Origin of the sequence: Caloramator sp., assembly GCF_020054765.1 — a bacterium.
GTDB lineage: Bacteria > Bacillota > Clostridia > Clostridiales > Caloramatoraceae > Thermobrachium > Thermobrachium proteoclasticum.
This window is the reverse complement of sequence record NZ_JAIHAO010000025.1, coordinates 1-49,503: the sequence shown is the minus strand read 5'-3', so window position 1 is coordinate 49,503 and position 49,503 is coordinate 1. Positions and strand designations below refer to the sequence as shown.

The following is a 49,503-nucleotide window of genomic DNA, read 5'->3' as shown; positions in this document are numbered from 1 at the left end:
TCTCCCCAATCTAACTTATCTTTCTAAAATCACTCTCAAACAAGAAAGGACAGGCATTCTAATCGAATACCCGCCCCAACAATTGACAAAGAGCCCAAAAAAAAGTCCTTGAAAAGTAGCATTTCCAAGGACTTTCTTGGTGCACCTGACACGATTCGAACGTGCGACACACGGTTTAGGAAACCGTTGCTCTATCCTGCTGAGCTACAGGTGCATATTCTATTTTGATTATAGTACCATCGTTTTTTTTTGTCAACTGCAAAAAAATAGGGGTAATCCCCTATACTACCTTTTTATTCTGATATTTTTTCTGATATATTACTATATACTCATCTAATTCTTGGCTTATTTTTACTATTTCTTCTTTTGTTGCATAGTCATTTTCTCTTAGTTTTCTCTCCAACAACTCCTTTAGTTTATCAATTTTTATCCGCAAGTTCTTCATACCGACTCAACTCCTTTTTTTTAAAGAGTCGGCCTCTTTAAAAGTATTTATTTTATTGTTATTTTAATTATACGCATTTTTGTATATTTTTTCAATATATCCAAAATATTTTAATTACTAAATTTATTTCATTAATTATGAAATTTATCCTTCATTTTTTTGATATTATAGATAATTTATTGTATAATATATATATCATATAAAAAGGAGTGGGGAATGTGCGAGTTAACATAACCGAAACAATACTTAGGGATGCCAATCAATCTTTAATTGCAACAAGACTTCCTTATAAAGAATTTGAGGCTGCACTTGAACTATTAGATTCTGCAGGATATTATTCTTTAGAGGCTTGGGGTGGTGCAACTTTTGATTCCTGCCTTAGATTCCTAAACGAAGACCCTTGGGAAAGACTAAGAAATATAAGAAAGAGAGTCAAAAATACAAAGCTCCAAATGCTTCTTCGTGGACAAAATCTTTTAGGATATAAACACTATCCAGATGACGTTGTTAGAGAATTTGTTAAAAGGTCTATACATAACGGTATAGATATAATAAGAATATTCGACGCACTTAATGATTTTAGAAACATCGAGGTTTGTGTAGATGAAGTAATAAAACAAGGTGGACACGCACAGGGAACAATAGCCTACACTATAAGCCCAATCCATAACACAGAAAACTACATAAAACTTGCAAAGGAATTAGAATCAATGGGGGTTCATTCTATATGCATTAAGGATATGGCAGGAATAATGGGTCCAAAGGATGCCTATGAGCTTGTATCTGCTCTTAAAAAGACTGTTAACCTACCTATTGTACTTCATACCCACAGCACAACAGGCCTTGCACCAATGACTTACCTTAAGGCTGTTGAGGCTGGTGTTGACTGTATAGATACTGCAATTAGCTCCTTTTCTGGTGGAACAAGCCAGCCTGCAACCGAATCAATCCACTATGCTCTAAAGGAGCTTGGATACGAAACAGGACTTAATGAAAAAACATTAAAGAAAATAAACGACCACTTTAAAAAGGTTAAAGATAAATATGTAGAATCAGGACAGCTAAACCCATTTGTACTTGGAACAGATACTGATGCACTTGTTTATCAGGTACCTGGAGGGATGCTATCAAACCTTATATCACAACTTAAAGAACAAAGGGCACTTCATAAGCTTGATGAAGTTCTTTCAGAAGTTCCAAGAGTGCGTGAAGATTTAGGTTATCCACCACTTGTTACTCCAATGAGTCAAATGGTAGGAACGCAGGCTGCCCTTAATGTTCTTCAAGGAGAAAGGTATAAGATAGTTTTAAAGGAAGTTAAGGCATATATAAAGGGTGAGTATGGAAAGGCACCAGGTACAATAAATGAAGAATTAATAAAAAAGGTATTAGGCGATGAAAAACCACTAACAATAAGATTTGCAGATACGCTTGAACCTGTATTTGAAAAGACAAAGGAAAAAATAAAGGAATTTGCAAAGACGGATGAAGATGTTTTATCATACCTTCTCTTCCCTCAGGTTGCAGAAAAGTTCTTAAGAGAAAAATACTCTGACAAACCAAAGGAAAGAACAATCTCCTTCACAATTGAAGCAGTATAAAGGTGGCAAAATTGCCACCTTCTATATTAAATCTACATATTGTGCATAAACCCATCCATCATCTATCCTATACCATCCATCCTCAACCGAATAAATCTTTATCTCTTCTTTATATTTTAAAACTCTCACAATAGGAAATTTTGTAGATGGGCCTTTTCTTACATTTAATCCTTTCTTAGCATTTACTCTTCCATTCTTATATTCAACTATATTAATTCCTACAGCTTCACCGATACCCTTTGCAATACACAGGGCTATTTTCCTTTGTTTTTTTTCATCTGCAAGTATTTTCTCTTCATTAGGATTACTAATAAATGCTATTTCAACCAAACAAGCAGGCATTTTAGTATATTTTAAAACATAAAACCTTGCTGTTTTTACTCCTCTATTTCTAAATCCCATTGTTGTTACAATTTGATTTAAAATTTTTTCTGCCATACCTTTTGCCCTGCTCATATCGTTATAAATAAACACTTCACTACCATTTGCACTTCTATTTTCAGCTGCATTACAATGTATGCTTATAAAATAATCTGCCCCACTTTTATTTGCAATTTTTACTCTTCTTGATAAACTTTCATTACTATTGTTTCCAAGCCTTGTATCGGTTGTTCTTGTATAAACAACTTCTATTCCATTTAACTTTAATATGTCTCCTAAAAATAGGGCTACATTTAAATTAACATCCTTTTCCCTTAAATAAGTTGGCCCTACAGCACCAGTATCTCCTCCACCGTGACCTGCATCAATGCATATTTTCATACTAATCCCCCCTTATATAATATATTCATTTTATAAATAGTTGTACTTATAAAAAATAACATAATATTTTTTAACTTAAATTAAGAAAATATTCCTTATAAAACTTTGTATATACAAGTTTTATATAAAAATATCTTCGCAAACTAATATTTAATATGTAATAATGATTGACTCCTACTTTTAAAAGGCAGCAACTTCTGTAGTTAATTTTTCTATAAAAAAGGGAGCATCCGAAGATACTCCCTTTTTTTGTTTTTAGGTTATTACTTACCAGCAAGATTTCTCTCGTAAGCCTCAACCATCTTCTTAACCATGTAGCCACCTACTGTTCCACATTCCTTAGAAGTCATATTTCCCCAGTAACCTCCATCTGGAACCTTAACACCTACTTCATTAGCTACTTCATATTTGAATTGGTTAAGTGCTTTCTTTGCTTCTGGTATAACCTTTTGATTTTTACCTGTTGTATTCATTCTTTTCACCTCCTGTTTTGTTCTGTTACTATTAATTTAACCAAAAAGCACTTATATATTCAGGAAATTAGGTGAATCTTTGTATGTTTATATTCAAAAATACTTTTTTTGTTAAGTAAAAATAACTTTTAAATATTCAGAATATTATTTATTTTAACCTTTATATGGTACTATAATTTAATTAATAGGGTCTTTATTTAATTAATTAAATTGGAGGGGTTTATATGGCAACAAAGAAAATAGCTATTTTAACAGGCGGTGGGGATTGTCCTGGTCTTAACGCTGTAATTCGAGCAGTAACAAGAACAGCTATTTTAAAGTATGGATATGAGGTTATTGGGTATAAATATGGTTATAGGGGACTTTACAAAAATGATTTTATTCCATTAACATTAGATACTGTTTCAGGAATACTACATAAGGGTGGAACCATTCTTTATAGTTCAAATAAGGACAACTTGTTTGATTATGCTGTTGAAGAAAATGGTAAGATAGTAAAGAAAGATGTTTCAGACGTTGCAGTTGAAAATCTAAAGAAGGAAAATGTAGATGTGCTTGTTGTAATAGGTGGAGATGGGACACTAACAAGTGCACGCGACTTTGCAAGAAAGGGAGTTAAGGTTATTGGTATACCAAAAACAATAGACAATGACCTATATTCAACAGATTTAACCTTTGGTTTCTATTCAGCTATTGATGTCGCAACAGACGCACTTGATAGACTTCATACAACAGCAGAATCACACCACAGAATAATGATTCTTGAGGTAATGGGTAGAAATGCAGGTTGGATTGCTCTATATTCTGGCATTGCTGGTTCTGCAGATGTTATTTTAATACCAGAAATACCCTACAGCATTGAAAAGGTGGTTGAAAAGGTTGAACAGAGAAAGGCACAAGGAAAGCCCTTTAGCATTATAGTTATTGCAGAGGGTGCAAAACCAAAGGATGGAAGTGTAGTAATTAGCAAAATAGTAGAAGACAGCCCAGATCCAGTAAGACTTGGAGGTATTGGAAATAAGCTTGCAAGCGATTTAGAGAAACTAATAAAGAGTAATGAAATAAGATGTACTGTACTTGGACATATTCAAAGAGGTGGAAATACTTCAACTTTTGATAGAATACTTTCAACAAGATATGGAGTTGCAGCGGTTGAACTTATACATCAAGAGAAGTTTGGAAATATGGTATGCCTAAAGGGTAATACTATTACATATGATTCTCTTGAAAATGTAATTGGTAAGACTAAAAATGTTGATCCAAATAGCGAACTTGTTCAAGTTGCACGTTCAATAGGAATAAGCTTTGGAGATTAATATTTAAGCCCCATGAAGGATTCCTTAGGCATCCGTTCATTTCGCTAATCAATTCTAAGCTTTTCTTTGTTTGAAAAAGTCCTACCCTCGCGATGCCATCGTCCTGATGCCCGCTCGGCTCGGCACCTCCTGTGCCGAATTACGAACTTTTTCAAAGTCGAAAAGCCAAGAATTGCTAAAGCTTATGAAAAAGTCAAATAAAATCCTTCATGGGGCTTTTTCATAATTTAGCTAACAAATAGATTTGTCAATTATCTGAGCCCCATTAATGGGGCTTATTTATATACCTAATATCATAGTAGCACAAGTAAAATATACTATTAATGCAACAGCATCTACTATTGTTGTGATAAGAGGGCTTGCCATAATAGCTGGGTCAAGCTTTAATCTTCTTGCAATTATAGGAAGAACTCCTCCTACAATTTTAGCAAGCATAATTGTGATAAATAATGTTATTGTTACAGTAAGTGAAATTTTAAAGTTAATCTTCTCTATGAAATAAATTCTTAAAAAGTTAATTACAGAAAGTACAGTACCAACTATAAATGATACCTTAAATTCCTTAAATATAACTTTAAAGAAGTCCTTTGTTTTAATCTCATCAAGTGCAAGTCCTCTTATCACAAGCGTTGAGGATTGAGCACCTGAATTTCCACCTGTATCCATTAGCATTGGTATAAAGGCTGCTAAGATTGCAACTGATTGAAGAACTTCTTCATATCTTTGAATTATTCTACCTGTAAAGGTTGCCGAAACCATAAGAATTAAAAGCCAAGCGATTCTATTTTTAGCAAGGGTAAATACGCTTGCATCAAGATATTCAATATCAGTTGGCTCCATACCTGCCATCTTTTGAAAATCCTCTGTGTTCTCCTGCTCAATAACATCTACAATATCGTCAATTGTTATAATTCCAACCAATCTTTCCTCTTTATCTAAAACTGGAATTGCTATAAGGTCGTACTTTTTAAATAGGCTTGCTACCATCTCTTGGTCATCGTGGGTATGAACATATATAACGTCTGTATTCATAATATGTTCTATTTTTTTGTCTTCATCACAAGTCACAAGCTTTCTTAGGGATATTATACCCTCAAGCTTTCTACTGCTATCTATAACGTAGCAGGTATATATAGTTTCCTTCTCAATTCCTGTTTCTTTTATATGCTTTATTGCCTCTGCTACTGTCATATCCTTCCTTAAGTCAACATACTCTATAGTCATAAGACTTCCAGCAGAGTTATCAGGATAGTTTAAAAACTGATTAATTAGAGCTCTTTCCTCTTCCTTTGTATTTTTTAAAATCTTCTTTACTACATAGGCTGGCATCTCTTCAATAAAGTCAATCATATCGTCAAAGTACAACTCATTCATTATATGCTCTATTTCTTTATCTGTAATTGAATTTATTATATTCATCTGTTGTTCATTTGAAAGATATGAGAATACATCAACAGCCATATCCTTTGGAAGAAGTCTAAATAATATAACCGCTTCACTGGTATCCACTTCTTCTATTATATCGGCTATATTTACTTCGTTTAACTCAATTAGTTCATTTCTTAATTCCTTATAATTTTTATTTTTCAGTAGCTCTAAAATTCTTTCATTCATTCTGACCCCTCCTTTTAGAAGAGCCAATATCCAAAGTGATGAATATGGCTCTTTATTATTAAGTTTTTATACTCCGGAACAGGACTACCAGAATCCATACCCATCACTCCCTTCTTTCTTAAAATAAAAAATCTCTACTCAACAGTAGAGAAATATACATTTCTTTATTGTTGAGCTTTAGCACTACAAAGCGTAGACTCTGCGTCAGCTACATTAGAAATAACCTTCACGATTATTTCTGTTAACCCATTGGAATCTCTCGATTTTTCTGGGCAGTAGCATTTTTCTTTGTAGGAGCCTCACCTAACAACATATTTATTTTTCACCACAATATATTATATTACACTTTCTCAAATAATGATAGTTTTTTATCAAAAATTAACTTAATTATTTACCATACATCTTAACCAATTCTATTATATTAGCAATGAATTTACTAATCAATGGGAGATTTAAAACTACTATTCTTTGCAGTATATATACAACTATAGCTGCAAGTACGGTAAATCCAAATGCCATTCCTAATCCTCTTGCAACCCCAACTAAAAAATTATACCAAAGTACCCTTTTTAAACTCTTCTTTTCAACAATAAAATCAACACAATTCAAATTGCACATTAATTTATTAATCTCTTTATTAGGCTTATTTGTACTTATTTGTCCATTCAATATATCACCGCCAAATTATTCCTATATGTATTATAATATATATAGGAATAAAAAGTAAACATAAGGTATCCATTACCTTATGTTTACTTTTAAAACTATTCTTCCAAACCAACTTCAGCCTCTATTTCTATCTCTTCAACAGGTTTTCCAACAAATCTTACCATCATAAAGCAAGCAAATACTCCAAGTAGAAGTGAAACTACAACTGGTATACCTAATGCAACTGGTAAGTAACCGCATACAATTGTTACAACTCCAATTGTTACTGCATAGTATAGCTGTGTCTTAATATGGTGTAGGTGGTCACACATTGAACCCATTGAGGATAAAATCGTTGTATCTGATATAGGTGAACAGTGATCACCAAAGATTGCACCTGTTAAAACAGCACCTATGCTCATTGTTATAAAGTTTGCATCAGGTGACATTGAGTGCGCAAGTGGAATAACAAGAGGCATTAATATTCCCATTGTTCCATAGGATGTACCTGTTGCAAAGGATATAACTGAACCTAAAACAAATATTAAACTTGGAAGTAAAAACTTTGGTAGCGTTCCTGATAGAACCCCTGCTAAATATTTTGCAGTACCAAGTTCCTTAATTGTTCCAGATAGTGACCAAGCAAGAAGTAGTATTGCACCAGTAATTACAAGTGACTTTACTCCCTCAAGCCAAGTATCAATTGCTTCTCCTACTGTCATTATCCTTTGTGATACAGCCATTATAATTGCTATTATACTTGCTAAAAGAGCTGATTGGAAAAGTACAACGCTGGCATCTGATGCACCAAATATTTCTCTTATTGAGTTAAAGGATAGTGGTGCATTCTTAATAACCTCAATTAACTCCTTATCTTCTCCCGCCATTATGCTTGTATATCCACTGTAGTAAAATCCTAAAAATGCAAACACAATTAGTGCACCTATTGGAACTATTGCGTTCCATATACTTAATTTAATTCCTTCCTTTGGTTCAATGTTTGAAGCCTCATTTGATACCATTGGCTTTGCATCATCTGCAATTACCTTTCCAAGTATCCTTGCTCTTCTCTCTGCCTCAAGCATTGGCCCAAATTCACGTGCTAAAACTGCTGTTAGAACTATGAATATAAGTATGAATATGTTGTAGAATCTATAAGGTATTGTAGAAACAAACATTCCATAGGCATTTACATCTTGTCCAATTTGAGCATATCCATCCTTTATTAAGCTTATCTCATATCCAACCCAAGTGGATATAAGTGCAATTCCTGCAATAGGTGCAGCCGTAGCGTCTATTATAAATGACAACTTTTCCCTTGATATCTTCATCTTATCAGCAACTGGTCTCATTATTGGCCCTACAATTAAAGAATTTGCATAGTCATCAAAGAAAACAAGAATTCCAAGAAGCCAAGTTATAAGCTGTGCACTCTTTGCAGACCTTGCCCTCTTTGACAGTGACTCTGCTATTGCCTTTGCACCACCCATTTTAGATACAACTGCAATAAGGCCTCCTATCGCAAGACATTGAAGTATTACTCCTGCATTCCAAGTATCTGATAGGGATGCAAGTATCTTATCTACTAATCCTAAAAACGCATAGAAGAAACTTAAAATAAAACCGTGGGAAGTTAAACTTAAAAGAAATGTACCTGTAAGTACTCCTACGAACAGGGATAAAAGAACATTTTTAGTTCTGAATGCTAATAAAATAGCGACAAGTGGTGGTAAAAGTGTTAAAAATCCTGGCATAAAAAAACTCCTCCTTTAATTTAATAATTTTTCGGAGGAGAGTCCATCAAAGCAAAAGACACCAAAGGTACAAAAACACGTACCCTGCCCTTGCATGATAGCTCTCCACAAACTATGCGTTTGTGACAGTTCTGCATATATTCTATGCAGCCCCAGCCATAGAGTCTTAAAGCATCAACTCTACGCTTCGGCGGTGGCTCCTTTCCTATACCCTCATCGTGCTTACCTCAGATATAGTACTCTTAGACACCGCACCTCTATCATGGTCAACGCATATTCAATTTTTATTTAAGTTATATTTTGCAATAAAGTTAATTGTTTGTCAAGCCTTTTTTATAAATTTTTTGCAATTTGTGCCGCAAGCTTTGCATTGTTAAATACCAGTTGAATATTAGACTCAAGGCTCTTTCCACCTGTAATATCCTTAACCTTTGCAAGTAAAAATGGAGTTGATTCCTTTCCCTTTATTCCCTTATCCTCCGCTTCCTTTAGTGCATCCTCTATTGCCCTATTTATTGTGTCATAATCCATTTCATATTCCTCTGGTATTGGATTTGCAATAACTGCACCACCTTTTAGGTTAAGTTCCCATTTTACCTTTAACATCTTTGCAATTTCCTCTGGAGTATCCAATCTATAATCAACCTTAAATCCACTCTTTCTTGTATAGAAGGCAGGAAGCTCCTCTGTCTTATATCCTACAACTGGAACACCAAAGGTTTCAAGATATTCTAAAGTTAATCCTAAATCAAGTATTGATTTTGCACCTGCACAAACAACTGCAACATTTGTATTTGCAAGCTCTTGAAGGTCTGCTGAAATATCAAAGGTCTCCTGGGCACCTCTGTGAACTCCACCTATTCCTCCTGTTGCAAAGACACGAATTCCTGCAAGGGATGCTATAATCATTGTTGATGCAACAGTTGTCGCTCCATCAATTCCCTTTGCAACTATATATGGAATATCGCGTCTACTTACCTTTACTATCTCTCTGCCTTTTTTACCAAGGTATTCTATTTCATCACGAGTTAAACCCGCCTTTAACTTTCCACCTATTATTGCAATAGTCGCAGGAACTGCCCCATTTTGTCTAACTATCTCTTCAACCTTAAGTGCAGTTTCAACATTTTGTGGATATGGCATACCGTGTGATATTATTGTAGATTCAAGTGCCACAACAGGTCTTCCATTTTCGAGTGCCTCTTTAACCTCCTGTGAAATTACTAAATAATCCTTTAGCATAATCCCATCTCCTTTGCCTTTGTATTTACATTTTGTATAGTCATTTTGTTTGAAATAGTATCCTTTGAGGATAGAGCAATTGCTGCTGCTGCCATTGCAAATTTTGCTGAAGCCTCCATTGAATAGTCGTTTATATAGCTGAAAACAAGTCCTGCCAAAAAGGCATCTCCAGCACCTGTTGCATTTACAACATAAACCTTTGGCATATCTATTTTAAATATTCCTCTACTATCTCCAAATACAACTCCATCTTCACCAAGACTTAAAAATACCCTCTGTACTCCCTTATTCAAAAGAACCTCACAGGCCTTTTTTGCATTATCCACATTATCAACATAAATTCCTGTTAAAACTTCAGCCTCGTATCTATTTGGCTTTATTGTATGAAACTTTCCTATGAAATCCTTTACCTTTTGTGCCTTTTTTGTAGATACTGTGTCTAAAAACAAAACAACATCCTCAAGTTCTGCTATAACTTCAAGTGTTTCTTTAGGTATGTTTGTATCCACAACACATACTTTAGAACTCTCTATTATCTTCTTCTTTGATTTTATAAAATCTACACCTATTCTGTCGCATATATCCATACAAGAGAGTGCAACTGCCATATCTCCATCTTCATCTAATATAGAAAGATATGTTGAAGTATTATCATCAGAGACAACTAAGCTGTGACTCATATCTATGCCTATATTTTTAGAATGCTCAAGTATTTTTCTACCATACATATCATCCCCAATAGCAGTTATGAGCTTTACATTCACATTAAGCCTTGCAAGGTTTTCTGCTATGTTTCTTCCAACACCACCTAAGGACATATTTAAAATACCTATATTCGAATCTTTGTACCTTAGTTTTTCCTTTGGGAAACCTTGTATATCTACATTTGCCCCACCAATAACCAAAACATACTCATCAAGGTTTATAATATAACCTTTTCCTAAAATATATCCCTTTTTCATCAGGTTTGTTATATGAACAGCAACCGATGCCCTTGCTATATTAAGCTTTGAGGCTATTTCCTCTTGGGTTATAAAAGGGTTCTTCTTAATAAGTTCAAGTATTTCTCTTTCTCTATTTGTCATATAATCACCTAAACTTTTGCTTAATTTATAATCATATGTTTATTCTATCATTAACCTATTTAAAATACAATAAACATTTAAAAAATTATATTTATTCAGGCTGATGAAAAAGTTATATATTGATTAGCTCCATGAAGGATTTCTTAGGCATCACTTCATGGAGCTAATCAATTCTAAGCTTTTCTTTGTTTGAAAACCTAAGAATTGCTAAAGCTCATGAAAGAGCCTATTGAAATCCTTTAATGGGGCTTTTTCATACTTTAGCTAACAATTGGGTTTGTCAACAATCTGAAAAAAATTATATTTATTCTTTATATTTATTTGTATAAATTAAAACAATAAATACAATAATAGCCATACCAAGGCATACATAGGCAAAAAATATATTTTTATAAATAATTTTTTCATTTTCGATATAGTAAGTTTTTACTGTTCCCATAGAATTTATTACACAGACATTTCCCTTTAATCTTTCAACCAAATCAAAATCACTTAGATACTTTGATATATTCTTAATTCCTTCTCTTCCATCAGCTTCTAATGTTAAAATAAATTTATCTTTAGCAAAAACTCCATATATTAGCTCAATTACACTATCCCCTTCATTTAGTACAATATTCTCTTTTGCCTTATACCTTCTATCCTTTTTTTCAACATACAAATTATCCTGTAGTTCCTTTAAGTTCAATCCATAAATTAAATTGTTTTTTGATTTATCAACAAACAAGCTAACACTTAATCCCTCTAATGTTTTAATGCTGTGTCCTAAAAAGGCAAATATATTTGACAAATTACTTAAATCTTCACCATCTAAACTGGTTGGAATAACAACATTCAAGTCATTAAACTCTCCATCCTCAATAAGGGGGGCAGGATAAAACAAAAGGTCTCTTCTTTTTTCAATCTTTGTTGGTTTGTATATAACAGAATCGTTTAAAACAACAGCAAATGGATTATTAAGATATGCTGTATTTATTATATCTTTAGGAACAAGATTAAACTTCAGCTTAAGTTTGACGTTTCCACTTTGTGCTACATCCTTCAAACTTAGTCTTATACTATCCCCTCTACTTTTTTCTAAAGATAAAGCCTTATCTAAATATGGAATATCATTTACATAAATACAAAGAGACGATTTTTTAAAATCTATTAAGTTAGAATATCTTAAATTAAATTGAACAAAGGCCTCCTCCTTCAAACTCCTATCCTTTGGTATTTCTATAAAAAAATCAACCTCATTATCTATGCCGTTTAAAACTATATCTTTATAACCTAAATCCTTTAGAGTCACTCTATCCTGATATATCTCTCTATTTTTTTGTTTATATTCACCTACATAAAATGTATTACCATATACTCCCTTTAAAAAATCTATATCGCCTAACGCCTTAGCTGCAAATATAAGTTTTTTACTATCGAAGGAGGTTATTATTAAAACATTTCTACCCTCCTTATAGGGAGATTTTATAAGCTTAACTAAAGCATTATTTGACATTTTGCTTCTATCTTCACTATCTATATACTTCTTTAGCTTTTCATCTAAATCAAAATAGGTCGATATAACAATTATATTTTTATCCACATCATCCACATTAAAATCCTTAATATGCTCTACCCTTAAATTTAAATTAGAATATGCAGCATATCTTCCAAATACTGCTGATAGATAAAAAAGTGCAAGATAAGAATCTAAGTCTTCCCCTGTTAAGATAACTGTGTTAAAACCATCATCATTTCCCATTTTTAAAAAGGGATAAGGAAAATTACTTACCCTTATATTTTCCATATTCTCTTCATATTCGATATGAACATAACTATCATCCTGAATCTCAATCCAATTTCCTATGTTTATATCTTCATAGTAATCTTCACCATCTATCATTTTAAAGGCAGAAATTTTAAGAGAATTAAAACCTACTTTTATTTTTTCCCTTTTTAAAAAGAAGGCTGTTTGTATATTTTTTTTACCATAAATCTTAACACTTCCAACAGGAGAACCATTTAAATATACAGACAGCATAGAATTTTTATATTTTATTGCTTCACTTATATTTATATTTAAATAGACATAACTTTCATCCTTTAAAATCCAATTTTCATCAACAAAAAAATTAAAATCATAATAACTTCTAACACCTCTAAGTTCTATATTGTCGTTTAATTTGAAGTTTTTTATTCCTATATCCTCAGCATATATATTCTTAGAACAGACTAAAAAAAGTATAATAAAAATCTTAAGTATCCTCTTCATCTTATCCCCCCTAAAATCTTTCTGTCTTATACCACCTGTGTTCCCTATTTAAAACCCTATCCTTTAAGTAGGAGTAGACACCCATCATAGAAACAACACCCCAAAGCTTACAATAGGTAAAATACATCAAAAATATTAATATAACATTTTTAAAGCTAAATTCTTCCTTCTCAAGGGATAGAGAAATAGCAACTTCAAGTATGAACATAATATATGATAAAAACCAAATTAAAACCAAGTTTCCATAAATACCAACCCTTAAATTAGTAAAACAACCAAGAATAAAAACGCAGTCAGAGATTAATGTTGATAGTAGAAAAACAAAGTAAACTAATGTAAAGTAGATAACATCTATATATGCACTACTTTTTATCAAACTTCTATCAAATAAATATTTAAATAAAACATATACATTACCCTTAACCCACCTTTTCCTTTGCTTAAACCAAACTCTTAAATTTTCTGGTTCCTGTTCAAAGGTTACTGCCTGTGGAACAAACTTTATTTTATATCCCATCCTGTATATCCTTATGCTAACCTCTGTGTCCTCTGCAATTGCCCTATCATCCCATCCACCAACTTTATCAAGTATCTCCTTCCTTACTAAAAAATTTGTTCCTGGTATTGTACATAAGTTAAAAAGTCTCCATCTCCCTCCCTGTGCCATCCATTGAAAACTAAGCCCCTCTATATTTATAAACCTTGTTAATAGATTTTTATTTTTATTTATTGTCCTAAACTTACCTATAACAGCACCTAAGTTACTATCCTTTTTAAGTTCACAAACAAGATTGTATAGTGCTTGTCTATCTGGTCTATTATCGGCATCATATACTGCAATATACTCACCTTTTGCATATTTAAGCCCAATGTTTAGTGCATTTGCCTTACCCCTTCCTCCTGTGTTTATATCAGTTTTTATAATCCTAAGCCTCTCTTTAAAATCCTCCTTCAACCCTTCTAAAATATACCCTGTATTATCTACTGATAAATCATCAATCACAATAAGCTCAAACTTATCAATAGGATAGTTAAAATTCATTATGCTCCTTACAGTCTCTTCAATTACCTTCTCCTCATTATGGGCTGGAACCAAAATAGATACAAAGGGTAAATCATCTAATAAAAAACTTCTTTTACTTGATTCAACATAGTATAGATAACCAAAATAGGTTAGTATTCCTCCTATGATGAGCATTAGCCATATAGAATAAAGGGAGAACAAGAACAAATTATCATAAATCACCATCCCCTCTCCCTCCTTAAACAAATGGAATGAATTAATATAGCCACCATTCCTGTTACTAATAGAATAAATAGACAAAGAACAGACCTTTGTATATCATAAAAACTTAATTTTATATCTATCCTCTTGTGATAGTCATAATCTATTTTCCCATCTCTACTTTTTATATAGATATCCTTTAAAATTACAGAGTTTTCCTCTTGTTTTAGGTCATAAAAAGAGTATCCCCTGTTCCTTAACTCTCCTATTATTTTCTTTAGATAATCAATATCCACAAACGTATGAAAATAAAAGCCTCCAAAATAGTCTCTAACTACGGAAGTTCTATCTATATTTTTTAATATTTCATTTATGTTGTCTGAATAGACATAGCCTAAGTTTTCAGGTATAAGCTTATTTATAAACTCAATATCGTTTATTCTAAAGGGATATGATGTTGTACAGAAAGAATACTCTGATGTTTGTATATGACCTACATAAGTTGAAAAGTGCTCCTTTAAAAACTCATATCCATCTCTATTTATTGCATAGTGGGGTGCCTCAAAGGCAAGAGGATAAAGTCCACATTTTAAACATTCTAAAAGTGAACTATATACTCTATCCTCCATATACTTATCCATATCATCAGATGGTGGCCTATTATTTTTAATATCCCAAAATTCATAACCCTCTCCCGTTTTTTCATCCCTTATTTGATGAGTATATCCGTGAAGTACTATTGTGGCTCCATTTTGTTGCATATATCTTAGAGTCTCTACAAGCTCCCTATTATCGGATATCCTATATATCCTTCCATTTTCCTTATAGGCAGGTATTAGGGCTATCATATAGGGTATACCTTCAGACTTTAGATAGTCTCCTATACTCCTCAATCTTTTTACATCAACCTTAGCGTGAACATCCTCTATCCTTACAAAAACCTTTTTTTCCTGCCTATGTTCTTTTTTTAAAACATCGTGAAGAACGTCACAAAGTATATAAAAGGTTGTTCCCTCTGAATCATATCTTGTAACCACCCACCTGTTGTTGTATTTAAATATATATGGTATTTGTTTTTTACCATCAGTAAAATAGCTAACAACTTGTCCATTTTTTACATCATAGGAATCAACAAAATTATTATCCGAAATACCAAATTTTCTATTAAATGAAAACCCAAAATCCCCATAATATACATCAACTGCATTATAATTTTTTCCTAAAAATATATTTTTACCAAACTCCTCCCTTTGAAAAACCTCCTTAAAGCCTGTTCCAATTAAAACTGTTGTTCCCCTATAACTTATCAAATCCTCTAAAACCCTACTTGAAAGTTCCTTTTCATCTAATCCAAGTACAAAAACACAATTAAAATCCTTTAAATATCCCTCCTGATAGCACTTCTCTGAAACCTCATAAACATCAACATCAAAATGACCTAATGCAAGTTTAAAGGCTAACACCTCATCGTTGTCATAGCCAAATTTATATCTTGTATCGTACACTATAAGCACCCTATCCCTTTTATCCTCTGCACAGGCTCTTCCAATCATAAAGCATATGATTGCTAATAAACTAATTATTATCTTCTTTAACAATATAGCATCCCCCCATCCTTAGAGCCAAAAGTGCATTTAAATTATCAAAGGAGTGGACATATAGGTTTGATTCATTTCCAAATGCACCATATATGGGAGATAATCTATTTTTACATTGTAATTTAAGCATTCTGTTTATTAGCATATTATATAAATCAATATCCCTATAATATAAAGCAACCCTTGCTAAAGTCGCATAAATTGCTGTGGATTCTATCCTTGAGGCTGGCTTTAAATCTTTTATGTAATACTCTGAATAAACTGCACCCTTTTTTTCTATTTCATTTTTGATAAACTTAATAAAGTCCATATAAAAAATGTTGTCCTCTGCCAAGTGTTCAATTACTATTGCATTTTGAAGCATATCAACCTTATACTCACTTGAATATTGTTTTGTTCTTAAATTATATCTATTTCTAAAAAAGGGAGTGCCCTCTATCTTCCCATTTTCTAAAACCCATTTTGAGTTTTCATATATGCTTTTAAAACTTAGCTCGTAATTGCTAATAAGATTTATTGTGTATAAATCTATATAGGATAAAGTAATAGTTCCTGACTTTGTATATCCATCATAATAGTCTACTAAAAAGCCATTTCTACATTCATATTTTTTAACAGAGGCTATAATCCTTTTAGCAAGATTGAAGTACTCTCTATTACCAAAAACACTATACCCTATTAAAAGTGCCCTTATAATTCTTAAATCATCTATTGAAGCAGATGACGAATATTGATAATCCTCACCAACCCGCCAAGATACCAAATTATTTTTAAGCATCATTTTATCCATTACAAACTCATAATGCATCCTGTATCCTGCCTCATCCTTTATGTATAGATAATAGAGCATAATAAGTCCCTCAGATTCTGACAAAACATCCCTTGAACCAAACTCCATTTTATAGTTGGTAAATATACCTCCATATTCACTGATTAGTTTTTTCTCTACAAATTCCCTTAGTATTTTTTCATCAGGCGTCACACAAGGATAATCATACTCAAAATTTAACCTTTTACTATTCATATTCCCCTCCCACATTACAAGAAATATGAGAACTATAACAATCAATATGTACCTTTTAATAACAATCACTCCCCTATGTCTTATAAAATTATATTTGTCAAAGGGGTTAAATAGAACAGGTTAAATCTTGGTTAATTTATTGACAAGCTCTGCAGATTGATTTATACTAATATTGAAAATAATCTGAATTTTTTATTTTTGGAGGCGACTTAAGATGAATTTATACCATATCAACCTAACTTATGAAAACAAAATAGATGAGATAGCAGAGGATATAATAAACAACAACTTCGATGTTATTGAAATAGACGGAATATGTAATAGCTGTGATAAGGACTTAGTATTTGAATGTTTTGATTCAAACCCTATATTTAACATATTAAGAGAGCTTCAGCTAAAGGGTATTAGAGGATATAGATTTGATTGTAATATTTATAAAAGTTCAGATAAAAAAGTTACTCTTGTTAAAAAATACGATGTTACCAACATAAATGAAATATAAATTGGTTAAAATTTCTCCCCTTAAAACTCATTTTAACTTAATCAATAAAATTCAACTCCCCCTTATATAAGTAGGCGGGAGTACACCATCCTATGAGGTTACTTATTTAATTCTTTATATTTTTAATATTTTTATTAATCTTAGGTTTCTTGACATCAGACTTTTTTTACTATATACTACAATTGTTAATTATCTGAAATATTTGATGGTAAAGTCCATCAAATATTTTTTTACGCTCTATGCAATCGTTTGCTCACATTAAAAGGAGGTTTTAAAATGTCTAAAAAAATATTCACCTTTGATTTCTGGCAAAAATTTGGAAAAGCACTTATGGTTGTAGTCGCAGTAATGCCTGCAGCAGGACTTATGATTTCAATTGGAAAACTTATTGGAATTCTATTTGGGGACGTAACACTTGCACAGACGATTGCAAGAATAATTGAAGATTTAGGTTGGGGAATAATTGTAAATCTTCACATACTATTTGCAGTTGCAATAGGTGGTTCTTGGGCAAAGGAAAGAGCTGGTGGTGCCTTTGCTGCACTTATAGCCTTTATACTAATAAACCGTGTAACAGGTGCAATATTTGGCGTAAATGGTGCAATGCTTCAGGATGCAAACGCAACTGTTAAAACAATATTTGGCTCAAATTTAGTTGTTAAGGACTACTTTACATCTGTACTTGGTGCTCCAGCACTTAATATGGGTGTATTTGTTGGTATAATAGCAGGTTTCTTAGGTGCCGCACTTTATAACAAATACTACAACTACAACAAACTTCCAAACGCACTTTCATTCTTTAACGGTAAAAGGTTTGTTCCTTTTGTAGTTATATTAGGTTCAGTTGTAACAGCAACTATACTTTCAATCTTTTGGCCAATCGTACAAACTGGTATAAACACATTTGGTAAGTGGATTGCAACATCAAGGGACAATGCCCCATTTGTCTCAACATTCATATATGGAACCCTTGAGAGAATTCTACTTCCATTTGGTCTTCACCATATGATTACTATACCTATGAACTATACAGAACTTGGTGGAGTTTACAACATACTGACTGGAGATAAAGTTGGACAAGTTGTTTACGGACAAGACCCTCTTTGGCTTGCTTGGATTACAGACCTTAACAACCTAAAGGCAGCCGGCGATATGGCTACATACAATAAACTACTTGCTACAGTACATCCAGCAAGATTTAAGGTTGGACAAATCGTAACTTCAACTGCATCATTAATAGGTGCTGCACTTGCAATGTATATGAGCGTTGAGAAGCAAAAAAGACCTCAATACAAATCAATGTTTTTATCTGCTGCACTTGCAGTATTTTTAACAGGAGTTACAGAACCAATTGAATTTATGTTTATGTTTACATCACCTATACTATTCTTTGGATATGCAGTGTTTACAGGACTTGCCTTTGCAATGGCAGACCTTATAAACTTAAGAATACACGCCTTTGGTTTTATAGAACTTTTAACACGTACACCAATGATAGTAAATGCAGGACTTGCAAAGGATCTATTAAACTTTGTATTTACTTGCCTTCTATTCTTTGCTGTAAACTTCTTTGGATTTAGGTTCGCAATAAAGAAGTTTAACATACTAACTCCAGGACGTGGAGAAAATCAACTTGATGCAGAGGATGAGGCTGCTGCAACAACTACTAATGCAGGCAATAGAGAATTGGCATTTAAAATAATAGAACTTTTAGGAGGACGTGAAAACATTGTTGAAGTTGATGCTTGTATGACAAGACTTAGAGTTACAGTTGTTGACACAGCAAAGGTTGCAGAACAAAGCAAATGGAAGGAAAATGGAGCTGTTGGACTAATTATAAAGGATAAGGGAATACAAGCAATATACGGGCCTAAGGCGGATATATTAAAATCGGATATAAACGATATATTGGGGGCATAATAATGAAGCTATTAACACTAAACTGCCATTCCTGGATTGAGGAGAATCAGCTTGAAAAGCTTGATATTATTGCAAAGGATATCATTGAAAAGGGATATGATGTGGTTTCTCTTCAGGAGGTAAATCAGCTAATTGAAAATAAAGTAGCTATGGGAATAGTTAAGGAGGACAACTTTGCCCTCCTACTTATGAATAAAATAAACCAAATTTCAAAGGAAAAGTACAGTATGTACTACGAAAAGAGCCATATAGGATATGATAAATACGAAGAAGGAGTTGCTCTTTTAACAAAGCATAAGGTAAAAGATGTAAAGTCATACCTCATTTCAAGGGCAGATGACTTTAGCTTTTGGAAGACAAGAAGAGTTTTAAAGGCAAGTATCTTAATAGGCACAGAGGAGATAGACTTCTACTCCTGCCACCTTGGCTGGTGGGATGATGAGAAGGAACCCTTTAAGGAGCAGTTTGATAGGTTGTATGAAACTATTGACCAAAACAAGCTGACTTTCCTTATGGGAGACTTTAACAACAACGCCTTTATAAGAAATGAAGGCTATGACTACATCCTACAAAGGGGACTTTACGACACCTACAGCCTTGCAGAAGTAAAGGATGATGGTGTTACTGTAAAGGGGAAAATAGCAGGTTGGGATAAAAACAGAAATGATTTAAGACTTGATTTAATTTTAGTAAATAGGAAAATACCTGTTAAGTCTTCATCTGTTATATTCAACGGTATAAATAAAGAGGTTGTATCTGACCACTTTGGTGTTTGTGTTGAAATATAAACATATGGGCTGTATAAAATAATACAGCCCTTAAAATAAAAAAGATATTTTCTGATTATTTTAAAATTTGTATAAAATTATAAAGGATGGTGTTTATTGTGAACAGAGCTTGGTGGAAGGAAGGAGTAGCATACCAAATCTATGTAAGAAGTTTTAAAGACACAAATGGAGATGGAATTGGTGATTTAAGGGGAATTATTGAAAAACTTGATTACCTTAAACATTTAGGTGTTGATATGATATACCTAAACCCTATAAACAAATCTCCAAACGATGACAATGGCTATGACATTAGCGACTACTATGATATAATGGATGAATTTGGTACAATGGAGGATTTCAAACTTCTAATCCAAGAATTGCATAAGAGGGATATGAAGCTAATAATGGATCTTGTTATAAACCATACATCAGATGAACATCCTTGGTTTGTTGAGAGCAGAAAATCAAAGGATAATCCGTATCGAGATTACTACATATGGCATCCTGGTAAGAATGGAAATCCTCCAAACAACTGGGGTTCCTTCTTTGGTGGAAGTGCTTGGGAATATGATGAACAATCTGGAGAATATTATCTACACCTATTCTCAAAGAAAATGCCAGATTTAAACTGGAGATGTGAAGATGTAAGAAATGAAATAATAAAGATGATTCAATTTTGGATTGATTTGGGAGTTGATGGGTTTAGATTTGACGCAATAAACCACTTAGAAAAGGACTTTAACTTCCCAGACGCAGAGATAAAGGAAGGACAAGTATATGGAGACTTTATAAAATACGTTCAAAACCTACCTAAGGTACACGACTATATAAAGGAAATAAGAAGAAGGGTATTTAACACAGGATATCACGTTTTAATTGGAGAAACAGGAGGAATTAGCTACCATAATGCCTACCTATATACAGGTGTTGATAGAGAAGAACTTGATATGACCTTCCATTTTGATATGCACTCTGTTGGAAAAGGCGAAAGGGACTGGGAGAGAAGAAAGATAGATTTAGTAAAAGAGATAAAGGAGAAGATGAGCGGATGGCAGATGAGGGATGAGAAGGAAGGCTGGTGCCCAATCTTCTACTCAAACCACGACTCAACAAGAACAGTATCAAGACTTGGGGACGATAAAAAATACCATAAAGAGTCTGCAAAAATGCTGGCAACACTACAGCTTACCCAAAAGGGAACACCCTTTATATACTATGGTGATGAAATAGGAATGACAAACGCTTGGGACTTTGAACTTGAGGATTATAGGGATGTTGCTGTTTTTAATAAATATAGGGATTTTGTTGAATCTGGACTTGTGAGCCACGAAAACTATATAAAGGGGCTACACCTAACATCAAGGGATAATGCAAGAACACCTATGCAGTGGGACGACAGCAAAAACGCTGGATTTAGTGATGCTAATCCTTGGATTAGGGTTAATTCAAATTACAAGGATATAAATGTTAAGGCTCAAATTAAGGATGAAAATTCAATATTAAATTACTATAGAAGGCTTATCGAACTTAGAAAAAACAATTTAACTCTTGTTTATGGAGATTTTATTGAAATTAACAGAGAACACGAGGAGATATACTCATATATAAGAAAAGGGGAAGATGATGCATTTTTAGTAGTGGTAAACTTCTTTGGTGGAACACCTGAATTTAAACTTCCTGAAGATGTTAAGATTAAAGAGGCTAAGCTGATTTTATCAAACTACAACTTTTTAGATGAAAATATAAACAATATAGCCTTAAGACCTTATGAGGCAAGAATTTATAAAATTAAGCTATAATAAAGTAAACTTTAGGCTGTTTAGCCCCATGAAGGATTTTAAGGCATCCATTCATGGGGCTTTTTCATAAACTATCTAACAAGTGAGTTTGTCAAAAATCTGTTTATTTCTCCTGTAATTTTGAAACAGGAACTTCAAAAATTTTGTTGGTATCTAAATCTTTAACAACTGCTGATTTTGTATCCTTATGTACCTCCTCAATCCATACGCTGTGGCCGTTGTACTTTACATCAATTACACCAAGCGAGTCTTGAATTTCCATTGCTCTTTCAAGCCTCATAGCTACACCCCTTTTTTGTATTATGTTGTGCAAATTAGAAAATATTATGCACCATTTTTTAGTAAGTTATTTTATTAAAATAAATAGGGCTGTGTTTTCACAGCCCTAATTTACTTATTACCCATCCAATAAATTTTGTAAATACTACATCGTAGATATAGAAAAATAGTTGTGCAGCTATAAGGAATAGATAGTAGTAGCTAATTACAATTTCATTTGAAATGAATAACTTATACACATTATACACAGCTATTATTGAAAGATTAAAATAGATATACTTAAATACCCAATGAAATTTTGTTTTGCTCTCTAAATATGCCTTAACAGACGGATAGAAGGACATAGGGATAAAAACTAACACATACGCCTTATTGGGTATTAAAAAGAAGGCTAATATGTCTGTTGATAGTGCAACTAAAAGCCCTGTATATATGTTTGAAACTATAATAGGTATTGATAGAATATAGCTTGCAAGAGATAAAAAAGTTATTTTACCCTTAACACTTATAAGACCTAAATAGAGCGATATTATAGAAAGTGCTGCCGCTATACCGCTATAAGCAACCCTTTTGGTTTTATCCACATTATCCCCCCTCTTAACAGCAAGATATCAAATCTCCTCCTAAACATTCACAACAACAGTCTGCACAATATAGATATGTACATATAGTACAGCAGTCGTCATTTGACCTTCTTGAGGTGTTGTAGTAATGGGTATTGTAACTTCTATAGCTGTTGTTCATTCTATAGAGGGCATCTTTGTACTCTTGGTTGTAGGGGTTCATTTCTGATGCCCTTTTTATGTAGTCATATCCAACTGAATAGTTTCCTCTGTTTACATATACAAGTCCCATAAGATAGAACCATTCATCATTTCTTATATTTATTCTATTTAGCTCTCTTTCAGCACTAAAATAATCTCCTCTATTTATATACTCCCTAACCCTTTGAAAATCTGTAAAGGTATTTTGATTAGAGTAACCACTTGATGAATAGCCTCCATTTGAATATCCACTTTGCTGTTTTCCGTGGTTATTTAAAAGATAATCATAGGCCTCATTTATCTCTCTTAATTTTTCCTCTGCAAGTTCCTTTAAAGGATTGTCTTGGTATCTATCTGGATGATATTTTTTCACAAGCTCCCTATAGGCTCTCTTTATATCCTCCATTGAAGCGTTCTTGTCTACACCTAATACCTCGTATGGATTTTTCATTTATCCTTTCCCCCTTTAGTATTCTTTCTGTCTTATCTGCAAGGGATAGATAAATAATGTTATCTAATATCCCTCTATTCTTTTTTATATCAAGTAATTCATAAGCCTTTGTTATGTTTTCAAGGTAGCTATATAGAACAAATCTTATATTTTCAACTACCCTTTCCCTAAAGTTCTCCTCCTTTTCATAATTAAAGGCATAAATTAAAGGATTATATTTTTTCTCCTTTATATCCTTCTCTAAATCATCTAATGCATCTACTACATATATCCACCTTCCAAGATTATAACCAAAATATTTTAATACCTCACCTGTTTTACCTTCTAAAACATCGAAGGTTTCTTTTGTTATTTCTCCAAATAGGTGGCTTAATCTATCTATGTCAGATGAATTTTGCTTTTCTAAAGAAGACATTTCATAAAGGTTTTTGTCTATACTTTCAATTTTATCCCTAAACTTCTCTCCCTTTTTCACTTTAAAAACCTTTGAAAGCAGAAAAGAAAAATAGTTTTTGTCGTCATTATAATCATCAAGGAGCTTTCTATTTGTTAAGATTATATTCATCATAGCTGAATAGTCTATGTATTCATTTTTAAAATAGTTTACTTTATTTACTTTATACCCACAAAACCTCCTCTTTGGCCTGTCTGTATCATATTTTATTGATGACAAAAACAGGGCAAGAAAGGTCATATCGTAATTCAAAATATACTTTGCTGGGTAGTTTATCTTTCCAAGGGATGTACAAACTCCACAGTAATAGCCTTTGAAAACATCAAGCTCCCTAACCTTTAGCTCTCCCTTTAACGGTGTAACATAACCAAATATAAAATCACATCCTTTATGATAAATATATTTTTATTTTACAGCAAATATAATAAAAATTCCATATATAGTTAAAAAGAAAAGAATTCATCCGAAGATGAATTCTTTATATGCAATAAGTGATGCGGCTGCCATTATTTTTAATAAACTGCTCAAGTATCGAATACTTATTTTGTCGTGTCAACACAACTACTTCATAATTTTGTTTAACATAGTCTATCAAATCGTCTAATATCTTATACTCCTTTATATTTATAACTTCCACATAAACCTTTACTAATTCACTCTTTAATTCCCTATCCCTCAAAAGTAAATCCCTAAGTGTTTTAACAAGCTCAAAGCCTAAACTAAACTCCTGAAGAGAAAAGTTATAACCTCCTCCCACTTCCTTAAAAGGATTAAACATAATATTTTCTAAAATACCAACAGCCCGATCTAAATCCCCCATAAATATCCTCCCTAAAAATTTAAAAAATAATTTTTTATAAAATCGTATGTTTATAAAGGGGAAATTATTACTTACACTTTTTAAGAAAAATAAATCAAGTTAGTGGATGTAGTGAGTTTCAATCCCTCATAGGTAGGCTATAAACTCGGTAGCTTTTATATCGCCACCGAAGTATCTGTTGTTTCAATCCCTCATAGGTAGGCTATAAACCTCCGCAACGCTCACATATCCCATGCTTAAAAACAGTTTCAATCCCTCATAGGTAGGCTATAAACCTTCCTGAATTCCTTCTCCTCTACTTCTTCAACTACATGTTTCAATCCCTCATAGGTAGGCTATAAACATATCATTATGTGGAAATTTTATAAAATCTCTTGAATAGTTTCAATCCCTCATAGGTAGGCTATAAACTAAGAAAGCAATGAATTATGTAAGGAAGTATGTTACAGTTTCAATCCCTCATAGGTAGGCTATAAACGTATATCTCTGTAGTCCTGCTTTTGGCGCAATAAGTTGTTTCAATCCCTCATAGGTAGGCTATAAACTTTGTAAACCTTGAAAAAATTTATTATAATATAAATGGTTTCAATCCCTCATAGGTAGGCTATAAACATTCATCTTCCTTAGAGTTTCTTCTTGTGCTTTCTTGTTTCAATCCCTCATAGGTAGGCTATAAACTAACAATATCTCCATTTTCATTTTGTCTAATTGGTAGTTTCATTTTCGTAATAAAAAAGTAACTTTGTAGGTTTTTCAAGGGTTTGAGGCTGCTGTCGACCCCCCGGGTTTTTTGCAGGATTGGGGGTCGACAGCAAAAAACTGTGGCTTTCAGTCCACAGTTTTTTGCTTATTTATTCCAATTAATAAGCTATTCAAAGTATTCTTTACATATCTCAATTAATTTAAATCATTCGTAATTCTTTTATTTTGTACTTTTTGTTTTTTTACGCTGATATACATAAGCCGATAAAAGTAACCGCTTTAAGGTCAATCCTTCCATTAGAGCAAGTTTTCCCGCACTCAAAGTGCTGTCCAATTTCATACATTACAACTGTGTAGTTAAGTTTAGCTTCATTTTCATATAGTATTATTTGTTTTTATAAAAATATAATTCCTCTGACATCATTCCAAAACCTTCTTCGTTGTTGTCACCTAATCCTAAACAATTTGCTAAATATATAAGCTCCTTAGAACCATACAGCTCACATTTTGACTTTAAATATATTTTTCCTTCTTCTACAATTTTATCTGGGATATTTCTAAAAATTATTATAAAAGAATCATTATCAGGTTTTTTGCCATACACATTTTCATACTTCCTTATAATTTTATCCCTAATAAATTTATTATACAAAACAGGGTTCTCAACAAAATCAACACTTCTTCCCTCTTCATCTAAAACTAAAACAGGGGATAAAAGATACCCTTCATTAAAAAACTCTATCCTCTTTACTCCCGCATCAATATTTATAACTTTCCCATATTTAAATTCAATACCATCTTTTAAAATACTGTTTATCGCTCTATGCAAACCGCTAAAATTTAATGTTATAAAATCAAATCTGGCCTCATCAATTGCATAAAATCCATCTTCTATTACCTTTCTCCTTTTGCATACTAAATCTGAAAAGGTAAACCTTTTTATACCTAATTCTTTAAGTTTATTGCTGATTGAGCTTTTATACTCTTTTTCAAAGAAAAATGGGTTTTTAAAACCCATTTTTACACTAACTCTAACACCCTTCATAAAACTTACCTCAAAGTAACCTTAATCCATCCAAGTGGGGCTTCTATCTTACCATTTTTATACACCAATCTTCGTGTTTTTGGAAACATATCTTCATATATTCTACCTTTACTTACAACCTTTAGTTGTTTAATAAACTTATTATCTATCTTTTTAATAACACTCTTTGGCTTATAGCCTGTTGAAAAACCAACTTGTAATAGAAATTCATTTTCTGCAAGTTTCATATCACGCAGTTTTTTATAAAAATTCAATACATCAGTTAATTCCCCATTATTATATTTTTCATAAAACTCAATTTCAGAACCAATATAGTCATATACTTCCTTCTTTATCTTTGACACATAATTCATTACACTTTCAATATTCTTAATACCTGTAAAACTATTTTCTTTAAAATATTGTACAAATCCACTACTTATTTTACCCTTTAGCCTTGTTCCCCTTTTAAGTGCCTCTGTATGTATAGAAACTGCCCTTTGTTTATCTTCTATGTTTTCTCTTCCTGCAAACCACTTTACTCTTTCATTACATACATTCAACACCTTAATATCACAAAGTTCAAGGTTTGAAGCATCTACCACCTCAGTGTCAGATATGTTTAATAATCTAAAAGGAGAGTAATTAGGAGAACCAAACAACTCTTCTTCTGCTCTATCATCGCATACTTCACTTTTCTTTTTATTTTTTACAGAATTATCTAAACTTCTCAAATAAATATCTTCTTTATTAAGTGCCCTACTAAGCGTACTCCTTAAAGCACCCTTTATAGAGCTTCCTGGTATATATGGTCTTCCTGCTGTTTTCATTATTTCATTTATTTCTCTTATTCTATTTGTTGAACCTTCATAACCAAGTTCATATTTTACATAGTTTTTATAATTTATTCCCTCTTTTTTTAGTTTATCTGACAAACTTTCATTAGAACTAAAATCAAATTCTTCAACAACATCCAATGCCTCTTCATCTGCCTTTATCATTTTCATTATATCGATTATATATGCTTTTTTACCTTCAACAACAACTTGAAATCTTGGAATTTTATTCCCTGATGTCACCGTTGTTGGAGACAACACCTCAATCTCATAATAATTTACTTTATAATCCATTTTCCCCCCTCCTTATTCAAAGGGAACTAAAAACGCCCTGCCATATTTGTAAACCTTATGTTCGTTAAATCCCTCTGGAGTATCATCAAAAATTGTCCCTTCAGCTTCTCCTTCTACAATACTTCCTTCCTCAAACATCCTATATATATTATGCTTCTTTGTTTTTACATAGGGTGAATATATATATCCTGTTCTTTCTACAATAGAATAGCTTAAAAACTTTTCTATATCATCTTTTTTAGGTAAGCACAAGGATAGAAGAATATTTTTATTTAAAGGCTTCTCTAACTTTTCTTCAAAGGCTTCAAACTCAAAATGTCCATAACCATAGCTCCTCATACCACCTAATCCTTCATCAGCCAACAAGTTTAGAGCAGAGAAAACCTCATCCTTTAATTCATCCTCAACATCCATATAGAACCAAAGCCCACAGCCTTCATTAAACCTACAACAACTTGTATAGTAAATACTTGAACCGTTATTTAACCTATCTACTACAACCCTTGGTCTTTCTTCTATTTTGTATATATATTTCTCTATTTTCTTAGATAAAAGCATATTTCCTACTACATATTTATCCTTTGCCTGTCCCCTCAAAACCTTCTCACTTATATATTTTATCTTCTTATCCTTTTTAAAATCATCTAAATACATCTTGTTATATATTGGTCTTGGATAAAGGTACTCATCATCTACATAGTAAAAAGAAGATGAAACCTTAAGCTTACCTTGTAATATATTATCTAAAAAATTATCTGTTTTATCTTTTCCAAATAAAAGTGAATAGCAATTTACAATACCTGAAAATATAGTATCAGAATGAATAGTTGTGTCAGTTATATTAAACATACCCTCCCTATACCCTAAATGTATAGGTTCCTTAAATTTTAGCTTTACTCTATACCTTTTCATACCCATCATCCTAACTTAACTTCATTTAATGAATTAAATGGACCAAAAACCTTTTTATCCTCTTTTCCTAAATAAGCATTTTTACCTTTATACTCTATTTTTATATTTTCAAACTTAACTTGTCCATAACCTCTACTACCTTGACCACCTAAATAATCATCTTCAAGAAGCTTCATAGCAGTAAGTAGAGCTTCAAAGTATTTTTTATCATCATCATTGTACACATTAACAACAAAATTACACTTAAATGTTGCCCCTGCTGGTACCCTTTCTGTCTGCCTTGGGTTTGCCGCAGATGTTATTCTGTCTATGTTATTTTCAAACTTTACTTCTGTATATTCAAAATCCATATTATCCTTCATTTCATCTGTAATACTTTCATCTATAAGATGTGCATCCCTTACTATCAGCCTTGTTGGTTCCACAGCTTCATCAAATGCAATTGATTCTATCTTATTATTTTCTTGTATTACATCATGTTTTCCGTGATTTCTTCCAAAAAGACCACAAACAATACAATCCTTTTTGTCACACATATGCATTCTTATTGGATTTTTTTCACTTTTAACTGAATAAATGACATTACCAAGGGTTAGTTTATTATTATAAAACTCCATTAAACTTCTAAGTTTACCCTTTAAACTACTTCCTGGTATGTATGGTTTACCATATACATCCTTTATAACTGGATTATCAACTCCACCTATATCTAAGCTATTTCCTGCTGTACCAATATGAAGTCCTGTTAAAAGTTTTATTTCTGCATCTATAACATATTTTCCATTTAACACTATTTCATTAAAACCCATAATAATATACCCCCTTTATTAATTTCCACCATAAGCCTTGTGGTATGCTATTACTGCTTCAAAGAAATCCTTAAACCTCTTTAATTCAGTCTTATCTCCCTTTAATGTTTCTTGAATTAGTATGTCAAAAACATTTTTAAAGTTCTTTAATTTAGAAAATCTACCTGCTGTATATCCAATCTGTGCCTTTATTAATCTTAAATTGTATTGATATTCACGTTTTTCATCATATTCAAGTTTTCTAACTTCAGAATAGATTTTTCTAATTTGAGATACTGTTACACCATCATCCTTAATTCTTTTACCAACTTTTTCAGCAATTTCAAATAATAACTTTCCATCTGCATCCTTTTGAGGATTTAAAAGTATAGATGCAGTTTGTGCATTTAAAATATTCTCTTGATTATTTGGAATATTATTTTGCTGTTTCCCTTTGTTTTGATTATTATTTGGCATCTTTCCTACCTCCTTAACCCCTACTTTCTATATCAGACCAAAGTGTTGCTGTAAACAGCTTATTATACAATGAATTATTGTTCTTTAATATTTTACTTATAAGCAATTTAATATTTTCTTTAGCATCCTTATGTCTTTCTTGAAGCCTTGCAAAATAATAAACAAGCCTCCAAGATTTAAATAAATCTCCCTCTTCCTTACTTCTTTCATATTGATTAATAATAGAATAAATTGTGTAGTATATATTTCTTGTTACATTTTTATCCACAACCAAATACTTCATATCGTTTTTAATCTCTTTAAACTCCTCAAACTCTTCCCATCCTATAACATCTTTTAAGAATGAAAGGGCATTTTTAGTTTTACCGCCTCTTTCATACTCTTTAGCCATATCTAAGCTATCTCCAGCATCCTCTGCAACCCTAAACACAGGGAATTTAACATCCGGTGCAATCTCTATTGCCATTGATATTGTAATATCACTATTACCACCAGTATAATCATTAAACTTATGTGTCAAACCATATGCTAAATCTGGAAGACTGCTCCAAGGCCCTATTATAAAGAAATCATCTCCACCAGAATATATAACCATACACTCTTTATAGTTTTCCCTTACATAGTCCTCAAGGAATTTACCAAAGAAAATCTCAAGTTCAGAGGATAATGTCGCAACCCTTGATATTGACTTGTTTTCTCCCAATCCTTCTAAGAATATTTTCCCAAGGTTGTCAACATCACCTCTTAAAACTCCCCACCTTTTAATTCCTTGTGCCTTTTGTGAAACTTCCTCAAGGGTAGCTGTCCTACTACCTTCTTTAAACATATAATTTGCTGTTTTTATATAGCCTAATGTATTTTTAAAATCTACTCCTTCTTTATTTATAGAAAATGCCTTCTTATTTAATTGGTCTGTAAACTCAATCTCATATCCAAAGGAAGCAAAAACATCTTCCACCCTTTTAACTTTTCCAGTAAACTTTTCTCTTTTGTGTAAATACACATACTTGTTTCTATAAAGTGCATTACCTAACTCAACAAAGGATTCGCAAAACTCACAAATATCTCCCTTAATTTCCCTTTTACAATATGGACATATATTTATATTTTCTCTTGGCATAAAGAAATCTTCATTTAATATGTTTGAAAACTTCTTAAATTTTTCTTCTGAAAGTTTGTTTCCTGCAGCCCAGAAAACCTTTGAAAAATCTGCCGTTGCCAAATCACCAATATTAAATTCAACGCAGGATAAAAGAACAGAAACATCTATTCCGTGTGCTTTAAATAAAACTTCTTGTATTTTGCTTCTGTATTCCTCTATTCTCTCCTTTGTCTTATTTGGTGCAATTATATAAAAATGTCCTCCACCACAATAAAGTATATTGCTTAAGGTAAGTCCTTCCTCATCAACTATATACCTTGCAATAATATCAAGAATATATGATAGGTAAAATGAACGAGCCTTTAGATTCTTTAGAGCATCCTCCATATCTATGTTATACAAAAAGCTTTGAATACCAGATATATCACCCTTTATTAAACAAAATACATTTTCCTTAAAAAGCTCCTTATTAAGCTTTACTTTTGTATAAATTTCATCTATTTTTCTGTAATCTCCACCTATAATTTCTTCCTCAAACTGCTTGTATAAGCATACTGCAATTGCAGCAGTTGTTTTTAGGTGAGAAAAAAGGTTTATATCTGGTCTTGAATAATAATATGCAGATGGAATATTTGAGGTGTATTCATTGAGTATATAGTATATTCTGTCTATATCTCCCTCTTCCTTTATAACACCCTCAAATTCATCCCACAACCTTTTGTATGAAACAGATATATTTTGTTCTTCGTTATCCATAAGCTCATTAAATTGAGATAATCTTGAAATCCTTTTATACTTTCTTTTTTCTTCTCTACTTCTATTTAACTTAACCAAATTTAAAACAGAAATTAGATTTTTACAATCATCTTCCTTTTCCTCTCTTTCACCTGAAGAGAGCATATCTGCTATTGATATTATTTTTTCATATACATCAGTTGGTTTGTGGTGGTTTCTAACAAGCCTCTTGATTTCATTTATATTTGGCAAGTTAAGTTTTTCACAAAAGTAGGCACCCCACTCTTGATGTCTTGGAGAATATGCCCCCTCCTGTTCATATATTGTCTTATATGCTCTTTTTACCTTTTCCTTTTCGTTATTATCCTGCGTCCTTTGATAAAACTTACCTATGTCGTGCAAAAGGGCCGCAGCATATAATTCCTTCATCATATCCCCCCTCTTTTTTGGGCTATATTTATATTTTTCGTTACAATTTTATAAATTCCTTTTCTCTGTTATATAAATTATTATAAAAAAATTATTATCTAAATTTTAATGCACAAATATATTAGAAAATCATAAATGTCTCATCCTTCTCTCTTATAAATCCTGTATCTACATCATAGTAGTCCTTAAGAGCTACTTCAGGAAGTACAAATATACCATATCTATCCTCAAAACTTCTATATGTTTTATTAGGGACAGATATAAAATAACTATTAAGTTGATTCTTTATCTTTAAATATTCTTCCCTTCTTTTTTCATAATCTTTTATTGATAATATTTCAAAATATTTCTCTAATGTTTTAACCGCCTCATCGTCTACCTCTACAAACACATCTATATATGTAGGGTTGTTTTCAATTAAGGAAAACCTGCTTATTGGATATTTATAATCCCCCGTAAAGATAAGCCTCTTTATAGACTCTATATAACCGTTTGAAACATCCTTCTGCTTATTTTTTATAACCTCTTTAAAATATTCATCTATCAGCTTATAATAATCCTTTTCATAGATAACCTGTTTATTCTCAATAAGTTCCTTTGTTATATTTACAGAGGTATTCCCATACACGTGCTTTGAAAAAAGTTCTCCCTTTTCATTTACCATTTTATATATATATACTTCCCCAACCTCTTTTTTGCCGTTTCTGTTACACCTTCCTGCACATTGAATAATTGAATCAAGTGGTGCTAAATCCCTTATTACTACATCAAAATCAAAGTCAACTCCTGCCTCAACAACTTGAGTTGAAATAAGTATAATCTTGTCCCCTCTCTTTAGCCTCTCTGATACCTCTTTTATCCTTTCCCTTCTATGCTTCGGCACAAGATTTGTTGAAAGATAATACACATCCCTATTTAAATCCTTTAGTCCACTAAATACCTCAATTGATTGATTTATTGTGTTGCATACAATTAAATAGGATTTATCTTCTATATTCTCTTTAAACTCCTCTATAAATTCTCCAACACTTTTCCCTTCAAGCCTTGGAATTAGTTTTGTCCTATTGAATAATGAAAAATACTTATCGCACCCCTCTAAAAGTTCAACAGCCCCATTTAATATTGCAGGTTTTGTTGCAGTCATCATTATTATTTTTACATCAAGATACTTAACAGCAAGGTTAAATATAAAATCAATTAGAGGATAGTATTTTATATCTATAGCCTGAACTTCATCTAAAAGAATTATTGAACCCCTTATGTTTACAAACTTTTTGAGCATTCTGTTTCTATTACCAATTAGTGTTTCAAGAAGCTGAACAAAGGTGGTAACTACAACACCACTTTCCCAAGTTTCTATAAGAAGCTCCTCTTGAGTTTTAGAGTAATCTCTGTTTTCATCTTGATATTCAACATCTGCCATACTGTGGTGCTTTATTAAATACCTTCCCTTTGAACTTTTATATTCATCAAATTTTGAAAATAGCTCCTCTATTACATCATAATTTTGGTCTATTATTGATGTAAAGGGAAGAGAATATATTATTCTTCTATTTTCGCCCAACAGTTCCCTTAGTTTCAATGCAGAAAAAAATCCTGCATAAGTCTTGCCTGTACCTGTTGGTGCTGTTATTGTAAACATACCTTTATCTTTATTTTTTTCTATGTTTTCAAGAACATTTTTAAATATACTACTTCTTATTCCATTTATATCCTGCTTACCCTTTATTTTTTCTTCCCTTTCCCTATTTAACCTATCAAATTCTATAACTCCAATAGCATCTAAAGCCCTTGTATTTGAGGCACTCAATTTATCTGCTGAAATTAGAGCAGAATAAAAATAAAGCAGATTAACATAGTGGATTTCACTCTCTTGCCTTTCAATTTTAAAATGGATTTTTCTAAGTTTCTTTAATATATCTAAAGCGTCCTCCTCTAAAAAATCATTAAAAATCTGCCCTAAACCCACCATTTGATAATCTTTATATATTTCATCTTTGTTTTTCTTTATATCCTCCATCTGCTTTTTAAATATGTTCATCTTATCAAGAACCCAAATATCCCCTTCATCTATTTTCTTGAAATTCTTGGGCAGGTGTTCAAGTGGAGTCTCTAAATTGCCGTGGTGATGTAAAATAGCAAGATAAACATATAAAGGGTACGGTTCCTTTAAAAAATTTAAGGCAACATATCCTCCAAAGATTGCAGATATAAAGCCGTGTTTTGAAAACTCCGATGTTTCTTTGTTAAATAAATGTCTTTGAAAATAGGTTGTGTATTTACCAAAATCGTGGCAAAGTGATATTATCCTATAAACCTCCCTATCTTCATCTCCAAACAATCCTTTATTTATATCATAAACTTCCTTTAAATGTTCAATTAGTAGTTTTTCTGGATGAGAATAAAATGGCATTTTACCCCTCCTAAAGATTAAGGGGACTTTATGTCCCCTACATAAATACTATATTTTCTCCATTTTGCAGTCTTAAAGCATCGCAATTTAACTTTACTTTAAGTGCCTTTCCTTCCTCCTCAAATATATATGTTGCAGCCTCCTTAATTAGCCTATCACTATAAAAGTCCCTTGGCATTCTCTCCCTTGCAAGTGTAAAATCTTCAAAGTTAAAATCTAATTTTTCTATAAAATCCTTATTTATTGGAGTTACAATCTCCTGAGTACCTTCTATATTTTCAGCCTCAAATTCCCCTACAAATTCAAAGGAGGCACTAAAGGGTGCGGCACCAAAGTAAATGGGATATTCACATCTTGATGTGGCTATTTTATCCTTTATTATTTTATATACTTCTTCATCTTTATGATTTAAATACACCCTGTACAAAACACTCCCATTTTGTGCCGCAATGACTTCAAAGGGCACCTGTGTATGATCCTTAACCTTATAAACATCCTTTGGATTTTCAATCTTCATATAGTTTAATGTCTGCATTATCTTTCTTGGTTTAAACATAATTCTAACAGATAAATTTAAGTTTTCACTGGAGAGCAATTCATAATAACTATCTCTTTCATATCCCATAATAGCTGCCACTATTCCCATAAGGGTGGTTCTTGGGGGGAGAAGGTAGGATAGGGAGGAGGAGTTTGTGTAAAACTTCCTAAAGTGTGCAAACCTTCCCTTCATATCAAAAACTAAAACCTTCATAGAATCACCCTACTTAACTTCAACAAGATTAAAATCTTTTAATGCTTCCTTTAAATCCACCCTACTTCCATTTACCATAAGTTCAAGTGAGCTGTCTGCGAAATAGAATATTCTGTTTATCTTATCCTTATTTTCATCAAGCTTTTCTACAAGTCTTGTAATATCAAGGCTTACTTCTTCTATATCCCTTATATTTTCAACCTTTTCATTTAAAGATATATAATCTCTAAAATCGCCAAGAATAGTGTGGCTGTCCTTGTATTCAACTCTTAAATAAAGCCTTGGATATTGACCAACCTTACTTCTTGTGGCAAGATTTACTATTGCATACTTCATAGCCTTATCTAAAAGTTGTAGGTCTTCTTCTGTTAGCTTAGTTTTTTCTGCTCTTTTACCTGATACAACACCAAAGAAAGCAATTAGAGAATATTTTACCCTATAATCCTTACCTATTGCACCTTGGCTGTTTCCTGTATCACTTGAAAAATGAGATGTAATGGAGCTTTCTAAAAGTTCTACCTTGTTTAAAGAATATCCCCAATTAAATTGAACTGGTCCAATGAAGGTTTTATTATCTGCCTTAACAGGCATTGTTGCCCCAAACATTCTAACATCAATTAAATTATTCAATATCCACTCATCTGTAAATTCCTTAAACTCCTTTGTTCTTCCCTCTGCATTTACTGTTTTACCATCAACTCCCCTTACAAATATGTCATAGCCTAAATCTAAAAGATAATCCCTTATGTATCTTTTTAGTCTTAAATCTGAAACAAGATTTACTTCCCTTTCATAGTCCATCCTTGGTCTATTTTCTTCATCTGGGTCTCCATTTGGATTACAAAGCTTTGCATCATATAAATATAAAATTTCATTATTGTTCATTTACATCATCCTCCTTTAAAAATGGTTTTACACTTGCATAGGAATATCCTGAAAGAATGTAGTATAGATTTTCATTTTTATTCAAAGTCCAGTTTGATAAATTTTTGTCAATAAGTCTTTTAAATTCATAATAAATACCTTCGTTATACACCCTTAGCGGCTTATCATTTGCCTTTTCTTGATTAAGTTTATTAAATACATCCGTTGACAATCGCATTAACTTTTGTTTATCTATACCATTGAAATTTATTTTATTTAGAATTGGCTTTTTATCCCCAAGTCTTTTTCTTTGTGCATTACCTATTTCACCTATTAAATACCCAAGTAAAAACAGTGCTGTTCTTTGTTCATCATACTTCATTGTTTCAATGTATTTCTTTAGGTCATCCTTTAAGGACAATTCCCTTACATCCATTCCTTCTCCCTCCTTTAAACAGCCAACTTTTTCAAGTACCTTTGTAAAAATCAATGTCTTATTTATATACGTCTCTACCCTTTGATAAAAGGATATATTGTATTCCTTAAAGCTTGAATCACCCTGTCTTCTAAATATGATTTGAGCTGCTCTGCAAAAGTCATTTATAAGCTTTTGTCTATCAAGGGATCTTGTTGATAAAATTGCATCATATATGTTAAGAATATTTCTATATTCAGTTGCCTCACCCTTGCTTTCACGTATTGGAACCATTGAATATATTGTGTTTAAGTTAAATTTTATATCTGGTATAAAATTATTTAGTTCACCACTTGAAGTTTTAATAGCACCTGCTAATCTTTTGAATATGCTTGGATTTACATCCTTAATAAACCTCTGTACCTTTGTGGATGCTTGATTTTTTGTATAGAAGATGAAGTTTAGAAGGAAGTAATGGTCACTATCTTCTAATGAAAGGGACATATCTATGTCTTCCCTCAAATCATCTATGGATTCTAAATTTTTTAATGTATCAAAGGAATTTTTTATTTTGTCCTTTACAAAGTCGAGGTCTTTAATATTTATTACATCACCATATATAAAATGGGGCAGAATATATACATTGAACTTAGCAAGCCTTGTATTTAAGTTATTCATAAGATATGTTTCACCTGCAAGAAGGCTATTTAGGCAGTTTTGACAAAGCTGTAGATTTCTATTATATTTACTTTTATTTAACTCACTAGCAAAAACTAATAGGTTAGTTGTATAAAATTTCAACTTTGTATTTGTCATATTCTTTTCCATATTTTCTATAACATTTTCACTACCACCACAAATATGACAAACACTCTTTTCTCCCTTTGATTTTTGGGATGTCTTTGGCTTTTTAGATTCGATTACTGCATTTTTATACTCATCATAATCAGTAAGAGGTTTTCCATCTATGCAAAGTACAAAAATACCAAAATCCTTTAGTTTCATATCATATTTATTCTTTATATAATCTTCTATTTTCTTTGTTAGAACATCTGAAAACTTACTACCCTTTTTCCCTTCTTTTATATGTTCTTGGTACTTTGCCTTTACATCAACATCTAAACCAAGCTTTTTTAAATCTATTACGTATTTAACATCCTTATCATTAATGTATATACAAAAATTTTCCAATATATATTTTATCTTTGAATTCAAGTATTCTCCTAAATCTATGCTTGTTAAGTTGTATATTGTCTGATTTAAAAAATATCCTAAACTACTGCTTGAAGCATACCATTGGATAGAATTTCCATATAATGAACCTACAAAGCAGTATTTATATGCAGTATCCCTGCTCATCTCTTCATTTACATCAATATCTATTTTTTGGTTTTTGGTATCAAAGTTTAGCTTAAAAACATATCTAACCTTACCCTTAACTTCTGGTTCAATTTCCTTTATTATATTTTCTAAAAGTCCCCTTTCCTTTAAGGCTGCCTGACCTAATTGAATAATACCCTCTATCAATCTATCACCTCCTATACTTCTTCTATACAACCAAACCCTTGTGAATTTTTACTGCCAAGTCCAGCCCCATAGGCAAACTGAAGTATTTCCTTTGGAGCATCTATTTTGAATACTCCATTCCAGCCCTTTATAACTGTGCCTTTATAAAGGACTATACTTTGCTTTACAGTTTCCTTAACTGGTGTAATCTTTATGTCTATATCCTTTAAATTAGTATCATAGTATGAATTGTATTTATATACTAAGTTTCTTTTTATTAACTCCTCAAACTCATCTTCAGATGGGTTATAGTAATAGGTCTTTTTTCTTCCATCCTTCTCAAAGGTACTATAAACAGTAATTGGAGATTTTGTAACAAATACATTTCCATCAAACTTTGGATAGATGTATCTTATATTTTTTACCTTTACTTCACTACCAATAATGTTTATAGAACCATTTTCTATATAGTTTTCTACAACATATCTTAAAAACTCATCATCTACCGATGAAATCAAAAACTTTGCAGAATCTTGAAAAATTATTCTCTTATTTTTATTATCTAATCTAAATTTTCCATTCAGCCTTGAAAAGGTATATAATTTATATCTTCTGTTGTTATACTCATATCCCTTATCGTGAATAAACTTTGCATAGTTTTCATCGTTAATCCATTTTAAAATTACTGCCTGCATAATATGGTTGTAGTGGATAGGAAGATTGAGTTCATTAAATTCAAGATTGAGTTCTATTCTCATAAGACACCTCTTTTTGTTAAAGTTTGTTAATATATACTTCTATATTTTTCTTAAAATTCCTGCTACAATTTTATAATAATCCTTTCCTATCCTATTTTTATTGCACTAAATAATTAAATTTTGTGGGTTTTTATCAAGCCCCATAACTTCTCTACTTGAATATTTTAGGCTGTTGAATTTATATATTATAACTGAATCAGCTTCTTTTTTTATTATTCTATTTAGCTCCATTTGCAACTTCTTTAAATTTGCCTCAGTTATATCACCTTCAAACACTGAATTTTGAACCCAAGTTAGATATTCTCTACACTTCTTTAAAACCTTTGCAACTCTTTTTTCTTCAACATCATAAACAAGTATTACAAACATATATATCACCACCTTGCAACAAATGGCTTATATTCTTCATCTTGTGTTATATGCTTTTGTATTTTATAAAGCTCCATTCTTATTAATCTTCTATGGCTCACCGTTTGATTTAACTTAGGATGATTTATTGTTACATCTAATTTGTTTTGGAATTCTTGGACAAATATCCTTCTTCCCTTTTCATTTAAAATAATTCCATTTAGCTGTTCATCAAAATCATCTTCTGTTATTTGATTTCTGTTTAACAGAGAAAATATTAGCCTGTCTACTATAGTAGGTTTAAATATTTCTGCTATGTCAAGATTTAGGGTAAACCTTCTGTTATTAGTTGAATGAAGATATCCTATACTGGGATTAAGCTGGGTATGATATATTTCGGATAACACTGCAGAATAAAGAAGTGAGTTACCAAAACTTATTAGTGCATTTAATCTATTAAGAGGTGGGCGTTTGCTTCTTTTTTCAAATACAAATTCAGGTTTATTTATTATATTATCAAAGCAGGAATAGTAAACTTCTCTTATATTACCCTCTACTGCCATTACTTCTTCTATACTCTGTGATTTTTCTAAATCTTGTTTTTTATCTGCTATCTCATTTATTTCATCTTCTATTTCAACACCCCTCGACTTATAATATCTCAATACAACGAGCATATTTGAAAAGGCACCATCTATTATTTTTTTAGCTATATCCAATCTTTTTTCATAATCCATATAGTATTCTGCTTGCTTTAAGAGTACATATCCTGAATTTAGGTGTTCTCTTGGATAGAAACTACCTACATAATATCCATAGTAATTAAAAAAGTGTAGCAATATTTCCTTTTGAGCAGCAAATTCTAAAAACCTCTTATTAACATCAACTTCTCCAAATATCCATATATTATTTATTTCTTCTACAGGTAAATATTTTTTGGTGTCTTGTGTTTCAAAATATAAGGTATTGTCCTTTCTTTTTAATTCGCCATTTGAAAATATGTATATATCCTTATTCATCTAATCACTCCTATGCATAACAATATTCTCTATAGGCACAGTTTTTGCAATAAACACATTCTTCAACTTTTGGAGGAAGTGGGGATTCGATTATATTTATTATTTCCTCCTCCATCTTCTTTAACTTTATTATATTTTCATCTGTGAGTTCAACTTCTACACGTCTTCTTTCTTCTGGGTATTGTAAAACACCCTTTGCATCAATTCCTGCCTCATTTAATATTTTTAAGTAATAGAGAAGTTGCCATTTTGAAGCCTCTAAAAATTTAGAGGATTTTTTTGTTTCACCTATTATTAGCTTATTTTGGTTCTGATACATAACATCAAATACTACATTACCAAAACGTATTTCTTTCTCGTTTCTCCTGTAGTAGTTTTCGTGTATAAACCTTCCTATATCAATGTTTTCATCATCTTGATTTGGAAGTATACCGTGGGAAATTAAGTATACTTCCCTCTTACAAATGTTGTAGTACCAAATCAAAGTTCCATTTACATCCATTACATCACTCCCTTTTGTAAAACTTAAGCTCCAAAGTAAAGTATTACCTTTACTTTGGAGCTTTAAACCTCATAGGTAGGCTATAAACTCAGCCCATTGACCCAAAACATATGCTATCATTGAATGTTTCAATCCCTTATAGGTAGGCTATAAACATATAAAATAGACCCAGAGATACAGTATATTTTAGAGTTTCAATCCCTTATAGGTAGGCTATAAACCATTACTACTTCCACCAAGGGTTAAAGTATTACCTTGTTTCAATCCCTTATAGGTAGGCTATAAACCCTGTTGTAATTTTACTTGCATTTATGTATTCACTTGTGTTTCAATCCCTTATAGGTAGGCTATAAACTATTTAGGTTGACCTAATATACCTTTGTCTATAAAAAGTTTCAATCCCTTATAGGTAGGCTATAAACTATGACAACTTTAGCCTCTCTTATAGACATGACTTTGTTTCAATCCCTTATAGGTAGGCTATAAACCAGAAGTTGCAGATACTTTTCAGTATTTATGTACTACATGTTTCAATCCCTTATAGGTAGGCTATAAACTAACTTTTTATTAGGTATTGTTTCTAATTTGGAAAAGTTTCAATCCCTTATAGGTAGGCTATAAACTGTTGTGGGTTTAACACTCTCTCCTTAGCGTGTAGGGTTTCAATCCCTTATAGGTAGGCTATAAACTGAATTTGGGGGATATATAGCAGGGAGAGAAGGTTTGGTTTCAATCCCTTATAGGTAGGCTATAAACGCAGAAGAAAAAGCAGATGTAAAACTTGAGGCACTCAAGTTTCAATCCCTTATAGGTAGGCTATAAACATTGAATATTGAGCAAATTTTTTGTATCTCTGAAACTGGTTTCAATCCCTTATAGGTAGGCTATAAACAAGCGGTATCAATAATAGGTTTAAAAATGTTAGAAGAGTTTCAATCCCTTATAGGTAGGCTATAAACTTTGAGTTCAGGTGAAAGAGTGGAGCCATCGTCAAAGTTTCAATCCCTTATAGGTAGGCTATAAACGCATAAATAAATTAATACAAATAAGCAAAGGGGGAAAAGTTTCAATCCCTTATATTTTCGTAATAAAAAAGTAACTTTGTAGGTTTTTCAAGGGTTTGAGGCTGCTGTCGACCCCCCGGGTTTTTTGCAGGATTGGGGGTCGACAGCAAAAAAACTGTGGATTATATGTTCCACAGTTTAATATCTTCTAAAATTAATGTGTCTAAAAATATGCACATTAGTTATTGAGCCATCTTCATTTGTTATGCTCTTATACTCTCTTTTGCTTGTTGCATATATAGGAACAAAACCCTTCTCCTTTGCCCATTGTACCATATGATTTGTCGCTCCAAAATCACCCTGGATTAATATATAATCACCCTGCTTTGCATTGTCTATTATAAAACGCTTAAATTTATCTATAATATATATAGGCAGTTCTCCTTCTGGTGGTATATTTGACCATATATACTGTAGTTCCTGTGGAAGATATATAAATTCTTCCACCTTAAGTTCATCCTCGGCTTCTCTTATTTGTTCATCTGTTAGTTTGTGGGAAAAAAGTAGTATCAGCTTCATTCTAAGTCCTCCATTGCCCCCTTATTGTTTAAGTATTCATCATATACTTCCTTTAATTCATTATATTTTAAACCTAATTCACTTTTTAATTTGGATACATCCTTCCTTTTATCTGGATCTGTAAATCCAAAATGGTTTATATCATTTCTTGAAACTGATATTGCATCTGCAACTTTAAATATTTCCTTTGGTGTATTTTTTAATATTTCTCTAACCTTTTCCTTGTATTCTTCCTTTACAATCCATTTACTTTCATCGTCTTTATATTTATATACCGCCATTGCCTTTGCTGCAATTTCTTCTCTTATGTCTTTATCTGAATCATCTAAATCATTTAAAACACATATAAATGTCTTTATTGTTTCATCTAATGCTGTATATCCCTGTTGTATTAAATTGTTTTGAATACACCATTCAACAAATGCCATTCCAGTTGATAAATTATCATTACAATCAAAAATTTTAGATTTTTTCTCAACCAATTTGAGTAGTTCAGAAATAGTTGGATAAATTTGCTTTTCCCTTATTGTATTTAGACTTTCTATCATATCCTTATATGCTGCGTAAACTGATTTTTGTGGGTTGTCAAGTACAATGCCTTTACAAGTATTTATTGCATCTGTAAATGTATTTAACTTTTTAGCAAAATTATAGACTTCCCTATACTTTTCATCATACTTCTTTTCCCTATTTACAAAGTCAAGTATCTGCCTGCTGTCACCAAACTTAACAAAGGAATTTATTGCATAGGACCACTCTAACAACCTATCAAACTCCTTAAGCTCAAACACAGGAGCAACTCCATCTTTATCTCTTGCTTCAAACGCACCATAATATATTCCAAGCATGTTTATATCCTTCATTACTTTTGCATAGTTTAAAACAACAAGTGCAAGCATTGGAATTGAACGGAAACTGTGGGTTATATCAAATATAACCTCATCATCATCATTTATACAATCCATCATTACATTAAATATTTCCCATATCTCGTCAACATTCTTTCCTTCTGGTATAGATTTATCTACAATTTTAACTTTATAGTTTTTATTTTGAAGTTCATTCTTTAAACCTATAAAAGTTTTTTTGTTTCTTCTTATTATTATCTCCTCTGGGCTTTTTTCATCCCTTGATACTTCAACAAATCTCTCTGAATCCTCCCAGTTTTTATTTCTTGAAGCATTGGTTAGAAATATAATAACCTCATCATCTTCTGTCCATTCTCTGCATAAGTCCTCCACTAAAGCTGTTTGTATAAACCTACTTTTTACTTCAGCACCCTTTGGGCATTTATATGTACATTCAGTATATTCCCCTGTTCCTAAAAAGCTTAAAAATTTCCTTGCCATTTTATCTCTCCTCTCACAAATCTTTATACTTATTGTATATCAAACTTATTTAATTTTTAATGCATAAAAATTTATATTAGTCTAATCTGTTCTACCTCTTCCACTCTGAAGGACTTAACATCCTTCCTTTCGGTTACATATTCTTCTTCATATTCGCCAAATAGAAGCGGGGATTTTGGATTATGGGCTCTATAGTTTTCCTCTGCCTTAGGCTTGTTTATATTTGCATAACAATACAAGCAACCGTGAGCACAGGTGTCATATTGACCAATGTCAATACATTCGTGGCAAAGACAAGCACTTCTGTTACCATCCCTCTTTAGATTCTTAAGCTTATATCCTACTATTTTTTCAATAAGTTCTCCATCTACGCACCTTCCGTGCTCTATGCCAAATTTACTTAAATCTATCTCCTCTCCACAGGTTTCAATCTTTAACCCATATCCTCCTGCAACATTTGAAAAGTAATCTGATATTTCATATATATCCTCCTCTGTCATCTCCTTAAGTTCTATCCCCTTCATATTCCTTGAAACCTTTTTATAGTCATCTAAAAAGCTTATTATAACCTTGTCTGTATATCCACTAACCCTTTGGCAAAGCTTTGAAAAGGCAGCTTTATGATAGTTTAATGTGTATTTATCTGTAAGAAGAATTGGATCGTATCTTAATATAACCTTTTCTTTACCAATCCTCTTTGAAAGCTCTATAAAGGTATCAACTATTTCTGATTTATTCCTTAAGTTTGGTTCAATGTCCTTTTTATATGGAGTTATTGTAAATTGGAAATAATATTTATAGTCCTTAAGTTCATCCAAATAGTTCATAAGAGGCTTTGAATCCTTTGTCCAAAATACTATACAATCAACCACATCAGGCCTTATATTTATTTTGCTTATCTGTTTTGCATTAAAGGGATTTTTTACATATACATATCCTTCCTTCATTCTATTCAAAAACCATTCACTATAAAAGGCAGGTATATCTGTTCTACGACTAACACTTAAAATCAAGAATATCACCTCGTTTTAAAAAAATACATCAAGCTTTGATTTCTTGTCTAATATAAAGTTATTGTCCTTAAACTGTACCTTCTTTACATTAACAAGCTCTCCCATATTAATCCTGTTAAACAGCTCCTTTACTTCATCTACAACATCATTCTCTAACTTTATCCAAAAATCTCTATCTGTAACACTTCCATCACAGATACAAAAACTATTATTCTTGAAGGACTTCTTTTTAACTATACCTTTAATGTTGTATCTTTTGCCTACCTCAAAATTACCTTCTACTACTTCCTTTATTGTAAAATAGCTCTGTTTGTTTTTACAAACTCTATACTTCATAAGGCCATCTGTTCTTAAAACTAAATAATTAAAGGGTACATATTCCTTATACCTGTTTTTGTGCAATCCCCTTTCATTTAAAAAGCTAATAAGTTCAGGCTTTTTTATAGGCATACTATAGGTTGTAAAACAAGCACAGTTTATATTTTGTCTTTCTTCCCATATTGAAAGGCACGGTGAAAATAAATTGTAAATACCTTCGTTTACTAACCTATTTCTTAATAATTTCATATCCCTGCACTCTTCTTTGCTTCCAGGTTCTATTATTATAATTGAACCATCGTATAAAAGATTGTTTTTAAGTTTTGATAAAAATTCAAATGCATCAAAATCATCATTATGCTCAAAATGGTTTATAAAGTTGCTCATACTAATAACATCAAATTTGTAATTCTCTATTAAATTTTCTTTGCTATTTACTTCGCATAATTTGAAATTTACTTTTATACTTAAATTTTTAGGAAGAAAATCCTTTAATTTGTTTATTATAGATTTTGCGTATTCTAAAAACTTCTTTTGTGAGTCAACAAGAACAAATTCTATATTAAATTTTTGTTCACTAAACTTTTCTGCCAAAACCTTATAAAGTTCAATAACTCCAATGGGAAGTGAACCTGGCCCTGTTCCTATATCTAATATTTTTATATTGGTTTTTAATTCTCCTAAAGTTGCAAGATCTATCAAAGGTGCCCATACTTTATATATGTTGTTCGGAAGGTAGTACCAAAGATAAGTTAAATATTTGTTGCTGTAATCTGTTTTTTGTATAAGACTGTACATACTTTCTATATTTTGTATTACATCTAAAACTACATTTTTATCTATTCTACTTAGGCTTGAGAAAATGTCATTATTTGTTCTTACAAGTCCTATTTCCTTATAAATTAAATCAACTATTATATTTTGTAAATAGATGGGGAAGCTCTTTTCCCCATCCTTTATGCCAAACAATTCCTTTATCTCATCGTTTTCAAATTGCATTTTGCCCTGATTTATATACATATCATCCCACCCTTTAGGATATTTTCTTATTATCTGCAAGCCACTTTGCAAAATTGAAAGTATTAATTATATAATCTTGAACACCCTTTTTACCTTTATACTTTTCTAATAGTTTTACTGCCTTATCGTATTCCCCATTTAAAATATAGAGTCTTGCAAGCTTTTCCTCTATGTAATTCTTATGTGTTTTTTTATTTACCTCTACCCAGTTAAGCTTTATTGCATATTCAAAGCAGGTTTTTGACTTTTGAACATATTTTTGTTGTTCTTCCCTTGATACATTCGTTCCTCTATTACATATATACATACCCATATAAGTAATACCAAACCAGTAGAGGACTTCTATGGGTTCATTTGTCCAGTTTTTGTAGGTTTCTCTAATTTTGTATTCAAAAGTTTCATTAAAAATACTTTCTACTCCTTCACCATATTGGAGTTCAAAACATTTTGAAAGATAAGTATATGCCTTTTTAATATTGTCTTTATAATAGTTACTTGAAATATTTCCATTTCCATTAACTAAATTTCTAAACTTATTAAAATCCAATTTAACCTTATCTGCATAATGGGAACCTAAGGTATAATAAGATTTTAAGTATTCATTTCTAAATTTCTTTCTTTCATACTCATCTTTCATTGCTTCATAAACTTTAATTGCACTAAGTAAACACTCTACTCCTTCCTTTTGGTATTTTATAACATAGTTTTTATTTAAATCTACATTCTGATTATTATCTTCCTCATTGCGAAATACCATTTTAGATTTATCTACATAAAGGTAACCAAGCCTATATAAATTTTTTATTCTTGATTCATCCCTTTTCAAAACTTCCTTGTAATATCTTTCAGCTTCAAAAAAAGATTCTTTTATATTTTGGGAATTATCAGCTCTATAATTTAAGCAATCTAAAACATATTGATATTTAATAAAACCTAAACCATCAAGGTATCTTACTTCATTATCTTTATCTATTTCAATACATCTTTTATACAGTATTTCCGCAGTTTCTCTATACTCTGCAAGTTTCTCAAGTGGTTCTTTTCTTTTTTCTTTATCCTTTAAGATTTTTTTGTCTATTTTTCCTAAAAATCCTAATTGAGTTGCTGCAAAGGCTACTTCAGACAAATATTCTGCATCATTCCATTTATCTGAATTTCTTGCTTCCTGCAATGAACCTAATGTATTATATAAACCTTCCCAATCATTCTCCCTCTTAAGTTCTTCTATTGTTTTATCATTTTTCATTATTTTTGTTTTATTTAAACTTCTATTTAAATTGCTTCTATCATTTTCATCTAAAAATATCATATAGGGCATACGATCATCTTTTTTTATTACTCCATTTCTAACTAACAAACCGTACAACTCTGCATTAAACTCACTATTTTTATGCTTCAATTCCTTCTTTTTATTTTCAAATTCTATTCTTAATCTACCATTAACTATACTTAACCTTTTAAATGAACAGCAATATACATTGGTATCTGATGCATATTTGCCTATATAATATAAAACTACCCATTTTGCTTTTAGATTTTTTATTATATCTCCAAACATATCTATTACTATTTTAGTGTTTTGCTTGCTTAGTTGATAAAAGTTGGAATTAAAATTAAAATCATCAAATACCCTTAAAATTATGTAATGCATAATTATTCCTCCTATCTTTATATGTTAAAGATTCTTTATATACAAATCATTTCCTTTTTAAAATATCAAATTTATATATTATTTTTATTGCACAAAAAAATGAGTAAACAAAAAGTGTCTAACACCTTTTGTTTACTCATTGTCTAATCTATCTCTACCATCTCTTGATTTTTATTATAACCTTTTTTGGATATTGCTGCACATTCCCTCTCATAATCTGCGTGGTTTGTCCAAATTTCAAATATCTTTATCTCATCATTATTAAAGTCATAGTCCCATAAACACCTAAATACAAGTTCTCCATTTGAATCTCCTTTATATAAATATGGCTTATCAAATCCCCATTCTTTATTATGCATTATTTCTCCTATAATATTTTTCCCTTTATTTCCATCCCTATAAAAACTTTTTACTTTGCTTATTAAATTTAAAAGATTAGCTTGTATATGATTTCTGTATTTTGCGTCATCAAACATATAAATTAAATCCCTTGAAACCAGCTTTCTTGTAAATAAATAATCTTTTAAGATAAATTCTCCATAGGCATTTAGAGAAACAAGTTGGTCATTATCATCTGAAACCCTTTCAAAGAAAAATGAATTCTCATTTATAAAAATTTTGTCTTTTTCTTCTAAATCTGAAAAATATACTATTTCATCTTTTAATAACTTAATTAATAAGTCCCTCTTTTTTAATATCCATTCTATATCTATCTTAACAGGCATTGGTGGTATCTTTATTAAAACTTGATTTTCCTCATATAAATATCCAGTTTCATACCCATAGAAGGAGCCTACGACATACCCTAAATATGTCATCAATTTATATCCTCCAATTGGAGCAAAAAATGTATATTCTTTATATGATTGTACCAATTCCCTTGATAATTTTTCCATAAAATCCCCTAAATTTTCTCTAAGCTTTCTACTATTTGATACATCTAAATTTTCCACCTCCACAAGCTTTACCTTTGTGTTAAATTGCTGTTCTATTATTTTTTTATTTATTTCTGCTGCTAAACAGCCATCCTTTGTATCGGTATGAAGAATAGTCACATCAAATTGTTCACTTAAATGCCCTGCCTTTTTAAGCTCATTTATTACTGAAAACTCTGCACTTATTCTTTTGTAATATCCCTCATCTACAGGGAATTGTCTATCCTTGCACTTTTTTATAGCATCCTCTAAGGTAACTTGTCCTCTTTTTAATAAAATATTTAGTTCACTAATATCCACAGCCATTTCTTTTAAATAGTTGTTATAGCCAAATACAGATGTTCCACCTGTAATTATAACTTTATTAAATTTAGCTTTATTCTCATTTTGGGACACTATTTTCCCCTCCTTGTTATGTAGATTTCTATATAATAATTTTCTACATAAAAGCCTATTTTCCTTTGAAATTCAAATTACAGACTCTTATTCTATTATATGTAAAAAATAGCCCCTCAATTGGAGCTATATATCCCTTCAAACAGGTCATATTCATTTCTACAGGCTGCATACCCTGAATTCATGTGGTCAATTAATGACTGCGTGACAATCCCTTCAAACAGGTCATATTCATTTCTACCAAAAGATAGCTAACATCTTCAAGACGAAGACAAAAGAAATGTGACAATCCCTTCAAACAGGTCATATTCATTTCTACACGGTATATACATACCGTAATAACAACACGATCTTTTATGTGACAATCCCTTCAAACAGGTCATATTCATTTCTACTCTATAAAGCTGTTGGTTGGAATGGTAAAGAAGAATTGTGACAATCCCTTCAAACAGGTCATATTCATTTCTACAGCACCCTTTTTGATCCCTTGAAAAATCTGGGCTGAAGGAGGCTATTTTTAAAACCCCCAAAAAAGTTGTTAATTTAGCTGTTAAATTAAGTCTTAT

General features: G+C 31.6%; 43 protein-coding genes, 1 tRNA gene, 3 CRISPR repeat arrays and 2 riboswitches. Of the genes, 6 read left to right on the top strand and 38 right to left on the bottom strand.

Features of this window, described 5'->3' with window-relative positions; translation table 11 throughout:
- Positions 1 to 137: 137 nt before the first annotated feature.
- Both JG776_RS08730 and JG776_RS08725 read right to left on the bottom strand, forming a co-directional pair.
- Positions 138 to 214, bottom strand: a tRNA-Arg gene (locus JG776_RS08730).
- Positions 215 to 280: 66 nt separating this feature from the next.
- Entirely contained in the window at positions 281 to 445 is a 165-nt protein-coding gene (locus JG776_RS08725) for an aspartyl-phosphate phosphatase Spo0E family protein (protein WP_291966654.1), read from the bottom strand.
- A 218-nt stretch (positions 446 to 663) separates the two neighbouring features.
- Between JG776_RS08725 and JG776_RS08720 the strand changes: the two genes are divergently transcribed.
- Entirely contained in the window at positions 664 to 2,046 is a 1,383-nt protein-coding gene (locus tag JG776_RS08720) for an oxaloacetate decarboxylase subunit alpha (RefSeq protein ID WP_291966651.1), read from the top strand.
- 21 nt (positions 2,047 to 2,067) lie between these two features.
- Here the strand turns inward: JG776_RS08720 and JG776_RS08715 are convergent, their stop codons facing one another.
- Positions 2,068 to 2,808, bottom strand: coding sequence for an N-acetylmuramoyl-L-alanine amidase (locus JG776_RS08715; RefSeq protein WP_291966649.1), 741 nt, complete (start codon positions 2,806 to 2,808; stop codon positions 2,068 to 2,070).
- A gap of 263 nt (positions 2,809 to 3,071) precedes the next feature.
- Positions 3,072 to 3,281: an alpha/beta-type small acid-soluble spore protein gene (locus tag JG776_RS08710; protein ID WP_291966647.1), complete on the bottom strand. Its 210-nt coding sequence runs from the start codon at positions 3,279 to 3,281 to the stop codon at positions 3,072 to 3,074.
- Between the two features lie 224 nt (positions 3,282 to 3,505).
- On the opposite strand from JG776_RS08710, the gene JG776_RS08705 reads away from it, so the two are divergent.
- A complete protein-coding gene (locus JG776_RS08705; RefSeq protein ID WP_291966645.1) occupies positions 3,506 to 4,597 on the top strand; it encodes a 6-phosphofructokinase in 1,092 nt (363 codons plus the stop codon).
- A gap of 279 nt (positions 4,598 to 4,876) precedes the next feature.
- On the opposite strand, the gene mgtE is transcribed toward JG776_RS08705, so the two are convergent.
- From mgtE to JG776_RS08660, 9 genes are all read right to left on the bottom strand, one after another.
- Complete coding sequence (gene mgtE / locus JG776_RS08700) at positions 4,877 to 6,211, bottom strand: magnesium transporter (RefSeq protein WP_291966643.1); 1,335 nt, start codon at positions 6,209 to 6,211, stop codon at positions 4,877 to 4,879.
- A 155-nt stretch (positions 6,212 to 6,366) separates the two neighbouring features.
- Positions 6,367 to 6,529, bottom strand: a riboswitch (M-box (ykoK) riboswitch).
- A 69-nt stretch (positions 6,530 to 6,598) separates the two neighbouring features.
- The gene (locus JG776_RS08695; protein ID WP_291966641.1) at positions 6,599 to 6,880 is read right to left on the bottom strand and encodes a DUF5665 domain-containing protein; all 282 of its coding nucleotides are present in this window, start codon (positions 6,878 to 6,880) and stop codon (positions 6,599 to 6,601) included.
- Positions 6,881 to 6,975: 95 nt separating this feature from the next.
- Positions 6,976 to 8,613: a Na+/H+ antiporter NhaC family protein gene (locus tag JG776_RS08690; RefSeq protein WP_291966639.1), complete on the bottom strand. Its 1,638-nt coding sequence runs from the start codon at positions 8,611 to 8,613 to the stop codon at positions 6,976 to 6,978.
- 90 nt (positions 8,614 to 8,703) lie between these two features.
- A riboswitch (Lysine riboswitch) is annotated at positions 8,704 to 8,881 on the bottom strand.
- Positions 8,882 to 8,946: 65 nt separating this feature from the next.
- Positions 8,947 to 9,855, bottom strand: a complete 909-nt coding sequence (locus JG776_RS08685) for a pseudouridine-5'-phosphate glycosidase (RefSeq protein WP_291966637.1) — start codon at positions 9,853 to 9,855, stop codon at positions 8,947 to 8,949.
- Positions 9,849 to 10,940: a PfkB family carbohydrate kinase gene (locus tag JG776_RS08680; protein ID WP_291966635.1), complete on the bottom strand. Its 1,092-nt coding sequence runs from the start codon at positions 10,938 to 10,940 to the stop codon at positions 9,849 to 9,851. The genes JG776_RS08685 and JG776_RS08680 overlap by 7 nt, the downstream gene beginning before the upstream one ends.
- 304 nt (positions 10,941 to 11,244) lie before the next feature.
- Positions 11,245 to 13,191 (bottom strand): cellulose biosynthesis cyclic di-GMP-binding regulatory protein BcsB, encoded by a 1,947-nt coding sequence (locus JG776_RS08675; protein ID WP_291966633.1) that lies wholly within the window; start codon positions 13,189 to 13,191, stop codon positions 11,245 to 11,247.
- A 10-nt stretch (positions 13,192 to 13,201) separates the two neighbouring features.
- Positions 13,202 to 14,440 (bottom strand): glycosyltransferase family 2 protein, encoded by a 1,239-nt coding sequence (locus tag JG776_RS08670; protein ID WP_291966632.1) that lies wholly within the window; start codon positions 14,438 to 14,440, stop codon positions 13,202 to 13,204.
- Positions 14,434 to 16,014, bottom strand: a complete 1,581-nt coding sequence (locus tag JG776_RS08665) for a polysaccharide deacetylase family protein (protein WP_291966630.1) — start codon at positions 16,012 to 16,014, stop codon at positions 14,434 to 14,436. The genes JG776_RS08670 and JG776_RS08665 overlap by 7 nt, the downstream gene beginning before the upstream one ends.
- A complete protein-coding gene (locus JG776_RS08660; RefSeq protein ID WP_291966628.1) occupies positions 15,992 to 17,038 on the bottom strand; it encodes a glycosyl hydrolase family 8 in 1,047 nt (348 codons plus the stop codon). Before JG776_RS08660 ends, JG776_RS08665 begins: the two co-directional genes overlap by 23 nt.
- A gap of 214 nt (positions 17,039 to 17,252) precedes the next feature.
- Between JG776_RS08660 and JG776_RS08655 the strand changes: the two genes are divergently transcribed.
- The 4 genes from JG776_RS08655 to JG776_RS08640 all read left to right on the top strand — a co-directional run bounded on the left by JG776_RS08655 (position 17,253) and on the right by JG776_RS08640 (position 22,029).
- A complete protein-coding gene (locus JG776_RS08655) occupies positions 17,253 to 17,540 on the top strand; it encodes a hypothetical protein (RefSeq protein ID WP_291966626.1) in 288 nt (95 codons plus the stop codon).
- 276 nt (positions 17,541 to 17,816) lie between these two features.
- Entirely contained in the window at positions 17,817 to 19,460 is a 1,644-nt protein-coding gene (locus JG776_RS08650) for a PTS transporter subunit IIBC (protein ID WP_291966624.1), read from the top strand.
- 2 nt (positions 19,461 to 19,462) lie between these two features.
- Complete coding sequence (locus JG776_RS08645) at positions 19,463 to 20,248, top strand: endonuclease/exonuclease/phosphatase family protein (RefSeq protein ID WP_291966623.1); 786 nt, start codon at positions 19,463 to 19,465, stop codon at positions 20,246 to 20,248.
- Positions 20,249 to 20,346: 98 nt separating this feature from the next.
- Positions 20,347 to 22,029, top strand: coding sequence for an alpha-glucosidase (locus tag JG776_RS08640; protein ID WP_291966620.1), 1,683 nt, complete (start codon positions 20,347 to 20,349; stop codon positions 22,027 to 22,029).
- 103 nt (positions 22,030 to 22,132) lie between these two features.
- Here JG776_RS08640 and JG776_RS08635 read toward each other — a convergent pair whose 3' ends face one another.
- From JG776_RS08635 to JG776_RS08515, 25 genes are all read right to left on the bottom strand, one after another.
- Complete coding sequence (locus tag JG776_RS08635; protein WP_291966618.1) at positions 22,133 to 22,309, bottom strand: H-type small acid-soluble spore protein; 177 nt, start codon at positions 22,307 to 22,309, stop codon at positions 22,133 to 22,135.
- Positions 22,310 to 22,406: 97 nt separating this feature from the next.
- Positions 22,407 to 22,892 (bottom strand): hypothetical protein, encoded by a 486-nt coding sequence (locus tag JG776_RS08630; protein WP_291966616.1) that lies wholly within the window; start codon positions 22,890 to 22,892, stop codon positions 22,407 to 22,409.
- Positions 22,893 to 22,905: 13 nt separating this feature from the next.
- Complete coding sequence (locus tag JG776_RS08625) at positions 22,906 to 23,523, bottom strand: DnaJ domain-containing protein (RefSeq protein WP_291966614.1); 618 nt, start codon at positions 23,521 to 23,523, stop codon at positions 22,906 to 22,908.
- Positions 23,453 to 24,352: a DUF5685 family protein gene (locus tag JG776_RS08620; protein ID WP_291966655.1), complete on the bottom strand. Its 900-nt coding sequence runs from the start codon at positions 24,350 to 24,352 to the stop codon at positions 23,453 to 23,455. Before JG776_RS08620 ends, JG776_RS08625 begins: the two co-directional genes overlap by 71 nt.
- A 103-nt stretch (positions 24,353 to 24,455) precedes the next feature.
- On the bottom strand, positions 24,456 to 24,797 hold the full coding sequence (locus JG776_RS08615; RefSeq protein ID WP_291966612.1) for a hypothetical protein: 342 nt from the start codon (positions 24,795 to 24,797) through the stop codon (positions 24,456 to 24,458).
- A gap of 115 nt (positions 24,798 to 24,912) precedes the next feature.
- Positions 24,913 to 25,475: a CRISPR direct-repeat array (repeat unit 30 nt; unit sequence GTTTCAATCCCTCATAGGTAGGCTATAAAC).
- Between the two features lie 409 nt (positions 25,476 to 25,884).
- Positions 25,885 to 26,544 carry a CRISPR-associated endoribonuclease Cas6 gene (locus JG776_RS08610; protein WP_291966610.1) on the bottom strand — a complete coding sequence of 220 codons (660 nt, stop codon included), beginning with the start codon at positions 26,542 to 26,544 and terminating at the stop codon, positions 25,885 to 25,887.
- Positions 26,545 to 26,549: 5 nt separating this feature from the next.
- Positions 26,550 to 27,653 (bottom strand): type III-A CRISPR-associated RAMP protein Csm5, encoded by a 1,104-nt coding sequence (csm5, locus tag JG776_RS08605; RefSeq protein WP_291966608.1) that lies wholly within the window; start codon positions 27,651 to 27,653, stop codon positions 26,550 to 26,552.
- A gap of 12 nt (positions 27,654 to 27,665) precedes the next feature.
- Entirely contained in the window at positions 27,666 to 28,565 is a 900-nt protein-coding gene (gene csm4 / locus JG776_RS08600; RefSeq protein WP_291966605.1) for a type III-A CRISPR-associated RAMP protein Csm4, read from the bottom strand.
- A 5-nt stretch (positions 28,566 to 28,570) separates the two neighbouring features.
- Positions 28,571 to 29,374, bottom strand: coding sequence for a type III-A CRISPR-associated RAMP protein Csm3 (gene csm3, locus JG776_RS08595; RefSeq protein ID WP_291966603.1), 804 nt, complete (start codon positions 29,372 to 29,374; stop codon positions 28,571 to 28,573).
- An 18-nt stretch (positions 29,375 to 29,392) separates the two neighbouring features.
- Complete coding sequence (gene csm2 / locus JG776_RS08590) at positions 29,393 to 29,830, bottom strand: type III-A CRISPR-associated protein Csm2 (protein ID WP_291966602.1); 438 nt, start codon at positions 29,828 to 29,830, stop codon at positions 29,393 to 29,395.
- 13 nt (positions 29,831 to 29,843) lie between these two features.
- Positions 29,844 to 32,096, bottom strand: a complete 2,253-nt coding sequence (gene cas10 / locus JG776_RS08585; protein ID WP_291966600.1) for a type III-A CRISPR-associated protein Cas10/Csm1 — start codon at positions 32,094 to 32,096, stop codon at positions 29,844 to 29,846.
- A gap of 121 nt (positions 32,097 to 32,217) precedes the next feature.
- Positions 32,218 to 34,509 (bottom strand): CRISPR-associated helicase Cas3', encoded by a 2,292-nt coding sequence (cas3, locus tag JG776_RS08580; protein ID WP_291966598.1) that lies wholly within the window; start codon positions 34,507 to 34,509, stop codon positions 32,218 to 32,220.
- 37 nt (positions 34,510 to 34,546) lie between these two features.
- Positions 34,547 to 35,260 (bottom strand): type I-B CRISPR-associated protein Cas5b, encoded by a 714-nt coding sequence (gene cas5b, locus JG776_RS08575; RefSeq protein ID WP_291966596.1) that lies wholly within the window; start codon positions 35,258 to 35,260, stop codon positions 34,547 to 34,549.
- A 9-nt stretch (positions 35,261 to 35,269) separates the two neighbouring features.
- Positions 35,270 to 36,145: a type I-B CRISPR-associated protein Cas7/Csh2 gene (gene cas7b, locus JG776_RS08570; RefSeq protein ID WP_291966595.1), complete on the bottom strand. Its 876-nt coding sequence runs from the start codon at positions 36,143 to 36,145 to the stop codon at positions 35,270 to 35,272.
- Positions 36,135 to 38,066: a TIGR02556 family CRISPR-associated protein gene (locus tag JG776_RS08565; protein WP_291966593.1), complete on the bottom strand. Its 1,932-nt coding sequence runs from the start codon at positions 38,064 to 38,066 to the stop codon at positions 36,135 to 36,137. The genes cas7b and JG776_RS08565 overlap by 11 nt, the downstream gene beginning before the upstream one ends.
- 11 nt (positions 38,067 to 38,077) lie before the next feature.
- Positions 38,078 to 38,803, bottom strand: coding sequence for a CRISPR-associated endoribonuclease Cas6 (gene cas6 / locus JG776_RS08560; RefSeq protein ID WP_291966591.1), 726 nt, complete (start codon positions 38,801 to 38,803; stop codon positions 38,078 to 38,080).
- Between the two features lie 105 nt (positions 38,804 to 38,908).
- Complete coding sequence (cas2, locus tag JG776_RS08555) at positions 38,909 to 39,172, bottom strand: CRISPR-associated endonuclease Cas2 (RefSeq protein ID WP_291966589.1); 264 nt, start codon at positions 39,170 to 39,172, stop codon at positions 38,909 to 38,911.
- Between the two features lie 5 nt (positions 39,173 to 39,177).
- The gene (gene cas1b, locus JG776_RS08550; protein WP_291966587.1) at positions 39,178 to 40,170 is read right to left on the bottom strand and encodes a type I-B CRISPR-associated endonuclease Cas1b; all 993 of its coding nucleotides are present in this window, start codon (positions 40,168 to 40,170) and stop codon (positions 39,178 to 39,180) included.
- 10 nt (positions 40,171 to 40,180) lie between these two features.
- Positions 40,181 to 40,672 carry a CRISPR-associated protein Cas4 gene (gene cas4 / locus JG776_RS08545; protein ID WP_291966585.1) on the bottom strand — a complete coding sequence of 164 codons (492 nt, stop codon included), beginning with the start codon at positions 40,670 to 40,672 and terminating at the stop codon, positions 40,181 to 40,183.
- A gap of 58 nt (positions 40,673 to 40,730) precedes the next feature.
- A CRISPR array of direct repeats spans positions 40,731 to 41,765; the repeat unit is 30 nt; unit sequence GTTTCAATCCCTTATAGGTAGGCTATAAAC.
- Between the two features lie 109 nt (positions 41,766 to 41,874).
- Positions 41,875 to 42,255, bottom strand: coding sequence for a CRISPR-associated protein Csx20 (csx20, locus tag JG776_RS08540; protein ID WP_291966583.1), 381 nt, complete (start codon positions 42,253 to 42,255; stop codon positions 41,875 to 41,877).
- Positions 42,252 to 43,604 (bottom strand): TIGR02221 family CRISPR-associated protein, encoded by a 1,353-nt coding sequence (gene csx2 / locus JG776_RS08535; protein ID WP_291966581.1) that lies wholly within the window; start codon positions 43,602 to 43,604, stop codon positions 42,252 to 42,254. The genes csx20 and csx2 overlap by 4 nt, the downstream gene beginning before the upstream one ends.
- A gap of 71 nt (positions 43,605 to 43,675) precedes the next feature.
- Positions 43,676 to 44,626, bottom strand: coding sequence for a DUF1848 domain-containing protein (locus JG776_RS08530; RefSeq protein WP_366934199.1), 951 nt, complete (start codon positions 44,624 to 44,626; stop codon positions 43,676 to 43,678).
- A 6-nt stretch (positions 44,627 to 44,632) separates the two neighbouring features.
- A complete protein-coding gene (locus JG776_RS08525; RefSeq protein WP_291966577.1) occupies positions 44,633 to 45,955 on the bottom strand; it encodes a methyltransferase domain-containing protein in 1,323 nt (440 codons plus the stop codon).
- Positions 45,956 to 45,968: 13 nt separating this feature from the next.
- On the bottom strand, positions 45,969 to 47,606 hold the full coding sequence (locus JG776_RS08520) for a hypothetical protein (protein WP_291966575.1): 1,638 nt from the start codon (positions 47,604 to 47,606) through the stop codon (positions 45,969 to 45,971).
- Positions 47,607 to 47,749: 143 nt separating this feature from the next.
- Positions 47,750 to 48,937 carry a hypothetical protein gene (locus tag JG776_RS08515; RefSeq protein WP_291966573.1) on the bottom strand — a complete coding sequence of 396 codons (1,188 nt, stop codon included), beginning with the start codon at positions 48,935 to 48,937 and terminating at the stop codon, positions 47,750 to 47,752.
- A 126-nt stretch (positions 48,938 to 49,063) separates the two neighbouring features.
- A CRISPR array of direct repeats spans positions 49,064 to 49,406; the repeat unit is 37 nt; unit sequence GTGACAATCCCTTCAAACAGGTCATATTCATTTCTAC.
- Positions 49,407 to 49,503 lie beyond the last annotated feature (97 nt).

Coding starts and splice junctions, on each gene's coding strand:
- JG776_RS08525 (WP_291966577.1), bottom strand. CDS start 45,955: ATGTATATAAATCAGGGCAAAATGCAATTTGAAAACGATGAGATAAAG.
- cas6 (WP_291966591.1), bottom strand. CDS start 38,803: ATGAGAATAGAACTCAATCTTGAATTTAATGAACTCAATCTTCCTATC.
- JG776_RS08655 (WP_291966626.1), top strand. CDS start 17,253: ATGAATTTATACCATATCAACCTAACTTATGAAAACAAAATAGATGAG.
- JG776_RS08685 (WP_291966637.1), bottom strand. CDS start 9,855: ATGCTAAAGGATTATTTAGTAATTTCACAGGAGGTTAAAGAGGCACTC.
- JG776_RS08670 (WP_291966632.1), bottom strand. CDS start 14,440: ATGGTGATTTATGATAATTTGTTCTTGTTCTCCCTTTATTCTATATGG.
- JG776_RS08675 (WP_291966633.1), bottom strand. CDS start 13,191: ATGAAGAGGATACTTAAGATTTTTATTATACTTTTTTTAGTCTGTTCT.
- cas5b (WP_291966596.1), bottom strand. CDS start 35,260: ATGAAGGTTTTAGTTTTTGATATGAAGGGAAGGTTTGCACACTTTAGG.
- csm5 (WP_291966608.1), bottom strand. CDS start 27,653: ATGGATTATAAAGTAAATTATTATGAGATTGAGGTGTTGTCTCCAACA.
- JG776_RS08705 (WP_291966645.1), top strand. CDS start 3,506: ATGGCAACAAAGAAAATAGCTATTTTAACAGGCGGTGGGGATTGTCCT.
- JG776_RS08710 (WP_291966647.1), bottom strand. CDS start 3,281: ATGAATACAACAGGTAAAAATCAAAAGGTTATACCAGAAGCAAAGAAA.
- csm4 (WP_291966605.1), bottom strand. CDS start 28,565: ATGAAAAGGTATAGAGTAAAGCTAAAATTTAAGGAACCTATACATTTA.
- csm3 (WP_291966603.1), bottom strand. CDS start 29,374: ATGGGTTTTAATGAAATAGTGTTAAATGGAAAATATGTTATAGATGCA.
- cas1b (WP_291966587.1), bottom strand. CDS start 40,170: ATGAATAAGGATATATACATATTTTCAAATGGCGAATTAAAAAGAAAG.
- cas10 (WP_291966600.1), bottom strand. CDS start 32,096: ATGAAGGAATTATATGCTGCGGCCCTTTTGCACGACATAGGTAAGTTT.
- cas2 (WP_291966589.1), bottom strand. CDS start 39,172: ATGTTTGTAATACTTGTTTATGATGTTGAAGAAAAAAGAGTTGCAAAG.
- JG776_RS08690 (WP_291966639.1), bottom strand. CDS start 8,613: ATGCCAGGATTTTTAACACTTTTACCACCACTTGTCGCTATTTTATTA.
- JG776_RS08520 (WP_291966575.1), bottom strand. CDS start 47,606: ATGCATTACATAATTTTAAGGGTATTTGATGATTTTAATTTTAATTCC.
- JG776_RS08725 (WP_291966654.1), bottom strand. CDS start 445: ATGAAGAACTTGCGGATAAAAATTGATAAACTAAAGGAGTTGTTGGAG.
- JG776_RS08715 (WP_291966649.1), bottom strand. CDS start 2,808: ATGAAAATATGCATTGATGCAGGTCACGGTGGAGGAGATACTGGTGCT.
- csm2 (WP_291966602.1), bottom strand. CDS start 29,830: ATGCCAAATAATAATCAAAACAAAGGGAAACAGCAAAATAATATTCCA.
- csx20 (WP_291966583.1), bottom strand. CDS start 42,255: ATGAAGCTGATACTACTTTTTTCCCACAAACTAACAGATGAACAAATA.
- JG776_RS08635 (WP_291966618.1), bottom strand. CDS start 22,309: ATGAGGCTTGAAAGAGCAATGGAAATTCAAGACTCGCTTGGTGTAATT.
- JG776_RS08680 (WP_291966635.1), bottom strand. CDS start 10,940: ATGACAAATAGAGAAAGAGAAATACTTGAACTTATTAAGAAGAACCCT.
- mgtE (WP_291966643.1), bottom strand. CDS start 6,211: ATGAATGAAAGAATTTTAGAGCTACTGAAAAATAAAAATTATAAGGAA.
- cas4 (WP_291966585.1), bottom strand. CDS start 40,672: ATGGATGTAAATGGAACTTTGATTTGGTACTACAACATTTGTAAGAGG.
- JG776_RS08660 (WP_291966628.1), bottom strand. CDS start 17,038: ATGAATAGTAAAAGGTTAAATTTTGAGTATGATTATCCTTGTGTGACG.
- cas7b (WP_291966595.1), bottom strand. CDS start 36,145: ATGAACAATAATGAAATTTTATATTTATATGATGCAAAGCTTTGTAAT.
- csx2 (WP_291966581.1), bottom strand. CDS start 43,604: ATGGCAAGGAAATTTTTAAGCTTTTTAGGAACAGGGGAATATACTGAA.
- JG776_RS08650 (WP_291966624.1), top strand. CDS start 17,817: ATGTCTAAAAAAATATTCACCTTTGATTTCTGGCAAAAATTTGGAAAA.
- JG776_RS08625 (WP_291966614.1), bottom strand. CDS start 23,523: ATGAAAAATCCATACGAGGTATTAGGTGTAGACAAGAACGCTTCAATG.
- cas3 (WP_291966598.1), bottom strand. CDS start 34,509: ATGCCATTTTATTCTCATCCAGAAAAACTACTAATTGAACATTTAAAG.
- JG776_RS08645 (WP_291966623.1), top strand. CDS start 19,463: ATGAAGCTATTAACACTAAACTGCCATTCCTGGATTGAGGAGAATCAG.
- JG776_RS08615 (WP_291966612.1), bottom strand. CDS start 24,797: ATGGGGGATTTAGATCGGGCTGTTGGTATTTTAGAAAATATTATGTTT.
- JG776_RS08610 (WP_291966610.1), bottom strand. CDS start 26,544: ATGAAGGGTGTTAGAGTTAGTGTAAAAATGGGTTTTAAAAACCCATTT.